Annotated in this window: 50 protein-coding genes, 2 pseudogenes and 1 riboswitch (2 of these 53 only partly in view); of the genes and pseudogenes, 37 read left to right on the plus strand and 15 right to left on the minus strand. The window is 70.9% G+C overall.

Going from position 1 to position 56,350, the window contains the following annotated elements:
* A protein-coding gene (locus ACIQWG_RS29805; protein ID WP_404101272.1) for a PLP-dependent aminotransferase family protein crosses the window boundary here: on the plus strand, window positions 1–688 show its 3' portion. It extends 650 nt beyond the left edge of the window; only the last 688 of its 1,338 coding nucleotides appear in the window; its start codon lies off the left edge, out of view; the stop codon is at window positions 686–688.
* A 320-nt stretch (window positions 689–1,008) separates the two neighbouring features.
* Window positions 1,009–2,592: an MFS transporter gene (locus ACIQWG_RS29810; RefSeq protein WP_404101274.1), complete on the plus strand. Its 1,584-nt coding sequence runs from the start codon at window positions 1,009–1,011 to the stop codon at window positions 2,590–2,592.
* A gap of 286 nt (window positions 2,593–2,878) precedes the next feature.
* Here the strand turns inward: ACIQWG_RS29810 and ACIQWG_RS29815 are convergent, their stop codons facing one another.
* Window positions 2,879–3,373: a MarR family winged helix-turn-helix transcriptional regulator gene (locus ACIQWG_RS29815; RefSeq protein ID WP_404101276.1), complete on the minus strand. Its 495-nt coding sequence runs from the start codon at window positions 3,371–3,373 to the stop codon at window positions 2,879–2,881.
* A gap of 141 nt (window positions 3,374–3,514) precedes the next feature.
* Here ACIQWG_RS29815 and ACIQWG_RS29820 point away from each other — a divergent pair, with 141 nt between their 5' ends.
* From ACIQWG_RS29820 to ACIQWG_RS29830, 3 genes are all read left to right on the plus strand, one after another.
* Entirely contained in the window at window positions 3,515–4,078 is a 564-nt protein-coding gene (locus tag ACIQWG_RS29820; protein ID WP_404101278.1) for an NADPH-dependent FMN reductase, read from the plus strand.
* 449 nt (window positions 4,079–4,527) lie between these two features.
* The gene (locus ACIQWG_RS29825; protein WP_404101279.1) at window positions 4,528–4,656 is read left to right on the plus strand and encodes a hypothetical protein; all 129 of its coding nucleotides are present in this window, start codon (window positions 4,528–4,530) and stop codon (window positions 4,654–4,656) included.
* Window positions 4,657–4,690: 34 nt separating this feature from the next.
* Window positions 4,691–5,041, plus strand: coding sequence for a hypothetical protein (locus ACIQWG_RS29830; protein ID WP_404101281.1), 351 nt, complete (start codon window positions 4,691–4,693; stop codon window positions 5,039–5,041).
* A gap of 193 nt (window positions 5,042–5,234) precedes the next feature.
* On the opposite strand, the pseudogene ACIQWG_RS29835 reads toward ACIQWG_RS29830, so the two are convergent.
* Window positions 5,235–6,204 (minus strand): annotated as a pseudogene (locus ACIQWG_RS29835) (IS1380 family transposase); the annotation flags it as partial.
* A gap of 164 nt (window positions 6,205–6,368) precedes the next feature.
* Here ACIQWG_RS29835 and ACIQWG_RS29840 point away from each other — a divergent pair.
* Window positions 6,369–6,503 carry a helix-turn-helix transcriptional regulator gene (locus ACIQWG_RS29840; protein ID WP_404101282.1) on the plus strand — a complete coding sequence of 45 codons (135 nt, stop codon included), beginning with the start codon at window positions 6,369–6,371 and terminating at the stop codon, window positions 6,501–6,503.
* Window positions 6,504–6,526: 23 nt separating this feature from the next.
* Here ACIQWG_RS29840 and ACIQWG_RS29845 read toward each other — a convergent pair whose 3' ends face one another.
* A complete protein-coding gene (locus ACIQWG_RS29845) occupies window positions 6,527–6,982 on the minus strand; it encodes a nuclear transport factor 2 family protein (protein WP_404101284.1) in 456 nt (151 codons plus the stop codon).
* Window positions 6,983–7,356: 374 nt separating this feature from the next.
* Between ACIQWG_RS29845 and mca the strand changes: the two genes are divergently transcribed.
* The 9 genes and pseudogenes from mca to ACIQWG_RS29890 all read left to right on the plus strand — a co-directional run bounded on the left by mca (window position 7,357) and on the right by ACIQWG_RS29890 (window position 15,262).
* Window positions 7,357–8,334 carry a mycothiol conjugate amidase Mca gene (mca, locus tag ACIQWG_RS29850; protein WP_404101286.1) on the plus strand — a complete coding sequence of 326 codons (978 nt, stop codon included), beginning with the start codon at window positions 7,357–7,359 and terminating at the stop codon, window positions 8,332–8,334.
* 373 nt (window positions 8,335–8,707) lie between these two features.
* On the plus strand, window positions 8,708–9,121 hold the full coding sequence (locus tag ACIQWG_RS29855) for a DoxX family protein (protein ID WP_404101288.1): 414 nt from the start codon (window positions 8,708–8,710) through the stop codon (window positions 9,119–9,121).
* A 55-nt stretch (window positions 9,122–9,176) separates the two neighbouring features.
* A pseudogene (locus tag ACIQWG_RS29860) lies at window positions 9,177–9,432 on the plus strand (GNAT family N-acetyltransferase).
* A gap of 43 nt (window positions 9,433–9,475) precedes the next feature.
* Window positions 9,476–9,913, plus strand: coding sequence for a (4Fe-4S)-binding protein (locus ACIQWG_RS29865; protein ID WP_404101289.1), 438 nt, complete (start codon window positions 9,476–9,478; stop codon window positions 9,911–9,913).
* Between the two features lie 315 nt (window positions 9,914–10,228).
* Window positions 10,229–11,329, plus strand: coding sequence for a Gfo/Idh/MocA family protein (locus ACIQWG_RS29870; protein ID WP_404101290.1), 1,101 nt, complete (start codon window positions 10,229–10,231; stop codon window positions 11,327–11,329).
* 488 nt (window positions 11,330–11,817) lie between these two features.
* Window positions 11,818–12,435: a glutamate-cysteine ligase family protein gene (locus ACIQWG_RS29875; RefSeq protein ID WP_404101292.1), complete on the plus strand. Its 618-nt coding sequence runs from the start codon at window positions 11,818–11,820 to the stop codon at window positions 12,433–12,435.
* Between the two features lie 20 nt (window positions 12,436–12,455).
* Window positions 12,456–13,757, plus strand: coding sequence for a 4-carboxymuconolactone decarboxylase (pcaC, locus tag ACIQWG_RS29880; RefSeq protein WP_404101294.1), 1,302 nt, complete (start codon window positions 12,456–12,458; stop codon window positions 13,755–13,757).
* 33 nt (window positions 13,758–13,790) lie between these two features.
* On the plus strand, window positions 13,791–14,426 hold the full coding sequence (locus ACIQWG_RS29885; protein ID WP_404101296.1) for an MBL fold metallo-hydrolase: 636 nt from the start codon (window positions 13,791–13,793) through the stop codon (window positions 14,424–14,426).
* Between the two features lie 56 nt (window positions 14,427–14,482).
* Complete coding sequence (locus ACIQWG_RS29890; RefSeq protein ID WP_404101298.1) at window positions 14,483–15,262, plus strand: exodeoxyribonuclease III; 780 nt, start codon at window positions 14,483–14,485, stop codon at window positions 15,260–15,262.
* An 18-nt stretch (window positions 15,263–15,280) separates the two neighbouring features.
* On the opposite strand, the gene ACIQWG_RS29895 is transcribed toward ACIQWG_RS29890, so the two are convergent.
* A complete protein-coding gene (locus ACIQWG_RS29895; protein ID WP_404101299.1) occupies window positions 15,281–17,047 on the minus strand; it encodes an SGNH/GDSL hydrolase family protein in 1,767 nt (588 codons plus the stop codon).
* Between the two features lie 266 nt (window positions 17,048–17,313).
* On the opposite strand from ACIQWG_RS29895, the gene ACIQWG_RS29900 reads away from it, so the two are divergent.
* The gene (locus tag ACIQWG_RS29900) at window positions 17,314–17,745 is read left to right on the plus strand and encodes a DUF6278 family protein (protein ID WP_404101301.1); all 432 of its coding nucleotides are present in this window, start codon (window positions 17,314–17,316) and stop codon (window positions 17,743–17,745) included.
* 239 nt (window positions 17,746–17,984) lie between these two features.
* Here the strand turns inward: ACIQWG_RS29900 and ACIQWG_RS29905 are convergent, their stop codons facing one another.
* A complete protein-coding gene (locus ACIQWG_RS29905; protein WP_404101302.1) occupies window positions 17,985–19,553 on the minus strand; it encodes a CocE/NonD family hydrolase in 1,569 nt (522 codons plus the stop codon).
* Between the two features lie 116 nt (window positions 19,554–19,669).
* Window positions 19,670–20,434: a hypothetical protein gene (locus ACIQWG_RS29910; RefSeq protein ID WP_404101303.1), complete on the minus strand. Its 765-nt coding sequence runs from the start codon at window positions 20,432–20,434 to the stop codon at window positions 19,670–19,672.
* 115 nt (window positions 20,435–20,549) lie between these two features.
* Between ACIQWG_RS29910 and ggt the strand changes: the two genes are divergently transcribed.
* Window positions 20,550–22,349, plus strand: coding sequence for a gamma-glutamyltransferase (ggt, locus tag ACIQWG_RS29915; RefSeq protein ID WP_404101304.1), 1,800 nt, complete (start codon window positions 20,550–20,552; stop codon window positions 22,347–22,349).
* 4 nt (window positions 22,350–22,353) lie between these two features.
* Here ggt and ACIQWG_RS29920 read toward each other — a convergent pair whose 3' ends face one another.
* The 3 genes from ACIQWG_RS29920 to map form a co-directional block, all read right to left on the minus strand.
* Window positions 22,354–24,903 carry an ATP-dependent Clp protease ATP-binding subunit gene (locus tag ACIQWG_RS29920; protein ID WP_404101305.1) on the minus strand — a complete coding sequence of 850 codons (2,550 nt, stop codon included), beginning with the start codon at window positions 24,901–24,903 and terminating at the stop codon, window positions 22,354–22,356.
* 85 nt (window positions 24,904–24,988) lie between these two features.
* Window positions 24,989–26,149 carry an ATP-binding cassette domain-containing protein gene (locus ACIQWG_RS29925; protein WP_404101307.1) on the minus strand — a complete coding sequence of 387 codons (1,161 nt, stop codon included), beginning with the start codon at window positions 26,147–26,149 and terminating at the stop codon, window positions 24,989–24,991.
* 74 nt (window positions 26,150–26,223) lie between these two features.
* Complete coding sequence (gene map / locus ACIQWG_RS29930; protein ID WP_404101308.1) at window positions 26,224–27,003, minus strand: type I methionyl aminopeptidase; 780 nt, start codon at window positions 27,001–27,003, stop codon at window positions 26,224–26,226.
* 63 nt (window positions 27,004–27,066) lie between these two features.
* Here map and ACIQWG_RS29935 point away from each other — a divergent pair, with 63 nt between their 5' ends.
* The 9 genes from ACIQWG_RS29935 to ACIQWG_RS29975 all read left to right on the plus strand — a co-directional run bounded on the left by ACIQWG_RS29935 (window position 27,067) and on the right by ACIQWG_RS29975 (window position 38,112).
* Window positions 27,067–27,327, plus strand: coding sequence for a helix-turn-helix domain-containing protein (locus ACIQWG_RS29935; RefSeq protein ID WP_404101309.1), 261 nt, complete (start codon window positions 27,067–27,069; stop codon window positions 27,325–27,327).
* A gap of 130 nt (window positions 27,328–27,457) precedes the next feature.
* A complete protein-coding gene (locus ACIQWG_RS29940) occupies window positions 27,458–28,918 on the plus strand; it encodes a hypothetical protein (RefSeq protein ID WP_404101311.1) in 1,461 nt (486 codons plus the stop codon).
* A 190-nt stretch (window positions 28,919–29,108) separates the two neighbouring features.
* Complete coding sequence (locus ACIQWG_RS29945) at window positions 29,109–29,951, plus strand: nitrilase-related carbon-nitrogen hydrolase (protein ID WP_404101313.1); 843 nt, start codon at window positions 29,109–29,111, stop codon at window positions 29,949–29,951.
* Window positions 29,948–31,231: an aspartate aminotransferase family protein gene (locus ACIQWG_RS29950; protein WP_404101315.1), complete on the plus strand. Its 1,284-nt coding sequence runs from the start codon at window positions 29,948–29,950 to the stop codon at window positions 31,229–31,231. The genes ACIQWG_RS29945 and ACIQWG_RS29950 overlap by 4 nt, the downstream gene beginning before the upstream one ends.
* 30 nt (window positions 31,232–31,261) lie before the next feature.
* The gene (locus ACIQWG_RS29955) at window positions 31,262–32,860 is read left to right on the plus strand and encodes a PucR family transcriptional regulator (RefSeq protein ID WP_404101317.1); all 1,599 of its coding nucleotides are present in this window, start codon (window positions 31,262–31,264) and stop codon (window positions 32,858–32,860) included.
* A gap of 155 nt (window positions 32,861–33,015) precedes the next feature.
* Window positions 33,016–33,858 (plus strand): nitrilase-related carbon-nitrogen hydrolase, encoded by an 843-nt coding sequence (locus ACIQWG_RS29960; protein WP_194039420.1) that lies wholly within the window; start codon window positions 33,016–33,018, stop codon window positions 33,856–33,858.
* Window positions 33,859–33,976: 118 nt separating this feature from the next.
* Window positions 33,977–35,380 carry a dihydropyrimidinase gene (hydA, locus tag ACIQWG_RS29965; protein ID WP_404101318.1) on the plus strand — a complete coding sequence of 468 codons (1,404 nt, stop codon included), beginning with the start codon at window positions 33,977–33,979 and terminating at the stop codon, window positions 35,378–35,380.
* Between the two features lie 11 nt (window positions 35,381–35,391).
* Window positions 35,392–36,414 carry a TIGR03842 family LLM class F420-dependent oxidoreductase gene (locus tag ACIQWG_RS29970; protein WP_404101320.1) on the plus strand — a complete coding sequence of 341 codons (1,023 nt, stop codon included), beginning with the start codon at window positions 35,392–35,394 and terminating at the stop codon, window positions 36,412–36,414.
* Between the two features lie 150 nt (window positions 36,415–36,564).
* On the plus strand, window positions 36,565–38,112 hold the full coding sequence (locus ACIQWG_RS29975; RefSeq protein WP_404101322.1) for an NCS1 family nucleobase:cation symporter-1: 1,548 nt from the start codon (window positions 36,565–36,567) through the stop codon (window positions 38,110–38,112).
* A 20-nt stretch (window positions 38,113–38,132) separates the two neighbouring features.
* Here ACIQWG_RS29975 and ACIQWG_RS29980 read toward each other — a convergent pair whose 3' ends face one another.
* Together ACIQWG_RS29980 and ACIQWG_RS29985 are read right to left on the minus strand one after the other, a co-directional pair.
* Window positions 38,133–38,801 carry a hypothetical protein gene (locus tag ACIQWG_RS29980; RefSeq protein WP_404101323.1) on the minus strand — a complete coding sequence of 223 codons (669 nt, stop codon included), beginning with the start codon at window positions 38,799–38,801 and terminating at the stop codon, window positions 38,133–38,135.
* A gap of 149 nt (window positions 38,802–38,950) precedes the next feature.
* On the minus strand, window positions 38,951–39,958 hold the full coding sequence (locus ACIQWG_RS29985; protein ID WP_404101325.1) for a carboxymuconolactone decarboxylase family protein: 1,008 nt from the start codon (window positions 39,956–39,958) through the stop codon (window positions 38,951–38,953).
* 166 nt (window positions 39,959–40,124) lie between these two features.
* Between ACIQWG_RS29985 and ACIQWG_RS29990 the strand changes: the two genes are divergently transcribed.
* Both ACIQWG_RS29990 and ACIQWG_RS29995 read left to right on the plus strand, forming a co-directional pair.
* Entirely contained in the window at window positions 40,125–41,228 is a 1,104-nt protein-coding gene (locus ACIQWG_RS29990; protein ID WP_404101327.1) for a sensor histidine kinase, read from the plus strand.
* Window positions 41,229–41,257: 29 nt separating this feature from the next.
* Window positions 41,258–41,947 carry a response regulator gene (locus ACIQWG_RS29995; RefSeq protein WP_404101328.1) on the plus strand — a complete coding sequence of 230 codons (690 nt, stop codon included), beginning with the start codon at window positions 41,258–41,260 and terminating at the stop codon, window positions 41,945–41,947.
* Here ACIQWG_RS29995 and meaB read toward each other — a convergent pair.
* Genes meaB through ACIQWG_RS30010 form a run of 3 tightly spaced genes read right to left on the minus strand, consistent with a single transcriptional unit; the run spans window position 41,896 to window position 46,888 of the window.
* Window positions 41,896–42,927 carry a methylmalonyl Co-A mutase-associated GTPase MeaB gene (gene meaB, locus ACIQWG_RS30000; RefSeq protein WP_404101330.1) on the minus strand — a complete coding sequence of 344 codons (1,032 nt, stop codon included), beginning with the start codon at window positions 42,925–42,927 and terminating at the stop codon, window positions 41,896–41,898. The genes ACIQWG_RS29995 and meaB overlap by 52 nt on opposite strands.
* The gene (gene scpA / locus ACIQWG_RS30005; protein WP_404101332.1) at window positions 42,924–45,086 is read right to left on the minus strand and encodes a methylmalonyl-CoA mutase; all 2,163 of its coding nucleotides are present in this window, start codon (window positions 45,084–45,086) and stop codon (window positions 42,924–42,926) included. The genes meaB and scpA overlap by 4 nt, the downstream gene beginning before the upstream one ends.
* Window positions 45,086–46,888 carry a methylmalonyl-CoA mutase family protein gene (locus ACIQWG_RS30010; RefSeq protein ID WP_404101334.1) on the minus strand — a complete coding sequence of 601 codons (1,803 nt, stop codon included), beginning with the start codon at window positions 46,886–46,888 and terminating at the stop codon, window positions 45,086–45,088. The genes scpA and ACIQWG_RS30010 overlap by 1 nt, the downstream gene beginning before the upstream one ends.
* 141 nt (window positions 46,889–47,029) lie before the next feature.
* Window positions 47,030–47,205: riboswitch (cobalamin riboswitch) on the plus strand.
* A 60-nt stretch (window positions 47,206–47,265) separates the two neighbouring features.
* On the opposite strand from ACIQWG_RS30010, the gene ACIQWG_RS30015 reads away from it, so the two are divergent.
* From ACIQWG_RS30015 to ACIQWG_RS30040, 6 genes are all read left to right on the plus strand, one after another.
* The gene (locus ACIQWG_RS30015; RefSeq protein WP_404101336.1) at window positions 47,266–48,294 is read left to right on the plus strand and encodes an ABC transporter substrate-binding protein; all 1,029 of its coding nucleotides are present in this window, start codon (window positions 47,266–47,268) and stop codon (window positions 48,292–48,294) included.
* Window positions 48,291–49,304, plus strand: coding sequence for a FecCD family ABC transporter permease (locus tag ACIQWG_RS30020; protein ID WP_404101338.1), 1,014 nt, complete (start codon window positions 48,291–48,293; stop codon window positions 49,302–49,304). Before ACIQWG_RS30015 ends, ACIQWG_RS30020 begins: the two co-directional genes overlap by 4 nt.
* A complete protein-coding gene (locus ACIQWG_RS30025; RefSeq protein ID WP_404101340.1) occupies window positions 49,301–50,110 on the plus strand; it encodes an ABC transporter ATP-binding protein in 810 nt (269 codons plus the stop codon). The genes ACIQWG_RS30020 and ACIQWG_RS30025 overlap by 4 nt, the downstream gene beginning before the upstream one ends.
* On the plus strand, window positions 50,103–50,528 hold the full coding sequence (locus tag ACIQWG_RS30030) for a (2Fe-2S) ferredoxin domain-containing protein (protein WP_404101342.1): 426 nt from the start codon (window positions 50,103–50,105) through the stop codon (window positions 50,526–50,528). The genes ACIQWG_RS30025 and ACIQWG_RS30030 overlap by 8 nt, the downstream gene beginning before the upstream one ends.
* A 68-nt stretch (window positions 50,529–50,596) precedes the next feature.
* Complete coding sequence (locus ACIQWG_RS30035) at window positions 50,597–52,423, plus strand: gamma-glutamyltransferase family protein (protein ID WP_404101344.1); 1,827 nt, start codon at window positions 50,597–50,599, stop codon at window positions 52,421–52,423.
* Window positions 52,424–52,550: 127 nt separating this feature from the next.
* Window positions 52,551–53,396 carry an inositol monophosphatase family protein gene (locus tag ACIQWG_RS30040; protein ID WP_404101346.1) on the plus strand — a complete coding sequence of 282 codons (846 nt, stop codon included), beginning with the start codon at window positions 52,551–52,553 and terminating at the stop codon, window positions 53,394–53,396.
* On the opposite strand, the gene ACIQWG_RS30045 is transcribed toward ACIQWG_RS30040, so the two are convergent.
* Entirely contained in the window at window positions 53,332–53,940 is a 609-nt protein-coding gene (locus ACIQWG_RS30045) for a hypothetical protein (protein ID WP_404101348.1), read from the minus strand. The genes ACIQWG_RS30040 and ACIQWG_RS30045 overlap by 65 nt on opposite strands.
* Window positions 53,941–54,037: 97 nt before the next feature.
* On the opposite strand from ACIQWG_RS30045, the gene ACIQWG_RS30050 reads away from it, so the two are divergent.
* The 3 genes from ACIQWG_RS30050 to ACIQWG_RS30060 form a co-directional block, all read left to right on the plus strand.
* On the plus strand, window positions 54,038–55,450 hold the full coding sequence (locus ACIQWG_RS30050) for a phytoene desaturase family protein (RefSeq protein WP_404101350.1): 1,413 nt from the start codon (window positions 54,038–54,040) through the stop codon (window positions 55,448–55,450).
* A 137-nt stretch (window positions 55,451–55,587) separates the two neighbouring features.
* A complete protein-coding gene (locus ACIQWG_RS30055) occupies window positions 55,588–56,094 on the plus strand; it encodes an O-acetyl-ADP-ribose deacetylase (RefSeq protein ID WP_404101351.1) in 507 nt (168 codons plus the stop codon).
* Window positions 56,095–56,176: 82 nt separating this feature from the next.
* Window positions 56,177–56,350 carry the beginning of a hypothetical protein gene (locus ACIQWG_RS30060; protein ID WP_404101352.1) on the plus strand. Its footprint extends 498 nt past the window's final position, so the window shows 174 of its 672 coding nt (coding positions 1–174); it begins with the start codon at window positions 56,177–56,179; the stop codon falls past the right edge of the window.

Here is a 56,350-nt window from a genome sequence, read left to right on the forward strand (position 1 = left end):
CGCGACCCGCCCTGTGCGCGCCGTCTACACCATGCCGACCCTGCACAACCCTCTTGGGTGGGTCATGTCGGCAACTGACCGCACCCGTCTGATCGAGATCGCCCGGCGGCACGGTCCGCTCATCATCGAAGACGCCGCATACGCCTACCTGGTAGAGGACCCTCCACCGCCCCTGGCCGCGAGTGCACCGGACATCACCGTCTACATCTCGGGACTGTCCAAGAGCGTCGCCACCGGCCTCCGGGTCGGCTTCGTCGTCGCCCCGCCGTCCAGGGTGCCGTCGCTCGAACGTGCGATCCGGGTGACCACGTGGAACACCCCGGCCCTCACCACCGCGATCGCCTGCCGCTGGATCGAGGACGGCACGGTCGACCGCTTGGAAGCGCAAAAACGAGACGACGCCAGGGCCCGCCAGGCGCTCGCCGGACGAGAACTGGCGGGCCTGCCGCTCATCAGCCACCCGTCGTCCTACTTCACATGGCTGACGCTGCCCGACGACGCACGCGCCGATCGCCTGACCGCCTCCCTCGCGCGTCAGCGCATCTCGGTGAGCACGGCGGAGCCCTTCACCACCTCGAAGCACACGCCGCAGGCGCTCCGCCTCGCTCTCGGTTCGACCGATCTGGACAGTCTCCAGTCGACGCTGCGCACAGTGCGACGAGTCGCCATCGAGGACGCCTACACCTGAGCTCCACCCGCCCCGCCGATCCCCGCCCGTACCGACCGGCTAGTCGTTGGCTGCTGCCGTGGGCACCTCCGTCGGTGCTGTCATCCCCTGACGACGTCACCCGCTGCGCCAGCTCACGGTTGAACCTTCATGAATCGCCGTCTAGGGTCTGACGTGAAATTTCAAGTGAGGGCCTGGCCTCGCGTCGTCCGGCGTGCCTCGACGGCTCTGTGCGCGTCACACGCGTCGGGACCGTCGGCCGTCGATGTGGGCGAGCCGTGTCTCCCTCACGCTCTCAGCCACCCTCAGTCAGCTCTGTCTTTCCCGAAGTGGGTACCTTCATGTCCCCAACAGCTTTCAAGGCTCCCGGTGACGCACACGCCAACCGCTGGAAGGCCCTCGTCTTCATCGCGCTCGCCCAGCTGATGGTCGTCCTCGACACCACCATCGTGAACATCGCCCTGCCTTCTGCCCAGCAGGACCTGGGCATCTCCGACGGCGACCGGCAGTGGGTCGTCACGGCCTACGCTCTGGCCTTCGGCGGTCTGCTCCTGTTCGGCGGCCGGGTATCCGACCTGTGGGGCCGCAAGCGAGCGTTCGTCATAGGACTGGTCGGCTTCGCCGCCGCCTCCGCGCTCGGCGGCGCGGCAACCACCGGTGCGGCGATGTTCGGCGCCCGCGCCCTCCAAGGCGCCTTCGGTGCCCTGCTCGCCCCCGCCGCGCTCTCCCTCCTTGCCGTGATGTTCATGGACGGCAAGGAGCGCGCCAAGGCGTTCGGCATCTTCGGCGCTATCGCCGGTGGCGGCAGCGCCGTCGGCTTCATTCTCGGCGGCGTGCTCACCGAGTACATGGACTGGCGCTGGACGTTCTTCGTCAACATCCCGTTCGCGATCGTCGCGGCGACGGGTGCCTACTTCGTCGTCCGTGAGCCCGAGAGCGGCCGCAACCGCTCCCCGCTCGACATCCCCGGCGTCGTCCTGTCCACCCTCGGTCTGGTCTCGCTGGTCTACGGCTTCACCCGGGCCGAGTCCGACGGCTGGAGCGACACCACGACCATCTCTTTGTTCGTCGCGTCGGCGGTCCTGCTCCTCGCCTTCGTGATCACCGAAGCCAAGGTCGAGGCCCCGCTGCTGCCCCTGCGCGTGGTCATGGACCGCAACCGCGGCGGCGTCTACCTCTCCCTCGGCATCGCGGTCATCGCGACGTTCGGCAGTTTCCTGTTCCTGACCTATTTCTTGCAGGTCGTGAAGGGTTACTCGCCGGTCGAGAGCGGATTCTCCTTCCTGCCGATGGTCGCGGGCATGATGGTCGGCTCGACCCAGATCGGCACGCGTCTGGGGGCACGCGTCCCGGCCCGGTTCCTGATGGGTCCAGGCTTTCTGGTGTCTGCGGTCGGCATGTTGCTGCTGGCCCGGCTGGAGGTCGGCTCGTCATACGCCTCGACCGTCCTGCCGGCGCTGGTGCTGCTCGGTCTCGGCATGGGTACGGCGTTGCCGCCCGCCATGTCCCTGCCCACCCTGGGCATCGAACCCGGGGACGCCGGTGTCGCCTCCGCGATGATCAACACCTCGCAGCAGGTGGGCGGCGCGATCGGCACCGCCCTGCTGAACACGATCGCCGCCTCCGCGACGACCTCGTACGTCAAGGATCACATCGCCGACGTTGCGACGAAGCCGCAGCTGGTCCAGCTGCAGGGTGTGGTGCATGGCTACGCCAACGCCCTCTGGTTCGGCGTCGGCGTGCTGTTGATCGCCACGCTCATTGCCCTGACCCTGGTCAACCGCAACCCGGGCAGCGAGGGCGTCGAGGTCGAGGTGGCGGTCCCGGTGGTTGCCCATGGAGACACCGGTCACCCCCTGAGGAAGGGCGCGAGGATGGTACACCCCGCACCCAAGGCTCCTGGCCCACCCCGGCTTCCTGAGTGACCGGCTCGGCCGAGCCAGGGCAGGCCCACCTGAAGACCTTCGGCGCCAATCCCCATGATCATGCCGACGATCTACCGCTGTGCGGGGTTCAGCCGCTCGAACAGCGCCTGCCGCACGGCGATCGCATGGTCCGGCGCGGTGCGCCGCAGTACCTTCGACGCCCTGGTGGGTGAGCACCTTGCACTGGCCGCGCTTGTCGGAGCCGCAGTCCTCGACTGGCCGGACGTCCCTCACGGCGTGGCGTCCCGCGGCGGCAGCTGTTAGACGCGGCGGTGTCTTTGCGGGGTTACTTCGGCTGCTCCCAGTGGTCGATGCGCTCGCTGATCTTCTCGGCGGCGGTGCGCAGGTTGTCCAGCTCGGCGGGGTCGAGCACGTCGAAGACGAGGTCGCGTACCCGGGCCACGTGTCCTGGGGCGGCTTCGGTGAGATGGGCGTGGCCGGCGTCGGTCAGGATCGCGTGGGTGTAGCGGCCGTTGGTGGGGTCGGGTTCGCGGCGGACGAAGCCTCGGCGTTCCAGCCTGCTGATCATGTGGGAGAGGCGGGACTGCTCGGAGTTGGCGAGGACGGCCAGGTCGCTCATCCGCATGCGGTGTTCCGGCTGGTCGGAGAGTCCGGCAAGGACGTAGTACTCGATGTAACTGAGGTCTGCGTCCTGCTGAAGCTGCGCTCCCAGGGCGGCAGGCAGTCTGTGCAGCATCATTGCGAACTGCTGCCAAGTCTCCCGTTCTGCCGGGGTCAGCCAGCGGGGCTGATCGTTCGACGGCCGAGGCTGTTCAGGCATGCCCGGAGTCTATCTGGCATGAACGTTCAGGAGACGCGATTCAGATTTGAACATTCATGAGTGCTCGGTCTAGGCTGTGACATGAAAGTTCAAGTGAAGTGGTCGGCCTTGTACTGGTCGGCCCGTCAAGGAGAAGACCACATGAGTGACCTGAAGATCGCCGTCATCCTCGGCAGCACCCGGCCCGGCCGCAACGGCAAGGCCGTCGCGGACTGGGTGGTGGACCGCTCCGGCGCCCGCGCCGGCGTCGAGTACGAGCTGGTCGACCTCGCCGACTACCCACTGCCCCACCTGGACGAGGCCATCCCGCCGGCCATGGGCCAGTACCAGGGCGGTCACACTCAGGCGTGGGCGGCCAAGATCGCCGAGTTCGACGGGTACATCTTCGTGACCCCCGAGTACAACCACTCGACCTCCGGCGTACTCAAGAACGCGATCGACTACCTGTACGGCGAGTGGAACAACAAGGCCGCCGCCTTCGTCTCCTACGGTTCACTCGGCGGCGCCCGGGCCATCGAGCACCTTCGGGGCGTGGCCAGCGAACTGCAGCTGGCCCACGTGCGTCAGCAGCTGTCCTTCTCGCTGTTCACCGACTTCGAGAACTTCTCCCTCTTCAAGCCGGCCGCGCAGCACGACGCCGCCGCGACCACCCTGTTCGACCAGCTGGAATCCTGGGCCCGCGCCCTCAAGACGGTCCGGGTCTGACACCGTCGCCCGCCGGAAGGCGAGCGAGAGGCTTCCATCGCCGTAGCCGAGTGCAAACGCGAACGCGCCAGCGGCCTGTTCGGTCGGCTTTGCGGCTGAACCCGTAACGGGGCCCTGGTGACCCAGGGCCCCGTTACGCGTGTGATCCAACACAGGCTGAGTGCCACGGGGTCACCCAATGGCCCGGTCTGCACCTCGCCATCGGCTTCCTCTACGCCGCCCCTCGAGGAGCAGGACCTCACGTCCGTCGCCTGTGGCATCCCGCCCATCGGTTTCCCGCAGCGGACCGCGCGTACAGGGTCCGACAAGGGCTACGACTACGACGTGACGCGTCCTCCGTTACGCGAACGCGGCATCGGGCCCGGTTGCGCCCGCAGGGGCCATCGTGCCGTCCACCCGGCTCGGCCACCAGGAAACAGATCTGTTTCCGTGGGTGTTGCAGTCACATCATGGCTGGTGAAAGCACCAGGGACCGCCTGGTGGAGCACGCCACCCGCCTGTTCCACCGTGAGGGGTTCCACGCCGTGGGCGTGGACCGCATTGCCGCCGATCTACAAGCAGTTCCGGTCCAAGGGTGAACTCCTGACAGAGGTCCTTGACCGGTGTCACGACATGGCCGTGCGGGACTTCCCCGACGAGACCGACGACGCCACACCACGTGAGCGGCTGCTGGGAATCTTCGAGGCGCAACGCGTCCGCGGAGAGGCTCCCAGGTTCTCCGGCTGCTTCTTCGTGAACCTCGGCACCGAGTTCCGTGACCCGTCGCACCCCGCGGTGCGGCAGGCACGCTCCCACAAGGACCAACTGCACGGCTATGTGCGCCGCCAGGCCGAATGCGCCGGCGCTTGCGAGCCGGAGGTACTCGCGGAGCAGCTCGTCGTACCGCACCTGGGGCGGCCGACTACACCCTGCTCACCGGCCGCTGCCCGGATTCCGTGGGCGCGGCGGTCGAGGCTCTGCTGACCCCGCACGGTATCGACTGGTCGACCCGCCGTCCGGCGGCGGGCGGCGGCACACGAGGCGCAGGTCGCCGGCTGGCGCCGCGTCACCACGCCGTCCACGAAGCGGGCGGCAGGGTCGTCCTCCAGTTGTGGCACGTCGGCCGCATCACGCACCCCGCCGTCCGCGGCGGTGAGCCGGGGGTCTCCGCCAGTGCCCTGCCGTTCAACGCAAGCTGGGCGGCGGCGGAGAACAGGCGGAGTCGTAGCAGGCGGGGCTCCCAGAGCCGAGGTCTGCAGGTCAGACAGGGCCAGCAGCGGCAGCCAGGCCAGCAGGTCCAGGGCGAGCTGGACGATCTGTAGCCAGATCTGGTTCTGCGCGATGTCGTGCTGGGGCAGAGTACGCAGGCCGGTGGCCCGCGCGGCCCGGATGCGGTCCTCGGCCCGAGCGCGCTGGCGGTGTCGCAGCTCCAGTACGGCGATCGGCCCGTCGGCCGTGTTGGTCGCGAACGCGGTGAGCCGCAGCCCGTAGGCGTCGGTGATGCGCAACTGGGCTCCCGGATGGGGACGTTCCTTGCGGACGATCAGCCGCATCCCCTTGGGCCAGCTTTTGCGGCAGTCGCCGGTGAGTTCGGCGACCCAGGCTCCGTCCCGGATCTCACCGTCCGGTTCGATCGCCGGCGTCCAGGCGGGGGCGGGGACCTTGAGCACAGCCTCGTGAATCTGTTCGATGATGATCATCCCGACCGAGTACGACAGCCACCGTCCGCGCTGGGCGAGCCAGGCCACGAACTCGTGCGTGCCGCCGGCGGAGTCGGTCCGGATCAGCGTGCCTGGCCCGCGCCGGTGTCGCTACGGAAGCTGGGCCAGAGCGATGCGGGTGGCGGTGATGTGGTCGGCTGCGGTGTTGGAGCCGGCGTTGCCGAGCCGCAGCAGGCCCGCGACCGGTTCGCCAGTGCCGCCCCTGCCATGGTGGACAAAGCCCATCGGCGGATGGTGGCCGCGGGTTCTTCCAGGTCGGGACGGCATCCTGTTTGTCGGAGTGGGCCAGCACCAGCACACCGTCGAGGTCAAACGTCACCTGCCCGCCGGCATCCGGCGCCGCGGATCCGGTCAACTTCCAGACATGTTCAGGTAGTTCTGCCCGTCCCTGATCGATGTCAGGGCCTTCGGGCCGGCTGCGGCCAGATCTGATCGCCCATCAGACACCCTGCCCGCGTGAAGGCCCGAGGCTAGCTCGTCGACGCTGTCCGTGCCACCACGCGTGGCCATACGGTCCCTGGCCTCCCCGGTGGCAACCACGCGCGTGACCGCCCCGCCATGCAACGGCCGGTCCTGAGCGCGAGGCCGAGGTGCTCGCGCTCGTCGCCCGTGGGCTGTCCAGCATCGCCATCAGCCACGAGCTGAACGTGAGTGAGGCCACCGTGAAAATCCACCTGCTGCACGTGTTCACCAAACTCGACGTCAACGACCGAACGCCGCCGTGACCGTCGCACAGGCCCGTGGCTGGCTACCGCTCCCCTGGCGGCCCCCAGTTTGGGATCGGCCCGACGTTGAACGTCCGGGTCACCGTCCGCCGCGCAATGCGCCAGGCGCCGTCGTGGCGGCGGTACTCGTCGAGGTAGGTGGCTCCGCCGGTGACCCAGTTGGTGTCCTGGAGCTGGATGTGGACGATGACGTCGCTGCGGCAGGTAGCGGCCTCCACGTCGACGTCGAGATTGACCGTTCCGTGCGACATGGCCGGGAACATCTGCCACTGTCGTTCGACGGTTTCGCAGATCGCCTCGATACCGGTGAACACCATTTCGGGGCTGAGCTCCCACACAGCGTCCGGCGTCCACACGCCACGCCAAAGCTCGAGATCGCGCAGGTCGCCCGCGACGCAGTACTGGTGCGCCGCGCGGCGCAGGGCAAGCTCGGTCTCGACCCGTTCCAGCCGGGCGATCACCTCAGGAATGTCACTCATGAAGATTCATGATACGGCATCACGCTTGAACCTTCATGAGTTGCCACCCAGGATGTGACATGAAAGCTCAAGTGAAGGTTTGGCCTCGCGTCAGTCGGTGAGCGTCGACCGCTTCGTGCACCGTCATCTGCTGCTGTTTCTGGACGGGCAGCGGGCTCCGGCCCGCTCCGGGCGCCAGTGGCGGTCGCCGTGACATGAGCTCAGATGCCCGATAAGAGGCTTGAGTTGACTGCCATGGCGACGGTGGGGCGATACGCGCACAACATCACCACCATAGAAGGCACGGCAGGCCGCTCAGTGGGCCTCCGTTCGGCGCGGAGGGCCCCGGGAAGGTCTCCGGTGCTCGCAGCGAGGCGATGCGGAAGGAGCATCCGTTGACAGAGCAGTTGCGGCTGATGGCGGTCCACGCGCACCCGGACGACGAGTCCAGCAAGGTTGCTGCCAGCATGGCGAAGTACGTCGCCCAGGGTGTGGATGTCCTGGTGGCCACGTACACCGGGGGAGAGTGCGGCTCCGTTCTCAACCCGAAGCTCCAGGGGGACCCGGAGGTCGAGGCCAACCTCCACGAGGTGCGGCGCAAGGAGATGGACGCCGCCCGCGAGATCCTGGGTGTCAAGCAGGCGTGGCTGGGGTTCATCGACTCCGGCCTGCCGGAGGGGGCCCCGCTGCCCCCGCTGCCCGAGGGTTGCTTCGCGCTGGTGCCGGTGGAGAAGGCGGCCGAGCCGCTGGTCCGGCTGATCCGGGAGTTCCGTCCGCACGTGATCACCACGTACGACGAGAGCGGCGGTTACCCGCATCCCGACCACATCATGACCCACACGATCACGATTGCCGCCTTCGAAGCGGCCGGGGACTCCGACGGCTACCCGGAGTCCGGTGAGCCTTGGCAGCCGCTGAAGGTGTACTACAACCACGGTATGTCGATGGCCCGGATCCGCGCCCTTCACGCCTACCTGGTGGAGCACGGCCACGTGTCCCCCTTCGGCGAGTGGATCGCCGACTGGGACAAGGAGGGCCGCGAGGAGCGCGAGTTCACCACCCGGGTACAGCGCGCCGACTGGTTCGCTGTGCGCGACCGAGCGCTGATCGCCCACGCCACCCAGATCGACCCGGACGGCCCGTGGTTCCTGGTGCCGCTCGACGTCCAGCGCGAGATCTGGCCGACCGACGAATACGAGCTGGCCCGCTCGCTGGTGGACACCTCACTGCCCGAGGACGACCTGTTCGCCGGCATCGCCGCCGACATCACCGTCTGCCCCTGCCCTTGCCGAAGACCCCATCCGCTCAGGTGGGGCTGGGGCTCGACTCCGCGTAGCTCCGCTGCCAACCTCACGCCAGGCTGCCTGCGTTGACGGTGATCAGCGCGGCAGCGTGATCACTCGCGCTGCCGAGTACTACTCGGTGAGCCACTCCAGGATCTTGGCGTGTTCGTCGTCGGGGTCGCGCGGTTGGTCGCCACCGGTACCTGCTGGGGAGGCGTGAGGGCAGCCGCGTGTAGGGCAGGCCAGAAGCCGCACCCGCACACGGACCACGATCCGCCGCATCGACCGGAACGGTCGGCCACGGTCAGCAGATGGTGCACAGTCGGCCCCTCGGCTTGGATGATCAGACTCTCATTTGAACATTCATGCGTCACGCCCTAGGGTGTGACATGAAAGTTCAAGTGTGCGTTCGGCCTTGCATCGGACGGTGAGCGTCGACCGCTTTGCGTGTTAGGGAGAAGACATGTCTGGTTCTGTAGGGAATGCCTCTAGGGTGGGCGGAAAGGCTGGGAACATCGCTCTGTGGGTCCTTCAGGTCATTCTGGCCGGCGTGTTCGTAATGGCGGGGGCCTCGAAGTTGGCCGGCGCGCAGGACATGGTCAAAATCTTCCAGGACGTCGGTGCCGGGCAATGGCTTCGGTACGTCACCGGCTCCCTGGAACTGGTCGGGGCCGTACTGTTGGTCGTTCCCCGACTGAGTGCCCTGGGTGGTCTGGTACTCACCGGAGTCATGACGGGTGCATTCCTGACCTGCCTGTTTGTGATCGACGAAAGTCCGGTACCGGCAGCGGTGCTGCTCGTCCTGGCGGCAGTCGTCATGTGGAACCGCCGAGAGCGCACGCTCGGCATCGTCGGCCAACGCGGGACGTCCGCTTGATCGATCCGGGCCCGGCGCGTCCGGCGCGCCCGGAGCGAACCGCTATGAGGCCCGCGTGGGTGGAGAGTCCAGGGTCGCGGGCGTCGCGGAGTACATCAGTACGGCGGAATTCGTTGCTTTCGTGCATACCGAGGTAGCGCCCGAGTGTGCGGGCAAGGGAGTTGGTCGGCCCTGGTCCGTCCGCCCTCGACGAGGCACGCGCCTCGGGGCTCCTCGCGTCGGCCACGTGCTCGTTCTTCGCGGGCTGGATCGCCTGTCACCCCGAGTACCAGGACCTGCCGTATCAGTCTCGCAGCAAGGTCCGTGACTGAACGTACGACTCAACAGCCGGACACGGCGGTGAAGGAGGCCGGAATGAGCGTCAGATCCGAGAAGAAGGCGTACGAGGGTCAATCGATCACGGTCACCTTCGAGGCCAGGCGTTGCCTGCACGCCGCCGAGTGCGTCCGTGGCCTGCATGAGGTCTTCGACACGGCGATGCGCCCGTGGATCCAGCCGGACGGTGCCGCGGCCGGCCGTCTGGCCGAAGTGGTGCGGCGCTGCCCCTCGAGCGCGCTGCAGTACGAACTCGCGGACGGCGGGGCGGAGAACCCGGACCGGCCCGCGCGGATCGTCCGCGGCCCCCTCGGGCAGCTGACCGTGCGCGGTGAGCTGAGAGTGGACACCGCGGAAGGCCCGCGCGCCGAGACAAGGGCGATCCTGTGCGCCTGCGGGCAGAGCGGCCATCAGCCGTACTGCGATCACTCGGGGCCCTGCGGTGAGGCTGCGCCAGCCGGACCAGGGTCTGCCTGAAGGACCGCTACCCGCTGCATGTCGTCCGGTCCCTCTGTTACGCCGACGGGAGCTCCCCGGCGCACGGCAGGCCAGTCTCCGGCGCGTACGCCTGGTAGGCGGTGACCGAGGAGTCCGCGCACAGGCTCGAATTCGGTACTTCGGGTTCTGCCACCGGCACCGGGGTGGGCGCACCGGCTCGCTTTGAACGCCCGCGAGTCGCTCACGCTTGAACCTTCATGTGTCGCAGCATAAGATGTGACATGAAGTTTCAAGTGACTACCCAGTCTTGTTCCACTCACATCAGTCTCTCGCGTGCTGCCGAGGAGTCCCACCATGTCATCCCCCCAACAGGCCCCCATCGGCCTGGGCATCGTCGGTCTTTCCGCCAGGCGCGGTTGGGCTTCCCAGACCCACCTGCCCGCGCTGCAACAGCTGGACGGCTTTGAGCTGCGCGCACTTTCTGCGAGCAGCGCCGAGTCCGCGCGGCAGGCCGCGGAGAAGTACGGAGTCGCGCGGTCCTTCGGGACGGCCGGCGAACTGGCGGCGGCCGACGAGGTCGACCTGGTAGTGGTCACCGTGAAGGTGCCGGACCATCGGGAGATCATCCAATCCGCCCTGGCTGCAGGGAAGATGGTGTTCTCCGAGTGGCCATTGGGCAACGGACTGGCCGAGGCCGAGGAGCTGGCGACCACCGCTGCCGTGCGTGGGCTGCACACCTTCACCGGACTCCAGGCCCGGTCCGCCCCGGCGGTGCGCTACCTGCGCGATCTGGTCGCCGACGGCTACGTCGGCGAGGTGCTCTCGACGAGCCTGGTGGCCTCGGGCGGAGGCTGGGGAGCGGTCTTCCCTGAAAACGGCGCCTACCTGCTGGATCGCGCCAACGGCGCAACCATGCTGACCATCCCATTCGGGCACACCATGAGCGGCCTGACCATGGTGCTCGGCGATGTCGAGAAGATCACCGCTGTCACCGCCACCCGCCACCGAGAAGTCAAGGATCCGCAGTCCGGCCGGGTATACCGGCCCGACGCCGCTGACCAGGTGGTGTTCGGCGGTGTGCTCTCCTCCGGCGCCGTGGCCTCTGTCCACTACCGCGGCGGCATCTCGCGCGGCACCAACTTCCACTGGGAGATCAACGGAACGGACGGGGACCTGGTCGTCACCGGCGACACCGGACACCTTCAGTTGGGTGAGTTCAGCATCGACGGGGCGCACGGATCCGACGCGAAGCTCAGCCGACTCGTGATACCCGAGCGGTACTTCAACCCCGCACTCCAGAAGCTGCGTGGCACCCCCGCATACAACGTCGGCGCCGCCTACGCGCAGATCCAGCGTGACCTGACGCAGGACGGCTCCGAGGTGCCCGACTTTGCCCACGGAGCCCGACACCACCGACTGCTCGACCGGATCGAGCGTGCGGCGGAGCACGCCTGACTCCTCAGCAAGGCGGCTTCGCCACGCGGCGGGAATCCGGGGCGCTTCCAGCGTGGCCCATGCGTGGACAGACACCACCCCCGTGGGCAAGCCAGAAAAGCTCTGAGCTGCTGGAACGCTCAGCACCCAAGGAGCCCCGAAAGCCGCGGGCGCAGGCGACGTCCATCGCTGGGCCTGTCACCGGCTTGATTGCTGCCGCTGCAACCGACTTCAGCCACGGCCGCGGCAGCGCCGCACAGACTGCGGTCGGTTTCCAGGATCGCACAAGAACCCCACTGTCTGCGGACACGTCTGAGCCCGAAGAAACGGCATGAGCCAGCCGAGGGTGAAGTCTCAGGTATACGGACATGGCGTCGCCACACGAGGAGGCGGAAGCGTATGTGCACGGTGTGTGCTTCAAGACCGGCCCGCCCGAGCGGACCGGGGTGGAGACGTAGTGGCTGGTGTAGGACTGCTGCGACCCTGGACTGCCAGTATCCGTTGATCGGTTGAACGCTGCCCTCGCGCGGGTCGACGTCGCGGGCACCTTTCCAGGGGGCAGCAGGATCACCCTTGAGCCGGGTGGGCAGCTGGAGCTGAGTTCTCGTTCGGCCGTGTCCCTCGCCGGGTGTGTCGAGGCGATGGCCACGGATCTCACCGTACTGCGCGAGGCCGTCGAAAGTGCCGGCCTGATACTGGTCGGCACGGGCCTTGACCCGTACCGCGAACCGCCTCGCATACTCGACCATTCCCGCTACCGGGCCATGGAAAAGTTCTTCGATCGCGAGGGCCCCGCGGGCCCCGTCATGATGCGGAGTACCGCCTCCGTCCAGATCAACCCGAACGACGGGGATGAGTCCCACAGTTACTCCGGGTTCCGCTACCGCTGGGAACTTGCCCATCGTGTCGGTCCCGTCCTGGTAGCCGCCTTCGCCAACTCCCCGATATTGGACGGCTGGCACCCGTCTGCGGGTCGACCAGCGTGCTCAGGACTACTACGAGCGCCGGATCAGGGAGGGCAAGACCCGGCGCGAAATCGTCGGATGCCTCGAACGCTGCGCGGCCCGCGAGGTCTTTCACCTGGTCAGACAGCTACAGCCAGCACCCGCTCACAGGGGCTGTCGTGAGACGTGAGAGGGTCTGGGGCGTGAGTGAGACACCCCCGAACACCCTGCAATACCGCTTTGACGGGCCAGAAGAGGCTCCGGTCCTGATCTTGGGTCCCTCACTGGGTACCACCTGGCACATGTGGGACCGCCAGGTCCCCGAGCTGACCCAGCAGTGGCGGGTCTTCCGGTTCGACCTGCCCGGACACGGCGGCGCGCCCGCCTACCCGGCCGGTTCCGTCACCGACCTCGCGACCCGGCTGCTGGCCACCCTCGACAGCCTCGGGGTGCAGCGCTTCGGCTACGCGGGCTGTGCGTTCGGCGGCGCGCTCGGCATCGAACTCGCGCTGCGCCACCCCGAGCGCATCGCCTCGCTCGCGCTGATCGCCGCCTCGCCCCGCTTCGGCACGGCGGACGAGTTCCGCCAGCGGGGCGTGATCGTGCGCACGAACGGCCTCGACCCCATCGCCCGCACCTCGCCCGACCGTTGGTTCACCACCGGGTTCGCCGCCGCCCAGCCCGCGATCACCGAGTGGGCGGTGCAGATGGTGCGCACCACCGACCCCGGCTGCTACATCGCCGCCTGTGAGGCACTCGCCTCCTTCGACGTACGGTCACAGCTCGCCGGCGTCGCCGTGCCCACGCTCGTGCTCGTCGGCTCGGACGACCAGGTCACCGGCCCCGCCGAGGCCCGCACCCTGGTCGCCGGGATACCGGACGCCCGGCTCGCCGTCGTCCCGGGCGCCTCCCACCTGGTCCCGGTCGAGCAGCCCGCCGCCGTCACCGACCTGCTGGTCCGGCACTTCTCCACCGCCTGGCAGCCCGCCTACGACTCCAGCACCGGCCAGATGGCCATCGTGGCCGCCCCCGTCAAGCCGGTCCTGGCCGCCCCGGCGGCGCCGCAGCCCACGCCCGTCGCCGAGATCGCGCCGGCCGTGGCGCCGCCGCGGGGGACGGGACGGCCGGATCCGTACGCCACCGGCATCAAGGTCCGCCGTGAGGTGCTCGGCGACGCGCACGTCGACCGGGCGCTGGCCCAGGCGGACGACTTCTCCGGCGACTTCCAGGAGTTCATCACCCGGTACGCGTGGGGCGAGATCTGGGACAGACCAGGCCTCGACCGGCGCTCCCGCAGCTGTGTGACCCTCACCGCCCTGGTCGCGGGCGGTCATCTCGACGAACTCGCCTTCCACGTCCGCGCCGCCCTGCGCAACGGCCTGACCCCCACCGAGATCAAGGAGGTCCTGCTCCAGGCGGCCGTGTACTGCGGCGTACCGGCGGCCAACAGCGCGTTCAAGGTGGCCCAGAAGGTCATAAGGGAAGAGACCACCCCGCAGGAGTGAGCATCCAGAAGGGCTTCGCGCCACGATGGACCCATGAAGCTCACGAAGAAGTCGCACGCCTGCATCCGGCTGGAGAAGGACGGACAGACGCTCGTCCTGGATCCCGGCGGGTTCAGCGAGCAGGACGCCGCGGTCGGCGCGGACGCGATCCTCGTCACACACGAGCACCCCGACCACTTCGACGAGGCACGGCTGCGGGCGGGCATGGAGGCCAACCCGGCCGCGCACATCTGGACGCTGAAGTCCGTCGCGGAGAAGATCTCGGCGGCCTTCCCCGGCCGGGTGCACACCGTCGGCCACGGTGACACCTTCTCCGCCGCCGGCTTCGACATCCAGGTCCACGGCGAGCTGCACGCGGTCATCCACCCGGACATCCCGCGCATCACCAACGTCGGCTACCTCGTCGACGGCGGACGCGTCTTCCACCCGGGCGACGCCCTCACCGTGCCCGACCACGCCGTGGAGACGCTGATGCTGCCGGTGATGGCCCCCTGGAACAAGATCGCGGAGATCATCGACTACGTCCGCGAGGTCAAGCCGCAGCGCGCCTACGACATCCACGACGCCCTGCTCACCGACCTGGCCCGGCCCATCTACGACCGCCAGATCGGCGGCCTGGGCGGTTCGGAGCACCTGCGTCTGACGCCGGGGGACTCCGCCGAGCTGTGACCGGTCCCACCCCGGCCGGGGCAGGGTTGTCAGTGCCGCCCGGTAGGTTGTGAGACATGCGCATCGCGACCTGGAATGTGAACTCGATCACCGCCCGCCTGCCGAGGCTCCTGGCCTGGCTGGAGAGCAGCGGCACCGATGTGCTGTGCCTCCAGGAGGCCAAGGTCGCCGAGGACGCTTTCCCGTTCGACCCGCTGCGCGACCTCGGCTACGAGGCGGCGGTCCACGCCACCGGCCGGTGGAACGGCGTGGCGGTGCTCTCCCGCGTAGGCCTCAAGGACGTCGTCAAGGGCCTGCCGGGCGACCCCGGCTACGACGGTGTCCAGGAACCCCGCGCCATCTCCGCGACCTGCGGCCCGGTCCGCGTCTGGTCGGTCTACGTGCCCAACGGCCGTGAGGTGGACCACCCCCACTACGCGTACAAGCTCCAGTGGTTCGAGGCCCTCAAGGCCGCCGTCGCCGGCGACGCGGGCGGCAGCCGCCCATTCGCGGTGCTGGGCGACTACAACGTGGCGCCGACGGACGACGACGTCTTCGACGTGGCCGCCTTCGAGGGCCTCACCCATGTCACCCCCGCCGAACGCGCCGCCCTCGCCTCCCTGCGCGAGTCCGGCCTGTCCGACGTGGTCCCGCGCCCCCTCAAGTACGACCACCCGTACACGTACTGGGACTACCGCCAGCTCGCCTTCCCCAAGAACCGCGGCATGCGCATCGACCTGGTGTACGGCAACGAGCCGTTCGCCAAGGCCGTCACCGACTCCTACGTGGACCGCGAGGAGCGCAAGGGCAAGGGCGCGTCGGACCATGCTCCGGTCGTGGTGGACCTGGACGTGTAGGCGGGGCGCCCCGCCTCGTCACGGCACCAGCGTCCGCAGATCCACCGACTCGGCGAGCGCGGCGAGTCCCGTGTCTCCCGGATGCAGATGGTCCCCGCTGTCGTAGGCGGGGAGCATCCGGGAGGGCCGCGCCGGGTCCCGCACCACGGCGTCGAAGTCGAGCACGCCGTCGTACACGCCGGCGCCCCTGATCCAGGCGTTGATCTCCACCCGCTCGGCGTCGGCGACCGCCGTGCACTGGGCTTCCCCTTCGCACGGCAGAATCGTCGCCGCCAGCATCCGCAGGCCCCGCGCGTGCCCCCGGTCCGCGATCTCCCGCAGGCCCGCGATCACCTGCTCCGCGGTCGTGCCCCACCGGGCATCGTTGATGCCCTCGAACACCACGGCCGTCCGCGCCGACGTCTGGGCCAGAACATCCCGGTCGAACCGGTGCAGCGCGCTCACTCCCGCCGTGTCCGTGGAGACCCCGTCGCCGGGATAGCGATCGGAGACCACACGGTTGCCCGAGATCCCCTGGTTGAGCACCCCATAGTGCGGGACCACACTCTGGTTCAGCAGCCGTGTGGCCAGCACATTGGGCCACCGCCGGTTGGCATCCGTCGTGGACTTGTCGCCGTCGGTGATCGAGTCCCCCAGCAACACCACGGATCCCGGCCCACCGCCCACATCGACACCTGTCAGCAGCGGCCAACTGGTCAGCACGGTCGGATAGGCCGAGCCGGCCGCCTCGGCCGTGTGGTCGCCCGGCCCGCTCACATACGACCGCTGCTGCGCGAGCCGGTGCAGCGGCGCCGCCGGCACGGTCCCCGGCAGATGGAAGCTCACCAGCAGGTTGGCGTCCGCGGGCACGACGAAACCGAGCGGGTCGCTGTACGCCTGCGCTCCGGCCGGGATCTCGACGCCCGCCGCGCCCCCGAACCGCACCCGGACCGGCGTCGCCGTCGCCGCCGCGCCGGACTGCTGCACCGCCACCGTGGCGGCGCCGATCCGCACCGGCCCCGCCGCGAAGGTGTTGTCGAACCGCAGCCGCACCCGCGGTCCGCCCACCGAGGTGTGCACCACCAGGCGCAGCGTCCGGTCGGTCCACGGCCCCACGGTCGGCCGGCCGCCCGTCGCGCTCGCCCAACTCCCCGTCCAACCGGTGGCCGGGGCCCGCAGCGACACCGCGAACACATGCATCCCGGACGCCCGCGGCAGCCGCACGGACACGACCGCGCGGCCCGCAGCGATCGGCACGGTCATGACGTACAGCCGTGCCCGTTCGGTGAGTTGGCCATCGGACGTGTTGATGTGCGGCAGCGCGACCGCCTTGGTGGCGAGCGGGCCGGTGCGCCAGTCGGGGGCGGTCAGGCGGTAGGCGGACCGGGTGCCGTCGGCGTACAGCACGGACCCGGCTCCGGCCACGTCCGCACCCGCCGTACCGGCCACCAGGAAGGCCAGCGCGTCGCCGCGGCCGGTCACGCGCACGTCCTGCCCGGCGGCCCGGACGTTGTCCGGCTCACCCGGCTGCCGGTCGGGCCAGGTCAGCCGCGCTCCCTGGACGGTGAGCGCCCGGCCGGGCGTCCAGCCGGCGGCCGTGAGGTCCTGGGCGGACAGGGAGGCGCCGGACCCGTCCAGATCCGCCTCGGCGGGCCGGGCGTCGTCGCTGACGGCCACGTTGTCGAACAGCCGCTCCAACGGGAGCGGCACGGCTCTGCGCTCGGGGGCGGCCTGCGCGGAGCCCCCCGGCACCAGGGCCGCGAAGAGGGCAAGGACGACCGCGGAAATCCACACAGATCGGCGCACGGCCGACTCCTCCCGTTCACGACTGCTCAGGACTGCGTATGGCTGCGCATGACAGGTTCGGGTGAGACTTCGATCGGGAAGCTGGTCGATATGTTCGAACCAGCCTTCATATGAGCCGTTCAGACGAGACGCAGGACGCATCGAGAAAGTAGAGAGGCACCCGTGACCCGTCAACGAGCCATGCCCGAAGTCGGCGTGAACTCGACCGGATTCGACGGCCCGCGCGCCTGTGGTGCGCTCGGCAGTGCGAATGACACGCTGTGCGTATGAAGATCCCTTTTCTGGGCCACCGGCCCGAGAAGCGCGGGGCTCCCGACCCCGAGGGCATCGCCGAACTGCTCTCGGAATGCGAACTCCTGCGTTCCCACGCGTCCCGGGCCGGGATCCAACTCGATGACACCGTGGCCTCGTTGGAGGCCCTGGATCAGATGCTGCCGCGCTGGCGGGACGACGAGGAGAGCCTGCCCTGGCTGGGCAACGACGCCGGGCTGTACCTCGGCACCGTCATCGTGCGCACCGTGCCCGGCGCCGCCTGGGAGTTCTGGCCGGACGGGCAGCCGGTGGTCCGGCTCGCCTCCGGCCGTGAGTTCGATGTCGTGACCTCCGGCCGGGAGTGGGCCGCGAGCGGCGCGCCGGAGCTGTCACAGCTGTACGCGGAGGTCTCCGAGGCCGGAGGTCCTCAGCACGGGTCGGAGTAAGAACCACGTAAATACGGCTTATGTCCGGAAAGTGCGTGTCGCGTATTAAGTCCGCTCCTACCTGGGTAGTTTGCGGCCATCACTACGCCGAAATCCTCGCCGTGTCCGACCTCGACTACGATGTTCCGTCCGTCCCCAGGGACGCTGCTGCCGGGTGGGGATCCCCCCACGGCCCCTGGGGACAGGGGCAGCAGGGGGCAGCAGTCACAGAGCCATACCCGTCCGGCGCCGGCCGGAGATCACTGTTCGCGCAGTGGAATCGACACGTACGACGGGTCGTTCGCCGGCGAGGAGAAGGTCAGCCGCGCGCCGGACGGGTTGTGCTCGATGTAGAGCGGGTCGACCGTGTCGACGACCAGGGCGAGACGGTGCCCAGCCGGGACGTCGTAGGCCGTGGAGTACAGCTCCAGGTCGACGCCGAACGGCTGTCCGGGCGTACGTCCGTGGAAGGTGTACGGCGCGTTGCTGACCAGCTTGCCGAGGCCGAGCGGGCCCACGTCGTACAGATAGGCGACGAGGGTGCCGCTCTCCTCGGTCGGGGTGAGGGTGGTGTGCAACTTCGCGGTGCCGCGCACCTGTTGGGCCGTGGTGTACTTCTCCGACTGCCAAACGCCCGCCCAGCGGCGGGGGATCAGCGGGATCGAGGCCATCGGGGGCAGTTGGGCCACCTGGTCGAGGATGCTGGACAGTAGGACGATGCCGCCGTTGGCCCCCGAGTCGATGTTCGCGCGGATCGTGGTCGAGCCCGCGAGCGCGATCTTCCGGTTCGTCGCGGCGACCGACTTCCAGTCCGGGTAGCCCTCGTAGCCGCCGTCGGTGCGGGACTTGAGGCGGACCGGCAGCTCGCGGTTGACGCCGTTGTCCTCGCCCTTGAGGTAGTGGTCGAACCAGCGTTCGGTGTCCGTCCATACGTCGTTGGGCAGGCCGAACAGTCCGGTCAGCTCCGCGGTGGCGTGGTCGCCGGGACGGAACTCCAGCCGCTTGGGGCCGGTGAGCTTCTCGTAGAAGTCCGCGTACTGATTGGGCGGGAACACCGTGTCGCCCCAGGCGTTGGCCATCATGACGGCGGCACCGCTGTCGTTGAGCCGGTCCACGTAGGTGGCGGCAGAACGTTTCTTCCCCCAGTCGATGATGTCCTGTTCCCGGGACAGGTCGGAGGCGTAGAAGTCGTCGAAGATCTGCCGGAGTTCGGCGCTCTGGCGGCCGGTGATCAGCCCCGCGCCGTCCAGCAGCGCGGCGGCCTGGACGTGCTGGGTGCGGCCGGAGTAGATCGAGCCGATGAGGTCGGCCCAGCCGCTGAGGGCGGCGACGGCCCTGACCCGCTTGTCGTGCGCGGCGGTCAGCAGGCTGATGCCGGCGCCGTACGAGACGCCCGCCATGCCGATGTGCTTCGCGTCGGCCGGGGTGTTGGCCAGCGCCCAGTCGATGACTTTGGACGCGTCGGCTATGTCGGGCGGGCCGGCCACTTCTATCTCGCCGCCCGACTGCCAGAAGCCGCGTACGTTGTAACTGACCACGACATAGCCCGAGTCGGCGAGCTTCTGCGCCTGCGCGAAGTACTCGATCTGGGGCAGACCCCAGCTCGTGGGCATGACAAGCAGCGGGTAGCGGCCGGCGCCGTCGGCACCCTTCGGCGTGACGACGTTCGCCTTGAGGGTGGTGCCGCCGTCGCCGGCGATGTCGACGAAGCGGACGCTGTTCGGGGCCGCCTGTGCGGCGGGGGCGACTCCGAGGACGCCACCGGCGACCAAGGTCGCGGAGACGGCGCCCACGGCGGTCGTACGCAGGGCCTTGCGATGGTGTCCCACGGGTCACTCCTCACTCGTGTCAGTGCAAAGTGACCCGACGGTAACCGCGGCCTCTTACCGCAAGTAACCCGTCGGTAAGTTACGTGCCAGTAACGATTAGTGGAATGTGGCGAACCTCAGGACGCGCGGTGGGAGTTCCGTGTGGTAACAGCCTCGGTCGCGGGCAGCGGGGTCTGTGCGGCACGGGTCACGTCCGCGACGAGTTCGACGACATCCGGGCCGTACGCCTGCGAGTTGACGACCTTCAGCAGCAGGGCGAAGGGCTTGCCGCCGTGCTTGCGGGCCAACCGCTCGTGGTTGCGGGCGAGATAGCGGGTCGCGGCCTGATTGGTGACCGCGCGCTGTCCGCAGAACAGGAACACCGGCCGCGCCTCCTGCCGTTCGCCGGCGGTCAGCCGGGCCAGCAGGACGTACTCCGTGACGCCCGGCTCCATGCGATAGCGCTCGCCGCCGATCTGGAAGGCGCCCCGGTCCGGGCCCGGTTCGGGGTCTATGTTGACGCGCACGCCCGGCAGCATCGCCGCCATGTGGGCCACCATGCGCCGGTTGGAGCCGGGACCGCCGACACAGAACTCGGTGCGCTCGCCGAAGCTCTGCTGGACGTTGTCCTGGGTCACCATCTGCATGTGCGCCCCGCAGTCCTTGATCAGCGCCGCGAGCTCCAGCAGGGCGAACACGTCCAGCCGATGGACCGCCGGTTCGGAGGTGGCCGGGTCGCGGTTGACGACGAGCAGGGACTCCGAGTTCTGCGGCAGCCCCAGGAACGCCTGCTTGCGGCGGAGCCTGCGCTTCCAGAGGTAGGTGCGGGCGAGCCAGCCCAGCCCGGCACTGATGCCCGCCGCGAGCACACCCAGCACGATGTTGCGTACGTCGTCATTCATGGGCGCGCATGGTAGCGGGCGAACGCAAACCGTTGTTCGAGACCGGTCCACACTCTCCTGACGCGGGCATGGCGATCGATTAGGCTGCGCGAACAGCCCTTGACTGGAGGTGCGGATGCGTCGCCCTGTCGCGCGGAAACTGTCGGTCCTGGCGGTCTCGATCGCCGTCGTGTCGGTGGGAGCGGCGGCGCCCCCGGCCACGCCGAGCGGCCCCGCCGAGAAGGTCCCCGTCGCCGTCGGCTACGGAGGCGCCGTCTCCAGCGTCGACGCGGACGCCTCCGCGGCCGGCATCGAGGTACTGCGCAAGGGCGGCAACGCCGTCGACGCGGCCGTCGCCACGGCCGCCGCGCTCGGTGTCACCGAGCCCTACTCCGCCGGCATCGGCGGGGGCGGCTACTTCGTGTACTACGACGCCGAGTCCCGTACCGTGCGCACCCTCGACGGCCGCGAGACCGCGCCGCTGAGCGCCGACTCCGGTCTGTTCACGGAGAACGGCACCGCGATCCCGTTCGCCGAGGCCGTCAGCAGCGGCCTGAGCGTCGGGACCCCCGGCACGCCCGCCACCTGGCAGAAGGCCCTGGACAAGTGGGGCAGCAGAAGCCTGGCGTCGCTGCTGAGGCCCGCCGAGCGCCTCGCTCGCGACGGCTTCACCGTCGACGACACCTTCCGCTCGCAGACCGCGGCCAACGAGACCCGGTTCCGCTACTTCCCGGACACCGCCGAGCTCTTCCTGCCGAACGGCGAACTGCCGGCCGTGGGCTCCACCTTCAAGAACCCCGACCTCGCCCGCACCTACGCGGAACTGGCCCGCAAGGGCGTCGGCACGCTCTACCGGGGCGACCTCGCCGAGGACATCGTCGACACGGTCGAGGACCCGCCCGTGGACCCGGCCTCCGGCTGGAACGCCCGCCCCGGCGACCTCACCGCCAAGGACCTTGCCGCCTACCGGGTCAAGTCCCAGGCGCCCACCAAGACCTCGTACCAGGGTCTCGGCGTCTACTCCATGGCACCCTCCTCGTCCGGCGGCACCACCGTCGGCGAGGCCCTCAACATCCTGGAGAACACGGACCTCTCCCAGGCGAGCGAGGTCCAGTACCTGCACCGCTACATCGAGGCCAGTCGGATCGCGTTCGCGGACCGCGGGCGCTGGGTCGGCGACCCCGCCTTCGAGGACGTACCGACCAAGGAGCTGCTGTCGCAGCGGTACGCCGACTCGCGGGCGTGCCTGATCAAGGACGACGCGGTGCTGAAGAGCCCGGTCGCACCCGGCGACCCGCGCGACCCGGCGCACTGCGACGCGAGCGGCACGGCCGCCCCGACCACCTACGAGGGCGACAGCACCACCCATCTCACCGTCGCCGACAAGTGGGGCAACGTCGTCTCCTACACCCTCACCATCGAGCAGACCGGCGGCAGCGGCATCACGGTCCCGGGCCGGGGCTTCCTGCTCAACAACGAGCTGACGGACTTCTCCTTCACCCCGGCGAACCCCGCCGTCCACGACCCGAACCTGCCCGGGCCGGGCAAGCGACCGCGCTCCTCGATGTCCCCCACCATCGTGCTCGACCGGCACGATAAGCCGGTGGTCGCGCTCGGGTCGCCGGGCGGCGCCACCATCATCACCACCGTGCTCCAGTCGCTGACCGGGTTCCTCGACCGGGGGCTGCCGCTCGTCGACGCCATCGCGGCGCCGCGCGCCAGCCAGCGCAACGCCGCCCAGACCGAGCTGGAACCCGGGCTCTACGACAGCGCGACGAAGACCGAACTGGAGGCCATCGGGCACTCCTTCAAGCTCAACCCGGAGATCGGCGCGGCCACGGGCGTACAGCGGCTGCCCGGCGGCAAGTGGCTCGCCGCCGCCGAGAAGGTACGGCGGGGCGGCGGCTCGGCGATGGTGGTGCGGCCGGCGTCCTGACGCCTCAGAGCTCGGGGGCGGGCGGCAGTTCTTCCGCGCGGAAGTCCAGCCGCCCGTCCGTCACGTCCACGGTGACCCGGCCGCCCTCGCCGATCCGGCCGTCCAGAAGCAGCCGGGACAGCTGGTTGTCGACCTCCCGCTGGATGGTGCGGCGCAGCGGACGGGCGCCGTACTCGGGCTGGTAGCCGCGCTCGGAGAGCCAGTCGACGGCCGCGCCGGTGAACTCGACCGCGACGCCCTGGGCGTGCAGCAGCCGGCGGGTCTTGTCCAGCAGCAGGTTGGTGATCCGCCGCAGCTGCTCGGGAGTGAGCTGGCGGAAGACGACGATCTCGTCGATACGGTTGAGGAACTCCGGCCGGAAGTGCTGGCGCAGCGGCCGCAGGATCCGCTCGCTGCGCGCGTCTTCCTCGGCCTCTTCGTCACCCGAGCCGAACCCGATCCCGGCGCCGCCCCGGCTGATCGCCTCCGAACCGAGGTTGCTGGTCATCACGACGACCGCGTTGGTGAAGTCGACCGTCCGGCCCTGCGAGTCGGTCAGCCGGCCGTCGTCCAGGACCTGGAGCAGGATGTTGAAGACGTCCGGGTGGGCCTTCTCGATCTCGTCGAGCAGCAGCAGTGAGTACGGATGCCGGCGCACCACCTCGGTGAGCTGCCCCGCCTCCTCGTGACCGACGTACCCGGGCGGGGCCCCGATCAGGCGGCTGACCGTGTGCCGTTCCTGGTACTCGCTCATGTCGAGGCGGACCATCCGCTCCTCGCTGCCGAACAGCGCCTCGGCCAGCGCCCGTGCCAGCTCGGTCTTGCCGACGCCGGTCGGGCCGAGGAAGAGGAAGCTGCCGATCGGCCGGTCGGGGCTGGCCAGTCCGGCCCGCGAGCGCAGCACCGCGTCGGCGACCACGCGCACCGCCTCGTCCTGCCCGACGACCCGTTCGTGCAGATGCTCCTCCAGACCGAGCAGCCGGTCCTTCTCCTCCTCGGTGAGGCTGCTCACCGGGATACCGGTCTGCCGGGACACGACCTCCGCGATGGCTTCGGCGGTCACCTCCAGGTCCATGCCCTCGTCGATCTCCCCGTCACCGGACTCCGCGACGCGCTTCTTCAACTCGACGATGCGGTCGCGCAGTTGCATCGCCTGCTCGTACTGTTCGTCGGCGACGGCCTGGTCCTTGTCCCGGGTCAGCTGCTCGACCTCGCGCTCCATGGCCCGTACGTCCGTGCCTTTGGTCCGCGCGCGCAGCCGCACCCGGGCGCCCGCCTGGTCGATCAGGTCGATCGCCTTGTCCGGCAGCCGGCGGTCCGTGAGATAGCGGTCGGACAGCTCCACGGCGGCCACCAGCGCCTCGTCGCTGTAGCGGACCTGGTGGTGGGCCTCGTAGCGGTCGCGCAGACCGCGCAGGATCTCGATCGCGTCCGCGGCGGTCGGCTCGGGGACCAGGATCGGCTGGAAGCGGCGGGAGAGCGCCGCGTCCTTCTCGATCCTGCGATACTCCTCCAGCGTCGTCGCGCCCACGATGTGCAGTTCGCCGCGGGCGAGGGCCGGCTTGAGGATGTTCCCGGCGTCCAGGGAGCCGCCCTCGCCGCCGCCTCCGGCGCCCACGACGGTGTGCAGTTCGTCGATGAAGACGATCAGCCGGTCGGAGTTCGCGCGGATCTCGTCCACGATGTTGGTGAGCCGCTCCTCGAAGTCGCCCCGGTAGCGGGTACCGGCGACCACGCCGGTCAGGTCCAGCGCGATGACCCGCCGGCCGCTGAGCACGTCCGGCACGTCACCGTCGGCGATCCGCTGGGCCAGGCCCTCCACGATCGCGGTCTTTCCGACGCCGGCGTCGCCGATCAGCACCGGGTTGTTCTTGCCGCGCCGGGAGAGCACCTCGACGGTCTGCTCGATCTCCTCGTCCCGGCCGATCACCGGGTCGATACGGCCCTGGCGGGCGAGGCCGGTGAGGTCGCGGCCGTACTTGTCGAGGGTGGGCGTACCGGTGTCGACGCGCGGGCGCTGGTCGGTGTGGTCCCCGGGGCGGCCCCCGTCCGGGGCCTCGGGCGGCATGCCGGAGGGGGCGAAGCGGGCCGCGTTGAGGATGTGTCCCGCCGCCGAGTCGGGGTTCGAGGCGAGCGCGCTGAGCACATGCTCCGGGCCGATGTAGCCGGTACCCCGGGCGCGGGCCAGGTCGTGCGCGTCCAGCAGGGCGCGCTTGGCGGCCGGGGTGAGGGACAGCGAGGTCGGCGGCGGGCCTTCGCCCGGCGGGTGCTGGCTCGGCCCCGAGCGCTCGTCGATCTCGGTCGCCAGGGAGTCCGGATCCGCGCCGGCCCGGGTGAGCAGACTCCGGGTCGGCTCGGCGGACAGCGCGGCGCGCAGCAGATGCTGGGTGTCCAGGTCCCGGCTGCCGTGCTCGGCGGCGTACTGGGCGGCGCCCCGCACCAGTTCCCGGGCCGGCTGGCTGAGCAGCCGCCCGATGTCGATCTGCCGGGGACCGGGACGGGGTCCGCCGAAGAAGCGGGCGAGGAATTCGCCGAAGGGGTCGTAGTCTTCGGGGCCACTGAAGCCGCTGGTCATGGCGTTCCCATCCGGCTTCCCTGCGCGGGCAGGGTCGCCCTCGCTGATCGACATGCCGGAGTCGGGTAACCCGGTTCGGGCTCGCTCATGCCACGATGGCACGTTCTGGCCCGGGGGGCATGTGCAGGAACGCCTCAGCCGTGCCTCCGAGGGCCGCCGTGGTCCGCGGGCGGCCCGCCGCCGGGGCGCAGCATCTGGCTCGTGGCCAGTTCGCGGTAGAGGGGGTCGCGGGCCAGTAGCTGCTCGTGGCTTCCGCAGGCGGGGCTACGGCCCTGCTGGAGGACGACGTGTGGTCGGCGTGCCGCACGGTGGACCGGCGGTGGGCGATGACCAGCAGGGCGCACTCCCGGGCGACGTCCTTCATCACCGTGGTCAGCGCGGCTTCGTTGATCGCGTCGAGGCGCGAGGTGGGTTCGTCCAGGAGCAGCAGCGCGGGGCGGGCGAGCAAGGTGCGGGCCAGGGCGACGCGTTGACGTTCGCCGCCCGAGAGGGTGCTGCCGCGCTCGCCGACGACGCTGTCCAGACCGCCGGGCAGCCGGTCGACGAGCTCCTCCAGTCCGGTCAGTGAGAGGACGCGGCTGATTTCCGAGTCCGGGGCGTCGGGCACGGCGTAGGTGATGTTCTCCCGCAGCGTGCCGTGGACGACATGGGTGTTCTGGTCCACCCTCGCGATGCGCCGGCGACGGGGGTCACGGCCGAGTTCGGCGGCGGTCCGGCCGTCGAACCGGACGGCTCCCGCGTCCGGTTCGTAGAACCCCGCGACCAGCGCGAAGACGGTGCTCTTGCCTGCTCCCGAGGGACCCACGAGGGCGACCTGCCGGCGGTGGGGGACGGCGAAGGACACGCCGGACAGCACCGGCCGGTCCGGGTCGTAGCCGAACCGGACGTCGTGCACGGCGAGCGCGGGCCGACCGGCGGGGGCGGACGGTGCGGGCCCGGAGCGGCCCGGTCGCGCGACCGGCGGCCCGGTGCGTTCCACGGGCAGGCGCAGCGCCTGGTCGATCCGCCGGTGGGCGCCCATGCCGCGCTGGACCAGGCTCACCGCGTGGAACACCGAGGACAGCGGCAGGACGAGGTAGGAGGCGTACAGCAGGAAAGCGACGAGGTCCCCGAGGGATCCGGCGTGACCTCCGACGCGCAGGCCCCCGACGACCAGGACGACGAGGAAGGAGCCCTGGACGGCGATGCGCTTGTGCGAAGAATCGTTCCCGGCTGGAAGCCGTCCGCGGTCGCGGCAGGCGGGCACCGAACCCGGGGCGGGCGCCGCCGGGGCGCACAGCGCGGTCGGCGGTGCGCATCTGTCCCGGCGGCGGTGAGAGGTCAGAGGGCTTCCTCCCGGGCGGTGAGAACACGCGGTCCCGCGTCGGTGATCGCCACCGTGTGTTCCGTGTGGGCCGCGCGGGAGCCGTCGTTGGTGCACAGGGTCCAGCCGTCCGGGGCCACGTGGTAGGCGTCCTCGCCGCCCGCGATGAGCATCGGCTCGATGGCGAGCACCATGCCGTGCCACAGCCGCAGGCCACGGCCCGGACGGCCCTCGTTCGGGACCGGTGGGTCCTCGTGCATCCTGCGGCCGATGCCGTGCCCGCCGAAGTCGTCCATGATGCCGTAGCCGCCCGCCCGGCACACCGAGCCGATCGCGTGCGCGATGTCGCCGATGCGGTTGCCGACCACGGCCGCCCCGATGCCCGCCGCCAGCGCCCGTTCCGCCGTCGCGACGAGGCGTACGTCCGCCGGGCGCGCCGTGCCGACGACGAAGCTGATCGCCGAGTCACCCGCCCAGCCGCCCAGTTCGGCTCCGCAGTCGATGGACACGAGGTCGCCGTCGCGCAGGCGGTAGCCGGTCGGGATGCCGTGCACGATCGCGTCGTTCACCGAGGCGCAGATCACGGCGGGGAACGGGGTGGAGGCGAAGGAGGGGCGGTAGCCGAGGAACGGGGACGTCGCCCCGGCCCCGCTCAGCACCTCGCGCGCCACCTCGTCCAGCTCCCGCAGGGAAACCCCCACGTCCGCCGCCTTGCGCACGGCCGTGAGGGCCTGCGCCACGACCTGCCCCGCCTCGTACATCGCATCGATCGACGTGTCCGTCTTCAACTCCACCATGCCAATTACTATACCGGTATTTAAATGGGGGGCGGCCATCGGGGGCGGTATTAGAATGGGGTCATGGTGCGCACCCCTCTCACCCCTGAAGAGCGTGAACGCGGCGAGCGGCTCGGCCGGCTGCTCCGCGAGGCGCGCGGCGGCCGCAGCATGGCGGAGGTCGCGGCGAGCGCCGGCATCTCCGCCGAGACGCTGCGCAAGATCGAGACCGGCCGGGCGCCGACCCCGGCCTTCTTCACGGTGTCCGCGCTGGCGGACGCCCTCGGGCTGTCGATGGACGAACTGGCCGGGCGGTGCACGCCGGTGGTCGAAGCCGCCGCCTGAGGAGTGCGCACGTCACTTTGAGGCAGCCGCGGCGTACTCTGCGTTCAGTCGGAAAACTCCCCGTAGCGCGCCCGTAACACGGCTGGTGTTGCCTGACGGACCGGAGTGCTCCGGTCTGGCGGGAGTTGAGATGTCAGTGGATCAACTCCCGGCTCGGGTACGGGAGTTCGTGAACTACCTGAACGGCCTCGTGGCGCGCCTGGATCAGGGCGCCGGCTGGTGCGGGGTGTTCTGGCAGCGTGACCCGGAGGGCATGCGGGCCTGCCTCGACGGACGGGAAGTCCCGCCCTGGGACGTGGTGGAGTCCCTGCTCCACGATCTCGCCGGCCAGTACGGCCCCGGCGGCACCGGCCCCGAGACCGAACGCGCCCGCGCTCTGCACACCGGCGCCCTCGCCGCGTACGACGCCCTCCCCGGCGGCCGGGACGCCCTCGGCGACCGGCTCGAGGTGATGCTCCGCGAGCAGCGGTACGCGGCCGAACGGCAGGCGGAACTGGGCCGGTTGCTCACCGCCGCCACCGACCGGGAGCAGGCCGACGCCCTCCGCGTCGACCTCGCCTGGGCCCGCGACGACCACGAACGCGCGACCGCGCGATGCGCCGAACTCCGCTCCCGGACGGCCGACCTGGACCGTCGTGCGGCAGCCGCGCGGGCGCCGGTGATCCGGCCGGAGGGGACGGGGCAGGCGTCCGGCCGACGCCTCGACGACGACCGGTTCCGGGACGACCCGTTCGCGGGTGCCGGATCAGGAGTCGCGGGCGGTGCGCGGCCGAGCGAGGCCCGGTCGGACGGTCACCCTTCCCCCGACCCCGACCCCGATCCCGCCCCTGCCCCCACCACGAAACCGCGCAAGCGCCGCCGAGGCAGTGCCCGCTTCGCCGGCATCGTCGAGGAGGAGGCCGCCCCCGTCGTCGTACCACCGACCGCCGAGCCCGTCCTTCCGGACCTCCCCGCCCAGGCCGGCACCACGCGGCGCACCCCGCGCGGGGCCCGGTTCGCCGGGGCCGCCGACGAGGCGTCCGCGACCCCGGAAGCGCGGTCGCCCGCTCCGGCCCTGGACCCCCGGGACCGGCAGGAGGTCGTCGGCACGGTCGAGACGCTGGTGCGACTGCGGGCGCAGGGGCGCAGCGGCGAGGCGCACGCGCTGCTCGTCGAGGCCGCGCACTGGCCCGCCGTACGGCTCCCGCTGCTCGCCGCCGAGACACAGCGCGCCGGGCTCGGAGCCGACTGGGCGACCCTGTTGTGGGAGGCCGCCTCGCTGCCCGCCGAGCGGCTCGTCGCCGCCGCCGACGCACTGACCGCCGCGGGACGCGCCGAGGACGGGGAGCAGATCCTGCGCCAGGGCGTGCTGCGGCCCGCGCACGAGATCGGGCAGGCCGTGCTGGGGCTGGCCGGCGAGGGGCGCGGCCGCGAGGTCCGGGCGCTGCTGGACGCGTACGTGCGCGTGCGCACCCCGGAGGAGGCCGCCCGCAGCGCGGAGCCCGACCCGAAGCGGCTCGTTCCCCTGCTGCTGGCGGCCGCCCAGGGTGCCTCGGACGAGTGCCTCTGGGACCTCGTCCACGCCCTGCGGGTCGCGGGCTTCACGACCTGACCCCGCCTAGGATCACCCGTCACACCCCTCCCACCGGCCCCATCCATCACCCACAGGAGGGTGAAACCTGATCGACTCAGCGGGTTAACGACGATGGTCTTGGCAAGGCTGTCCCAGGGGCTTACTTTCGAGCCTCTACGGCCCCCCTCTACGGGCGTAGAGGCTCTGACGTCCCTCGAAGGAGCAGCTCATGGCCAACGTCGTACGCGCCGCTCTGGTCCAGGCCACCTGGACCGGCGACACCGAGTCCATGGTGGCGAAACACGAGGAGCACGCTCGCGAGGCGGCCCGGCAGGGCGCCAGGATCATCGGCTTCCAGGAAGTCTTCAACGCTCCCTACTTCTGCCAGGTCCAGGAGCCCGAGCACTACCGCTGGGCAGAGCCGGTGCCCGACGGGCCCACCACACGTCGTATGCAGGACCTGGCCCGCGAGACCGGCATGGTGATCGTCGTGCCCGTCTTCGAGGTCGAGCAGTCGGGCTTCTACTACAACACCGCCGCCGTGATCGACTCCGACGGCACCTTCCTCGGCAAGTACCGCAAGCACCACATCCCGCAGGTGAAAGGCTTCTGGGAGAAGTACTACTTCAAGCCCGGCAACGTCGGCTGGCCCGTCTTCGACACCGCCGTCGGGAAAGTGGGCGTCTACATCTGCTACGACCGCCACTTCCCGGAGGGCTGGCGGCAACTGGGTCTCAACGGCGCCCAGTTGGTCTACAACCCGTCGGCCACCCACCGCGGGCTGTCCTCCTACCTCTGGCGTCTGGAGCAGCCGGCCGCCGCCGTGGCCAACGAGTACTTCATCGCCGCGATCAACCGGGTCGGCGTCGAGGAGTACGGCGACAACGACTTCTACGGGACGAGCTACTTCGTCGATCCCCGTGGGCAGGTTGTCGGGGACATCGCCAGCGACAAGAGTGAGGAGCTCGTCGTGCGCGACCTCGACTTCGACCTGATCGACGAAGTGCGCCGGCAGTGGGCCTTCTACCGCGACCGCCGCCCCGACGCCTACGAAGGACTGGTGAAGCCGTGACCAAGGACCTGATGGGACGCCATCGAGCCGTCATGCCCGACTGGCTGGCCCTGTACTACGAGGAGCCGCTGGAGATCACCCACGGCGAGGGCCGGCACGTCTGGGACGCCTCCGGCAACAGATACCTCGACTTCTTCGGCGGCATCCTCACCACGATGACCGCGCACGCGCTGCCCGAGATCACCAAGGCGGTCGGCGAACAGGCCGGACGGATCATCCACTCCTCCACCCTGTACCTCAACCGTCCGATGGTCGAACTCGCCGAGCGCATCGCCCAGTTGAGCGGCATCCCGGACGCCCGCGTCTTCTTCACCACCTCCGGCACCGAGGCCAACGACACCGCGCTGCTGCTCGCGACCACGTACCGGCAGAGCAACACGGTCCTGGCGATGCGCAACAGCTACCACGGCCGCTCCTTCAGCTCGGTCGGCATCACCGGCAACCGCGGCTGGTCGCCCACCTCGCTGTCGCCGCTCCAGACGCTGTACGTCCACGGCGGAGTACGCACCCGCGGCCCGTACGCCTCGCTGAGCGACGAGGACTTCATCGCCGCCTGTGTCGACGACCTGAAGGACCTCCTCGGCCACACCCGCCCACCGGCCGCGCTGATCGCCGAGCCCGTGCAGGGCGTCGGCGGCTTCACCTCGGGCCCGGACGGGCTGTACGCCGCCTTCCGCGAGGTGCTCGCCGAGCGCGGGATCCTGTGGATCGCCGACGAGGTGCAGACCGGCTGGGGCCGCACCGGAGACCACTTCTGGGGCTGGCAGGCGCACGGCCGGTCCGGCCCGCCGGACATGCTGACCTTCGCCAAGGGCATCGGCAACGGCATGTCCATCGGCGGGGTCGTCGCCCGCGCCGAGATCATGAACTGCCTCGACTCCAACAGCATCTCGACCTTCGGCGGCACCCAGATCACCATGGCGGCCGGCCTCGCCAACCTCTCCTACCTGCTGGAGCACGACCTCCAGGGCAACGCCCGACGGGTCGGCGGACTGCTCCTGGAGCGGCTGCGCGCCGTCGCCGCGCAGGTCCCGCACGTACGGGAGGTGCGCGGCCGGGGCCTGATGCTGGGCATCGAGCTCACCCGGCCCGGCACCGACGAGGCGGACCCCGCCGCAGCGTCCGCCGTACTGGAGGCGGCCCGCGACGGCGGCCTGCTCATCGGCAAGGGCGGCGGCCACGACACCACGTCCCTGCGGATCGCGCCGCCCCTGTCCCTGACCGTCGCGGAGGCCGAGGAGGGCGCCGCGATCCTGGAGAGCGCTCTGAGGAGCATCTAGTACCGCCGGAGCAGAGCAAGGGAAATCGCCATGACCACCACCTCGGAGCCCCTGGAACCCGCGCTGTCGGTCCGGCAGATCCTCACCCTGGAACGGGTGCTGGCCGGGGAGCCCGAGGTGGTGGCCGGCGCCGGCCAGCTCGACCGGACGGTGCGCTGGGTGCATGTCGCCGAGGCACCGGACGTCGGGGTGATGCTCAGCGGCGGCGAGATGGTGCTCACCACCGGGGTGCTGCTCGCCGGGGACGAGGACAAGCAGGCCGAGTACATCCGGTCCCTGCACCGGGCCGAGGCGGCGGCCGTCGTCCTGGGCCTCGGCCGGGCCTTCCCCGCTCCGCCGGAGGTGATGCGCCGGGCGGCCGAGCGATGCGGGCTGCCCATGGTCGTGCTGCACCGGCCGTTCCCCTTCGCCGAGCTGACCGAGGAGGTGCAGTCCCGGCTCGTACGGCGGAAGTTCGCCGCCGTCAGCCTCTCGGAGACGGTGCGGACCGCGCTCACCGCCCTCATCACCGCGGGCGCCCCGTTGCAGAGCCTGCTCGACGAGGTCGCCTCGCACAGCGCGTGCCCCGTCGTCGTCACCAACCTCGCCCACCGCGTCCTCGCCACGGCGGGGGAGCGGCCGGCGGTGGACGACGTGCTGCGCGACTGGGAACGCATCGCCCGGCAGGCATGGGGGCACGACCCAGGCCGTTCAGGCACCGGGGGAGCCAGCGAGGGCGACGGCTGGATCCGCGCCGAACTCGGCGGACGCGGGGAGCGCTGGGGCCAGATCACGCTGTGCGGCCACCGCGGCGACACCGCCACCGGACGGCTGCTCGCCGAGCGGGCCGCCGAGGCCCTGGTCCTGCACCGCATGCTCGGCGGGAACTCCGCGCACAGCTGGGAGGAGCAGTCCGCGCAGAGCCTGCTGACCGACCTCGTCAGCGGGGTCGTACCGGCGCGGCAACTGCTGCCCCGCGCCCGTGCCGCCGGACTTCCCGTCAACCGGCGCACCTTCGTGCCGCTGGTCGTGCGGGACGGCGAGGCGGCGCAACTGGAGCGCGTGCTGCGGATGCTGGGGCTGTCCGGGATCGTCGCCGAACTCGCCCACGGGGTCACCGCGGTGCTGCTCAGCCTCGCCCGGGACCAGGACGCCGCCGTGCTCGCCGCCAACTTCGCGTGCCGGGTGCGTTCGGAGGCGGGGGCCGACCGGACCGTCGTGGCCGCCGCGGACGCCCGTACCGCCTGGGACGACGTGCCCGCCGGGCTGCGCGAGGCCCAGCACGTCGCGGACGCCGTCGCCGACTCCTCGGCCGTCCTGGACCTCCCGGCCGTCGTACGCCTCAGGGACGTACACCTGCGCGGCCTGATCCGCCTCCTGCGCGACGACCCGCATGTGCAGTCGTTCGCGGAGCGGGAGCTGGACGGACTGCTGTGCGCGGCGGACGACGACATGCTGTCCGTGCTGCGGACGTACCTCGCGACCGGCCGGAACAAGTCCCGCACCGCCCAGCTCCACCATGTCTCGCGGCCCGCGCTCTACCGCCGCCTGGAGGCGATACAGACGCGGCTCGGCGTCGACCTCGACGACTTCGAACAGGCCGCATCCGTACACATCGCACTCCTCGCGCACGACGCGCAACAGAGCTGAAACCTGCCACGACCTGGGAAAACGGCGGTGAAACATGGGACCACGACAGGGTGACACCGTGGCACGCCGCACGCCCGCAGACGTGACACGTTGCAACTCAACCCGACGTTGTGGACTTCCTAGGCTCCTCGCACACCGAGCGACCGGAGGTCCCGATGAGCCGAGTGATTCGTGCCGCCCTCTTCCAGACCGCCTGGACCGGCGACAAGGAATCGATGATCCAGGTACACGAGCAGGCCGCCCGCGACGCGGCGGCGCAGGGCGCTCAAGTGCTGTGCTTCCAGGAGCTGTTCTACGGGCCCTACTTCTGCCAGGTGCAGGACAAGGCGTTCTACGAGTACGCCGAACAGATCCCCGAGGGCCCGACCGTGCGCCGCTTCCAGGCGCTCGCGAAGGAGCTGGGCATCGTCCTCGTCCTGCCGATGTACGAGGAGGAGCAGCCGGGGGTCCTGTACAACACGGCCGCCGTGATCGACGCGGACGGCTCCTACCTCGGCAAGTACCGCAAGACCCACATCCCGCAAGTGCAGGGATTCTGGGAGAAGTTCTACTTCCGTCCCGGCAACAGCGGCTGGCCGGTCTTCGAGACGGCCGTCGGGAAGATCGGCGTGTACATCTGCTACGACCGTCACTTCCCGGAGGGCTGGCGGGCGTTGGGCCTGGGCGGTGCCGAGATCGTGTTCAACCCCTCGGCCACCTCCCGCGGGCTCTCCCGCTACCTGTGGCAGCTGGAGCAGCCGGCCGCGGCCGTCGCCAACGAGTACTTCGTGGGCGCGATCAACCGGGTCGGTGTGGAGGACCTCGGCGACAACGACTTCTACGGCACCACCTACTTCGTGGACCCGGAGGCCCAGTTCGTCGGAGAGGTGGCGAGCGACAAGGAGACCGAACTGGTCGTCCGCGACCTGGACCTGGCCAAGCTCCGAGAGGTCCGCGACCGCTGGCAGTTCTACAGGGACCGCGCGCCGGGGGCGTACGGCCCGCTGACAGCACCGTAAGAACGCCGGGCAACGGCAACGCCGCCAAGGGGCGCGGGGCTGTATCGACATGCGGCTCCGCCGCGCGGGCGCGACCAGCCCCACCCAACCGGCACGTGACCACCGAGGGAGAGGACCCATGACCGGCCGAACAGTAATCCGCGGCGGCCTCGTCATCACCGCATCCGACGAGCTGCACGCCGACGTCCTGATCGAGGACGGCCGTATCGCCGCCCTCGCCGCCACCGGAACGTCCGCCGCCGAGGCCTGGACGGCCGGGCGGACCATCGACGCCACCGGGAAGTACGTCATCCCGGGCGGCGTCGACGTCCACACCCATATGGAGCTGCCGTTCGGCGGCACCTTCGCCTCCGACACCTTCGAGACCGGCACCCGGGCCGCCGCCTGGGGCGGCACGACGACCATCGTCGACTTCGCCGTGCAGAGTCAGGGCCACTCACTGCGCGAGGGCCTCGACGCCTGGCACGCCAAGGCCGAGGGCAACTGCTCGATCGACTACGGCTTCCACATGATCGTCTCCGATGTGAACCAGGAGACGCTCAAGGAACTGGACCTGCTGGTGGAGGAGGGGGTCACCTCCTTCAAGCAGTTCATGGCCTACCCGGGGGTCTTCTACTCCGACGACGGCCAGATCCTGCGCGCCATGCAGCGCTCCGCCGAGAACGGCGGCCTGATCATGATGCACGCCGAGAACGGCATCGCGATCGACGTGCTGGTGGAGCAGGCGCTGGCGCGGGGCGAGACCGATCCGCGCTATCACGGGGAAGTACGCAAGGCGCTCCTCGAGGCCGAGGCCACGCACCGGGCCATCAGGCTCGCGCAGGTCGCGGGCGCGCCCCTGTACGTCGTGCACGTCTCGGCGACGGAGGCCGTCGCCGAGCTGGCACGCGCGCGTGACGAGGGGCTGAACGTCTTCGGCGAGACCTGCCCGCAGTATCTGTTCCTGTCCACCGACAACCTCGCCGAGCCGGACTTCGAGGGCGCCAAGTACGTGTGCTCGACGCCCCTCAGGCCCCGCGAGCACCAGGCCCAGCTGTGGAAGGGCCTGCGGACGAACGACCTCCAGGTCGTGTCCACCGACCACTGTCCCTTCTGCTTCGTGGGTCAGAAGGAGCTCGGCCGAGGTGACTTCTCCAAGATCCCCAACGGTCTGCCGGGCGTGGAGAACCGGATGGACCTGCTCCACCAGGCCGTGGTCGACGGCCACATCACCCGCCGCCGCTGGATCGAGATCGCCTGCGCGACACCGGCCCGAATGTTCGGCATGTACCCGAAGAAGGGCACCATCGCGCCCGGTGCCGACGCCGACGTCGTGATCTACGACCCGGCGGCCGAGCAGGTCATGTCCGCCGTCACCCACCACATGAACGTCGACTACTCGGCGTACGAGGGCAGGCGGACCACCGGCCGGGTCGAAACGGTCCTCTCGCGCGGCGAACCCGTCATCACCGAGCGGGAGTACACCGGTCGCGCCGGGCACGGCGTCTACACGCCCCGCTCCACCTGCCAGTACCTCAACTAGGAGCGGAGCACATGGACTTCGGACTCGTCCTGCAAACCGACCCGCCGGCCTCGCGGGTCGTCAGCCTGATGAAACGCGCCGAGCGGAGCGGGTTCAGCCACGGCTGGACCTTCGACTCGGCCGTGCTGTGGCAGGAGCCGTTCGTCATCTACAGCCAGATCTTGGCCAACACCCAGAAACTGACGGTCGGCCCGATGGTGACCAACCCGGGCACCCGCACCTGGGAGGTCACCGCCTCCACCTTCGCCACCCTCAACGACATGTTCGGCAACCGCACGGTCTGCGGCATCGGCCGAGGCGACTCGGCGATGCGGGTCGCGGGCCGCAAGCCCAACACCCTGGCCCGGATCAGCGAGGCCATGAAGGTCATCCGTGCGCTCGGCAGCGGCCGGGAGGCCGATCTGGGCGGGGGGACGCTCGTGCGGTTCCCCTGGATCAAGGAGGGCGCCGAACTCCCGGTGTGGATGGCGGCGTACGGCCCGAAGGCCCTGAAGATGACCGGTGAGGAGGCAGACGGGTTCATCCTCCAGCTCGCCGACCTCTATCTGACCGAATACATGGTCAAGGCCGTGAAGGACGCGGCCGTCGCGGCCGGCCGTGACCCGTCCGAGGTGAAGATCTGCGTCGCCGCGCCGGCGTACGTCACCGAGGACGACTCGCCCGAGCAGCTCGCCCACGCGCGCGAGCAGTGCCGCTGGTTCGGCGGGATGGTCGGCAACCACGTGGCCGACCTGGTGTCCAAGTACGGCGAGCACTCCGCCGCCGTACCCGACGAACTCACCGACTACATCAAGGCGCGGGAGGGGTACGACTACTCCCACCACGGACGCGCCGACAACCCCGACACCGCGTTCGTGCCCGACGAGATCGTCGACCGGTTCTGTCTCATCGGCCCGGTCGAGAAGCACATCGAGAAGCTGAACGCCCTGCGCGAGCTGGGCGTCGACCAGTTCGCCGTCTACGACATGCACGACGCGCAGGAGGCGGTGATCGACGCGTACGGCACGTCGGTCATCCCGGCCGTCAACTCCTAGTCTCACCCGCCGAGTTCACCCACGGCCGGGTTCACATCCGGCCGGGTGCATCGTGACCCCCCACCCCTTGTTCCCCTCCCCGCCGTCCCGGGGAGGGCCCAAGGCCCCCGCACGGCCTCTCCCGTTCCCACCTGATCGATTGGCCTGCTCATGACCGAAACCGTCCCCACGGGGTCACCGATACCGCAGTCCGCCGACACCGGCGGACGTGTCGAGCTCGCCCCGGAGGCGTTCCCCGCCGACAGCCCCTTCGCCAACGACGACCTGCGTCCCGTCCCGGTCGCCGAGCGCAAGTGGACGACGTACAACTTCGCCGCGCTGTGGATCTCGATGGCCCACTGCATCCCCAGCTGGACCCTGGCCTCCGGGCTGGTCGCGCTCGGCATGGACTGGAAGCAGGCCGTCTTCACCATCGCGCTGGCCAACGTCATCGTGCTGCTGCCGATGCTGGCCACCGGGCACGCCGGGCCCAAATACGGCATCCCCTTCCCCGTCCTGGCGCGGGCCTCCTTCGGACTGCGCGGCGCCAACATCCCGGCGATGATCCGCGCGGCCGTGGCCTGCGGCTGGTTCGGCATCCAGACCTGGATCGGCGGCAGCGGCATCTTCGCCCTCGGCTCCAAGCTCACCGGCGGCGGGTGGGAGAACGCGGGGAAGATCGCCGGCAACCCCTGGCCGCTGTGGCTCTGCTTCCTCCTGTTCTGGGCCGTGCAGATCGCCATCATCTACCGCGGTATGGACTTCTTGCGGCACTTCGAGAACTGGGCCGCGCCCTTCGTGATCGTCGGGGCGCTGGTCCTGCTGGTGTGGATCGCCGTCAAGGCGGACGGGTTCGGCGCGCTGCTCGACCAGCCCTCGAAGCTCGGCTGGGGCCCCGACTTCTGGCCGGTCTTCTTCCCGTCCCTGATGGGAATGATCGGTTTCTGGGCGACCCTGTCGCTCAACATCCCCGACTTCACCCGCTTCGGTGCCAGCCAGAAGGCGCAGACCTGGGGCCAGTCCCTCGGTCTGCCCACGACCATGACGCTCTTCGCGGTCCTCGCGGTCCTGGTCACCTCCGGCTCCGAGGTCGTCTACGGCGAGGCCATCTGGGATCCGATCGCCCTGGCCGCCAAGACCGACAACGCCTTCGGCCTGCTCCTCGCCATCATCGTGGTATTCGTCGCCACGGTCTCCGTGAACATCGCGGCGAACGTGGTCTCCCCGGCGTACGACCTGGCCAACCTGGCGCCCAAGCTCATCAACTTCCGTACCGGCGCGCTGATCACCGGCGTCGTCGGCATCCTGATCTTCCCGTGGAAACTGATCTCCACCCCGGAGTTCTACATCTTCACCTGGCTCGGTGTGGTGGGCGGACTGCTCGGCACCGTCGCGGGCATCCTGATCGCCGACTACTGGATCGTCCGCCGCACGGTGCTGCACCTCGCCGACCTGTACACACCCGGCGGACGCTACTGGTACTCGTCCGGCTGGAACTGGCGGGCGATCGTCGCCTTCGTGGTCGGCGGCGTCCTCGCGGTCGGCGGTTCGCACTCGGGTGTGGGCGCGGACGGCACGAAGACCGGGCCCTTCCCGGCCGACGGACTGATCCCGTTCCTCAAGCCGCTCGCCGACTACGGGTGGGCGGTGGGGCTGGGAGCCTCGCTGCTGCTGTACGTGCTGCTCATGGGCGGCCGCAAGGAACGCGCGGAGGCCTGACGGGACCGCCGGGAGGACGGTCAGCTCTTCTGGCCGTCCTCCAGCGCGGCGACCGCGGCCTTGGCCGCCTTGATCGCCCCCTTGTTGATCTCGTCGGTGGCGGGTGCCTTCTTCGACTCGAAGTCGCTGCCGCTGTAGGTGATGGAGACGATCGCGTTGGAGGCGCGGATCATCACCGTGCCCTCGCGGGTCTGCTGCTTGTCCTCGGTGGAGAGGTTCACGACGGAGTAGCCGGCGTCACCGACACCCGGGACCTCGCCGCCGCCGCTCTTGTCCGCGACGCGCTCCTTGTAGGACTTCTCCGCGGCCTCGTCCGACGCCGTGATCTCGTACGACACGTCCAGCCAGCGGTAGTCGAACCCCTTGAGGGCGTTCCACGAGCAGGTGCGGCGCACGCTCTTGTCGGTGGACGGCAACTCCTTGCCGGCCGCCTTCGCGCCGGGCACGAGGTCCCCTATCGACTTCGAGTCCAGGGCTTCGCACGGCGAAGGAGCGGCGGAGTACGTCTTCGACGCCGCCGCCGTGGCGGGAGCCGACGGCGAGTCGTCGCCGGAGTTCTGCGTCGCCGTCCGGTCGTCGGCGGCCGGCGTCGCGGCGGGGCCGGACGACAGCGCCCAGCCCGCCGCGGCGAGCACGACGACGGGCGACAGACGCGCGGTGAGGGCTAGCGGCAAGGGAAGAGAACGCACGACGCACTTCTCGTGGGGGACGGTGCGGAGGAGTCCGCACTGCGGACGGGACGCCAGTGTCACATGACTGACTGTGAGGCGAAAGTGCCAACTCGCTGCGTGCTGACGCCACTACGCAAGGGTTCCGATCAGGTGGTGTCCTGGGTGAGTTACACCGCCTCTTTGGTGATTTGTGAGGAAAGTGCGCTTTCGATGCGGTCCACGGCGATGAAGGCGCCGTACGCGACGAGCCGCACGAGGCAGTGGTCGCCGTGCTCCGGCCGCCGCCAGGCCGCCACGTCCTCGTCGGTGATGCGGTACGGCGCGAGGGCGGCCAGCAGCGCGAGCCGCGCCGCGGGACGCTCCCGGCGGTCCGGGAACCCGGCAAGTCCGAGCGGCGGATGGGTGCCGTCCCAGTCCTGAACGGCCGCCTCCACCAGGTCGTGGTCCTCCGCGTCCAGCAGGGCCGAGCCCCGCATGGCGGCCCTGAGCAGCGCCGCGTACGCGAGGCCGACGGGTGCGCCGCCCGCCCAGGCGGGTGCCTCACCGGGATCGACGCCGTCCAGCAGGGCGAGGGAGTGCCCCGGGCGGGCCGTACGGCGCACGGTCCGGCACAGCGCGCGGCCCGCCACGCTCCGTACCGCCCGGAAGCGCTGGGCGCCCGCCGGGAGCAGGTTCTCGGTCAGCAGGGCCGACGCGATCCGGTTGATGAAGTGGAAGACGAGCGCGGTACCGAGATAGGCGGGCGCCTGTTCACGCGGGAAGGGATACGGCTCCAGGGCGGCGCCGGGCACACGTGTGTGCTCTCCCCAGGCGAGCAGACGCGCGTGCTCCTCGCTGTGCGGTGACTCCCCGCGCGCCACCCGCTCGGCGAGCGCGTGATCGCCGGTGGCGTGCAGCAGCACGGTGTGCGCGTCCACGCAGAACGGGCACCTGTTGGCCTGCGACACCCCGAGCGCCACGAGTTCCTTGCCGGTCCGGTCGCCGGCCCCGGCGATGAGCGACTCGCGCAGCAACGCCCAGGCGGGGGCGAGGAGTTCGGGCGCGCAGGACAGGACCACGAAGGTGGACGGCTCGGCGACGCCGAAGTCCAGGGCGATCTGCGCGTACACCTCGGCTACGGTGCCGGCGGCCGACCTGGGCGGGAGGGGTTCGGTGTAACGGAAGGGTGTGGGCATGGACTTGAGTCTGCTCAGCCGGGCGGTGCGGGTCGTCGTACCGGCGAACGGAGTCGGGGCTGCGCCGGCGGGGCGGGAGCGTGGCCCGCACTACTACGCCGGGAGTAGTCCCGGAGCCGTCCACAGGGCTGACGTGGCTGTCGTCGGCGCCGTCTAGTGTGCGGGCATGAGCGGGCCTCGAATCACAGGCGTGCGGTTCGCCGACGCGGCCGTCGCCGTCGTGGTCGGCGCGATCACCGTGCTCGCCGCGGTGGCGGACGACCGCGCGGGACCCGTCGACTGGGCGCTGATCGTGGCCGGTTCACTCGCCCTGGCCGCGCATCGCGGCGCCCCGCGCGTGGTGCTCGCGATCACCACCGGCTGTCTGCTCGCCGAGGTCGTCCACGCCGGACCCGCGGCCACGCTGGCCATCCCGGTGGTGGGCGCGGTGCACACCGCCTCGCGGACCGGCCACCGGGGCACCGCCGCCGCGGCGGCCGCCGTCTTCCTCGGCGGCTGTGTCGCGGCGGGCTCGGCGACCTCGGACGTCGTACGCGAGACCCTGCTGCTCGCCGGATGGTTCCTCTGCGCGGTCGTGACCGGCCTCGCGGACCGCAACTGGCAGGCGTATCTGCGCCAGACAGAACAGCGCGCGCTGGAGGCCGAACGCACCCGCGAGGAGGCGGCGCTGCGCAGGGCGGGCGAGGAACGCCTGCGCATCGCACGGGAGTTGCACGACTCCCTCACCCACAGCATCTCGATCGTCAAGCTCCAGGCCGGCGTCGCCGTGCATCTCGCTCGCAAGCGGGGCGAGGAGGTGCCGCCGGCGCTGCTCGCCATCCAGGAGGCGAGCGGCGAGGCCATGCGCGAGCTGCGCGCCACGCTGGAGGTGCTGCGCACCGACGAGGCCACGGGCACACCCGCGCTGCTCGTGGAGCGCGCGGGCGCCGCGGGGCTGGCCGTCGACCTGGAGGTGACGGGAGACGAGCGACCGCTCCCGCCGCCGGTCGACCGTGCCACGTACCGCATCGTCCAGGAGGCCCTCACCAACGCGGCACGGCACGCGGGACCGGCGAAGGTGACCGTACGCCTCGCCTACGCCGACGACGCCCTGGCGATATGCGTCGAGGACGACGGCACCGCCGACCCGTCCCGCCCGCCCACCCCCGGCATCGGCCTCACCGGCATGCGCGAACGCGTCACGGCCCTCGGCGGCACGTTGGACGCCGCTCCACGCGAGGAGGGCGGGTTCTCGGTGCGGGCGTGGTTGCCGGTGGGGGGTGGGGGGTGACGGACGGACCGGTCATCAGGGGGACTGCAATGACGGACGGTGTGATCAGGGTGGCGCTCGTCGACGACCAGGCGTTGATGCGGGCCGGTTTCCGGGCGCTGCTGGACGCCGAGGACGGTATCGAGGTGGTCGGCGAGGCGGGGGACGGCGAGCGGGGTCTGGAGCTGGTCCGCGCCCAGGTGCCCGACATCGCGCTGATCGACGTCCAGATGCCGGTGATGACGGGCATCGAGGCGACCCGCCACATCGCCGCGGACCCCGCCCTCACCGGCGTGCGCGTGGTGATCCTCACCAACTACGGCCACGACGAGTACGTCTTCGAGGCGCTGCGGGCCGGCGCGAGCGGCTTCCTGCTGAAGGACACCGAACCGGCCGACCTGCTCCAGGCGATCGAGGTGGTGGCCCGCGGCGAGGCACTGCTGTCCCCGTCGGTGACCCGCACGCTCATCGGCGAGTTCGTCTCCCGCCCACCCGACCGGGCCACGGCACCGGGGCTCGAGGGCCTGACCCGCCGTGAACGCGAGGTGACGGCCCTCGCGGCACGCGGACTGACCAACGAGGAGATCGCCGAACACATGGTGATCAGCCCGTTCACGGCGAAGACCCACATCAGCAGGGCGATGACCAAGCTGGGCGCGCGTGACCGGGCCCAACTCGTCGTGTTCGCCTATGAGTCGGGGCTGGTGGCGCCGCGGAGCTCAGACACCTCGGAGTGCTGATCGCGCCCGCCCTCGAACGCCGCGAGAATCCGCTCGGCGGCCAGCGTGGCCGTCAACTCGCCGTCCCTCACCTGCTGTTCGAGCGTCGGTGTGACAGCCCGTACCGCCGGGGCGGCGTGCAGCCGGCCGAGGAGTTCGTCGCGGACCATGGTCCAGGTCCAGTCGACCTGCTGGTCACGCCGCTTGGCGGCGAGCCGGCCGGTGGAGTCCAGCAGCGCGCGGTGCTGTTCCAGGCGGTCCCAGACGGTGTCCAGGCCCATCGACTCGCGCCCGCTGCAATGCAGCACGGGCGGCGTCCAGGCGGCGTCCTTGCCGTGCATCAGGCGCAGCGCGCCGGCCAGTTCCCGGGCGGCGGCGCGGGCGTCGCGCTCGTGCGGGCCGTCCGCCTTGTTGACCGCGAGCACGTCGGCCAGTTCCAGGACGCCCTTCTTGATGCCCTGGAGCTGATCGCCGGTCCGGGCCAGCGTCAGCAGCAGGAAGGAGTCGACCATGTTGGCGACCGCGGTCTCGGACTGGCCGACGCCGACCGTCTCCACCAGGACCACGTCGTAGCCGGCCGCCTCCATCACCACGATCGACTCACGCGTGGCCTTGGCGACCCCGCCCAGCGTGCCGGCCGTGGGGGAGGGACGGATGAACGCCGCGGGGTCCACGGCCAGTCGCTCCATGCGCGTCTTGTCGCCCAGGATCGACCCGCCCGTCCGGCTGGACGACGGGTCGACGGCGAGCACCGCGACCCGGTACCCCAGCCCCGTGAGCATGGTGCCGAACGCGTCGATGAACGTCGACTTCCCGACCCCCGGCACTCCGCTCACGCCGATCCGTCGCGCCTTGCCGCTGTGCGGCAGCAGCTCGGTCAGCAATCGCTGTGCCAGCACCCGGTGCTGGGGCCGGGTGGACTCGACGAGGGTGATGGCGCGCGCGACGATCGCCCGCTTCCCGTCGAGCACGCCCTTCACATACGCGTCGAGATCGATCACAGCGCGTGCCCGAGGTCGGCCCCCAGCCGCTGCACGAGGTCGTACGCGGCGTCCGGGATCACCGTCCCGGGCGGGAAGACCGCGGCCGCGCCCATCTCAAGGAGCGTCGGCACGTCCTGCGGCGGGATCACCCCGCCGACCACGATCATGATGTCCTCGCGGCCCTCCTCGGCCAGCGCCTCCTTGAGCGCCGGTACGAGGGTGAGGTGCCCGGCGGCCAGCGACGACACCCCGACGATGTGCACGTCCGCCTCGACGGCCTGGCGGGCCACCTCGGCAGGCGTCTGGAACAGCGGGCCGACGTCGACGTCGAAACCGAGGTCGGCGAAGGCGGTCGCGATCACCTTCTGGCCGCGGTCGTGGCCGTCCTGGCCCATCTTGGCGACCAGGATGCGCGGCCGGCGGCCCTCGGCCTCCTCGAAGTCGGACACGAGGGTGCGGGTGCGGTCCACGGACGGCGACTCACCGGCTTCGTTGCGGTACACGCCGGTGATGGTACGGATCTGGCTCGCGTGCCGCCCGTACACCTTCTCCAGGGCGTCGGAGATCTCCCCGACGGTGGCCTTCGCGCGGGCGGCGTTCACCGCCAGCTCCAGCAGGTTGCCCTCGCCGCCGGCCGCTCGGGTCAGCGCGTCGAGCGAGTCCCGGCAGGCGGTCTCGTCCCGCTCCTCGCGCAGCCGCCGCAGCTTGGCGATCTGCTGGGCGCGCACCGAGGAGTTGTCGACCTTGAGCACCTCGATCTGCTCGTCGCTGTCGACGCGGTACTTGTTGACGCCGATGACGGGCTGGCGTCCGGAGTCGATCCGGGCCTGGGTGCGCGCGGCGGCCTCCTCCACGCGCAGCTTCGGGATGCCGGCGTCGATGGCCTGCGCCATGCCGCCCGCCTGCTCGACCTCCTGGATGTGCTGCCAGGCGCGGCGGGCGAGGTCGTACGTCAGCTTCTCGACGTAGGCGCTGCCGCCCCACGGGTCGATGACCCGGGTCGTGCCCGACTCCTGCTGGATCAGCAGCTGGGTGTTGCGGGCGATGCGCGCGGAGAAGTCGGTGGGCAGCGCGAGCGCCTCGTCGAGCGCGTTGGTGTGCAGCGACTGAGTGTGGCCCTGGGTCGCGGCCATCGCCTCGACACATGTGCGCGTGACGTTGTTGAACACGTCCTGCGCGGTCAGCGACCAGCCCGAGGTCTGCGAATGGGTGCGCAGGGACAGCGACTTGGAGTTCTTCGGATCGAACTGCTTCACCAGCTTCGCCCACAGCAGGCGCGCCGCGCGCAGCTTGGCGACCTCCATGAAGAAGTTCATGCCGATCGCCCAGAAGAACGACAGCCGGGGTGCGAACGCGTCCACGTCCAGACCCGCCTCACGGCCCGCGCGGATGTACTCCACACCGTCCGCGAGCGTGTACGCCAGCTCCAGGTCGGCCGTCGCACCGGCCTCCTGGATGTGGTAGCCGGAGATGGAGATCGAGTTGTAGCGCGGCATCCGCTGCGACGTGAAGGCGAAGATGTCGGAGATGATCCGCATCGACGGCTTCGGCGGATAGATGTAGGTGTTGCGGACCATGAACTCCTTGAGGATGTCGTTCTGGATGGTCCCGGCCAACTTCTCGGGCGGTACGCCCTGTTCCTCCGCCGCCACGATGTAGAGCGCCAGCACCGGCAGCACGGCGCCGTTCATCGTCATCGACACGGTCATCTTGTCCAGCGGGATGCCGTCGAACAACTGCCGCATGTCGTAGATCGAGTCGATCGCCACGCCCGCCATGCCGACATCGCCCGTCACGCGCGGGTGGTCGCTGTCGTAACCCCGGTGCGTGGGCAGGTCGAAAGCGACCGACAGGCCCTTCTGGCCGGCCGCCAGGTTGCGCCGGTAGAAGGCGTTGGACTCCTCGGCGGTGGAGAAGCCCGCGTACTGGCGGATCGTCCAGGGCTGGTTGACGTACATCGTCGGGTACGGGCCGCGCAGATACGGCGCCATGCCCGGGTACGTGCCGAGGAAGTCCAGGCCCTCCAGGTCACGGCCGGTGTACAGCGGCTTGACCGCGATGCCCTCCGGGGTCTCCCAGAAGGTCCCGTCGTTCCCGGCGGCCTTCTGCCACTCCTCGGCACCGGCGTCGGTCCTCGGCTCCCCGAGTTCGATCCCGGAGAAGTCGGGGATTCCCATCAGGACACTCCCATGCGGTCGAGGGTGGCGGACAGCACGGCGACGGCGTCACAGCCGGCGAAGACGTACGAGTCGACATCGTGGTGATTCCCGGGCCGCCCGGCGAGGAACACATGCGAGGCGCCGGCCGCCTTCAACCGGCCGGCCTCGGTCCGCGCCTGCTCCTCGTACACGGTGTCACTGGAGCACAGGCAGACCTCGGTGGCACCGCTCTCCTCGAACGTGCCCTCGGTGACCGGCTCGATGCCGCCCGCCTGGAAGAGGTTCGAGGCGAAGGTGAGGCGCGCGGTGTGGGCCGCCGCCGGGCCGAGCGCGGCCAGGAAGACCCGGGGCCGGGAGCCGGTGGCCGCCAGGTGGGCGTCGGAGCGGGCGCGCAGCGCCTCGTACGCCTCGTCGCGCCGCACCCGCGGAAGGCCACCGGAGAGAGGTGCGGGAGCGGGCTCGCGCTTGACGGGCTGCTCGGCGAGGTGGGGGAACTCGCTGACGCCGGTGATGGGTTCGCGGCGCTTGGCGAGCTTGCCGCTGCGCGCCTGCCAGGTGTCGGCGAGGTCCTGGCCGAGCTGTCCGGAGCGCAGCGCGGCCGCCTGTCCGCCGGCCTGCTCGATCCGCTGGAAGAACTCCCAGCCGGCGTGGGCGAGCTCGTCGGTCATCCGCTCCACGTACCAGGAGCCGCCCGCCGGGTCGATCACCCGGGCGAGGTGCGACTCCTCGATGAGGATGGTCGAGGTGTTGCGGGCGATGCGCCGCGCGAACGCGTCCGGCAGGCCGAGCGCGTGGTCGAAGGGCAGCACGGTCACGGAGTCGGCGCCGCCGACGCCGGCGGCCAGCGTGGCGACCGTCGTGCGCAGCATGTTCACCCAGGGGTCGCGGCGCGTCATCATCACCGGCGAGGTGACGGCGTGCTGCACCTGGGCGCTCGGTGCCCCGCACACCTCGGTGACCCGCGCCCACAGCCGGCGCGCGGCCCGCAGCTTGGCGACGGTCAGGAACTGGTCGGCGGTGGCGGCGTACCGGAACTCCAGCTGCGCGGCAGCCTGTTCGACCGTCAGCCCGGCCTCGGTCAGATCCCGCAGATAGGCGACACCGGTCGCCAGCGAGCTGCCCAGCTCCTGGGCCGCCGAGCCACCGGCCTCGTGGTACGGCAGCGCGTCCACGGTCAGGGCCCGCAGCCCCGGGTACTCCTGGGCGCACGCACGGGCCAGCGAGGCGACGGGCGCGAACGCCGAGGACTTTCCGGTACGTGCCTCGTGGCCGAGCGGATCGGCGCCGAGGTTGCCGCGCGCCGCCTCCTTGGCGACGCCCTTCTCCTCGTACAGCCGCAGCAGCTCGCGCGCGGCGGGCTCCACGTCGGCGCCCGCGTCGAGGACGACCGGGGCCAGGTCGAGGTAGACGCCCTCCAGGGCGCGGCCGAGCTCCGCCACCGGGATGCCGCCCTCGCCGAGGACCAGCCAGAGCGAGGTGACGCCGTTCTCCAGGTCGGCCAGCACCACGCCGTCGGTGAGCGCGGAGTGCCGCTGCCGGACGTCCCAGCCGCCGGCCGTGTTCCCCTCGGGGCGACTACCGCGGACGAACGGGGCGAACCCGGGCAGACCGGCGTCGGGCGCGGCGTCGTGCGCGCTGTACAGAGGGCGGGTGCGCAACCCGTCCTCCAGGGCGGTGGACAGGGCTTCTTCCGCGGCCGGGCCCGAGACTTCCTTGCCCGCCTTGCGCAGCACACCCTCCACCAGGTGTTGCCACTGCTCATGGGTCGCGTCAGGGAACTCGGCGGCCAGCGAGAGCCCGTCGTCAGGCAGGACCGTCATGCTCGGATGCTAGGCCAGATCATCAAAGGAGCAGCAGAGGGCACGGCTGTGACCTTGCCCTCTTCCAGATTGTGACCTGGGTCTCCGTCTCCCGTCGGCCCTGGCGGCGACCGGTCGAACGACCCCGCGACAAGGCGGGCTTGATAGCCTCGTCGGGCCAGTCGAGCCACACCCGAGGCCAGGGAATCCGGTGCGAATCCGGAACTGACGCGCAGCGGTGAGGGGGACGGGCGGGGCAACTGCCACTGGGAGACCGGGAAGGCGCCGCGGCCGGACGAACCCGAGTCCGAAGACCTGCTGGCACCTTGGCACCCCCGGGTGCCGAGGTCGTCCGTAGGCCAGGCTCCGCGTACGAGCCCAGACCCCGAGGAAAGCCCTTGCTCCGCACCCCCGCGCTTCTTCTGGCATCCGCCCTGCTCCTCACCGCCTGCGGTTCCTCCGGCGGCGACGACTCGAAGGCGGCGCAGACGTCCGCCGCCGGCTATCCCCGCACGATCGACAACTGCGGCCGGAAGGTCACCCTGAAGTCGGCGCCCCGGCGCGTGGTCTCCCTCAACCAGGGCACCACGGAGATCCTGCTCTCCCTCGGTCTCGCCGACCGTGTCGCCGGTACGGCGACCTGGACGGACCCGGTGATGAAGGGGCTGGAGAAGGCCAACGCCTCCGTGCCGCGGCTCGCGGACGACGCGCCCTCCTTCGAGAAGGTCCTGGACGCCGAACCCGACTTCGTCACCGCCTCCTTCGTCTCCACTCTCGGCAAGGGCGGCGTCGCCACCCGCGAGCAGTTCGAGAAGCTCGGCGTGCCCACCTACGTCTCGCCCTCCGACTGTTCCGCGGGCAAGGACAACGACAGCGGCGGAGACGGATCGCGCAGCAAGCCGCTCACCCTCGACGTCGTGTACGGCGAGATACGCGACCTGGCACGGGCCTTCGGCGTCGACGAGCGCGGCGAGAAGCTCGTCGCCGAGCTGAAGCGGCGGGTACGCGAGGCGACCGACGGTCTGGACGCCTCCGGTGTCTCCCTCATGTACTGGTTCGCCAACTCCCAGTCGCCCTACCTCGCGGGCTGCTGCGGCGCGCCCGGTGCCGTCACCCGTGCCGTGGGCGCCGAGAACACCTTCTCCGACACCCATGACGAATGGCCCCAGATCGGCTGGGAGACGGTCGCCGACCGGGACCCCGACGTCCTCGTGATCGGCGACCTCACCCGCAAGCAGCAGACCGCGGAGAGCGCCGCGGCCAAGATCCGCTTCCTGGAGACCAACCCGGCCACCCGCAACCTGACCGCGGTGAAGAAGAAGCGGTACGTCCTGCTCAGCGGGCAGGCGATGAACCCGTCCATCCGCACGATCGAAGGGATCGAGCAGGTCGCCGCCGGGCTGCGCGACTTCGGGCTCGGCAAGTGAGCGCCCGTACGCTGCTGTTGACCGGCGGCGGGTTCGCCGCGCTGCTCGCTTCGGTGGCCGTCGCGGTGACGATCGGGCCCGCCGACATCTCGACGGCGGACGTGTGGGCCGCGGTCGCCGCCCATCTCGGCCTAGGGGAGAGCACGTTGGCGCCGCTGCGGGACGGCATCGTGTGGAACCTGCGGATGCCGCGCACCCTGCTCGCCGCCGTGTGCGGGGCCGGGCTCGCCGTGTGCGGAGCGGTGATGCAGTCGCTGCTGCGCAATCCGCTGGCCGATCCGTTCGTGCTCGGGGTGTCCTCGGGAGCGTCCACGGGAGCCGTCGCCGTCGTCGTGCTGGGCGTGGGCGGGGGAGTGGTGTCGCTGTCGGCGGGCGCCTTCCTCGGCGCGCTGCTCTCCTTCGCGATGGTCCTGTTGCTCAGCCACTCGCTCGGCGGCAGCACGGACCGGGTGGTGCTGTCCGGGGTGGCCGCCATGCAGCTGTTCTCCGCGCTGACCTCGTTCATCGTGCTGACCTCCGCCGACGCCGAGACCACCCGGGGTGTGCTGTTCTGGCTGCTGGGCTCGCTCACCGGCGCCGACTGGGGACAGGTGCTGCTCTGCGCCGCCGTACTGGCCGTGGTTCTCGCCGTCTGCCTCGGACATGCCCGCACCCTGGACGCCTTCGCCTTCGGTGACGACGCCGCCGCCGGACTCGGCGTGCGGGTCGCCCGCACCCGCCTCGTCCTGCTCTGCGCGACCGCGCTGCTCACGGCCGCCCTCGTCAGCTGCGCGGGGGCGATCGGCTTCGTCGGCCTGGTACTGCCGCACGTCACCCGCGCGCTCACCGGCTCCGGACACGCCCGTCTGCTGCCGGTCACGGCGCTGACAGGAGCCGTCTTCCTCGTATGGGTGGACACCGCCGCCCGCACCGTCCTCGACCCCCAGGAGGTTCCCGTGGGCGTGGTCACGTCCCTGATCGGCGTACCGGCGTTCGTGGCGGTCCTCCACCGGGGGCGAGGCAAGGGATGACCAGCCTGCACGCCCAGGGCGTCGTCCGACGCGTCGCCGGCAAGGTCATCGTCGACGGCGTCACCCTCACCCTGCGCCCCGGCGACACCGTCGGACTGCTCGGCCCCAACGGCTCAGGGAAATCAACCCTGTTGAGGCTCCTCGCCGGAGTCCTCGCACCCACCTCCGGAGTGGTCACCCTGGACGGACGCCCCCTCACCGAGGTCGGCCGGCGTGCCACCGCCCGGCGCGTCGCCACCGTCGAGCAGGAGGCCCACACCCAGACCGAACTGACCGTCCGGGACGTCGTCGCCCTCGGCCGTGTCCCGCACCGCCGGGCCTGGACCCCGGCCACGGCGGCCGACGCCGGGGCAGTGGACGAGGCGCTGGAGCGCACCGGCCTCGCCGACCGCGCCGAGCAGTCCTGGCACACCCTCTCCGGCGGCGAACGCCAGCGCACCCAGATCGCCCGCGCGCTCGCCCAGGAACCCCGCGAACTGCTCCTCGACGAACCCACCAACCACCTCGACATCCAGCACCAGCTCGACCTGCTGGACCTCGTCGCGGACCTCCCGGTCACCACCGTGATCGCCCTGCACGACCTCAACCTCGCCGCGATGTACTGCGACCGCCTGCTCGTCCTGCGCGAGGGCCGTGCGATCGCGGAGGGCACCCCGGCCGAGGTCCTCACCCCCACCCTCATCGAGCGGGTCTACGGCGTCCGGGCAGAAGTCACGACCGACCCCGGCCACCCCGTGATCCGCTTTCTGCGACCGGCGACCCGGGGCGGATCCCCCGGCAGGAGGAGCGTGCCGAGCGATGCCTGAGCAGCGACCCGTAGGCCCGACGGGCGACACCCCCGCCGCACCCGCACCCTGCCGGGTCGTCGTGTGCCGGGACTGCTGCTGCGGCAGCCCCAAGGTCACCGGCATCGACCACGCCCGGCAGACCGCGCGCCTCGCCGAGAACGTGCCCGTGCGGGTCTCCGCCTGCCTCGACGTGTGCGAACACGCCAACGTGATCGTCGTCCAGCCGTCCGCCACCGCGCGCGCGGCCGGCGCCCGCCCGGTGTGGCTGGGCCTGGTCAACGACCCCGACGCCACCGAGGACATCATCGACTGGGTCCGGGCCGGCGGCCCCGGTGTCGCGCCCTGTCCCGACGTGCTCGACCTCTACACCTTCACCCCGCCCGGACGGAACAAGGCGAAGCCGGGGACCACGGACCCGTCCCAGCCGGAAGGTTGAAGCACGAACAGGCGGGACATGAAGATCGGACGGACCGATCCGCGCCGACAGCGAGGTGAAAGACACCGATGTTCACCACCCGTCCCACCCTCCAGGGCACCTTCGGCATGGTGTCCTCCACCCACTGGCTCGCCTCGCAGTCGGCGATGGCCGTGCTGGAGCGCGGCGGCAACGCCTACGACGCCGCCGTGGCGGGCGCGTTCGTCCTGCACGTCGTCGAGCCGCACCTCAACGGGCCGGCCGGCGAGGTGCCGATCCTCGTCGCCCCGGCGGGCGGCGAGGTGCGGGTCCTGTGCGGGCAGGGGGTGGCGCCCGGCGGGGCGACCGTCGCGCACTACCGGGACCTCGGACTGGAACTCGTGCCGGGGACCGGACCGCTGGCCGCCGCCGTGCCCGGCGCCTTAGACGCCTGGATGCTCCTGCTGCGGGACCACGGGACCAGGACGCTCGCCGAGGTGCTGGAGTACGCCATCGGGTACGCCGAGCACGGGCACGCGCCGGTCGAGCGGGTCGGCGAGACGGTGGAGACCGTCCGCGAGCTGTTCGAGACGGAGTGGACCTCGTCCGCCGAGGTGTATCTGCCGGGCGGGCAGCCGCCCCGGCCCGGCGAACGGCTGCGCAACCCCGCCCTCGCCGCCACCTGGAAGCGGCTGCTCGCCGAGGTGTCGGGGGCCGGGGACCGGGTCGCGCAGATCGAGGCGGCCCGGGAGGTGTGGCGGTCCGGCTTCATCGCCGAGGCCCTGGTACGGCAGGCCGGCCGCCCCACGATGGACACCAGCGGCGAGCGGCACTCCGGCACGCTCACGGCCGCCGACCTCGCCGGCTGGTCCGCGACCTACGAGGCGCCCGCGACGTACGACTGGAACGGCTGGACCCTGTGCAAGGCCGGCCCCTGGAGCCAGGGCCCGGTCCTCCTCCAGCAACTTGCTCTGCTCCCGCCCGAACTGCCGTCCTATGGGTCCGCCGAATACGTCCATCTGCTGGTCGAGGGCTGCAAGCTGGCCATGGCCGACCGGGAGGCCTGGTACGGCGACGCGGCCGAGGTACCGCTGGCCGACCTGCTGTCGGACGAGTACAACGCGGCCCGCCGGGAGCTGGTCGGCGACAAGGCGTCCCACGACCTGCGGCCCGGCAGCCCCGGCGGGCGCGCCCCGCGCCTCAGCGCGCACGCGCGCGTGGCCGCCGTCGAGGAGGCCGGCTTCGACGCGCTGGGTGTGGGGGAGCCGACGGTCGCCAAGCGGCCGACGTCACCGGTGCCGGGGGAGCCCGACGTCCGCGCCGACGGCGGCACCCGGGGCGACACCTGCCACCTCGACATCGTCGACCGCTGGGGCAACATGATCGCGGCCACGCCCAGCGGCGGCTGGCTCCAGTCCAACCCCGTCGTGCCCGAACTGGGCTTCCCGCTCGGCACCCGGCTCCAGATGACCTGGCTGGAGGAGGGCCTGCCGAACTCCCTGACACCGGGACGGCGTCCGCGGACCACGCTCACGCCCTCGATCGCCCTGCGCGACGGAGTGCCCGTCATGGCCTTCGGCACGCCCGGCGGGGACCAGCAGGACCAGTGGCAGCTGCACTTCTTCCTCGCGGTCGCCCTGCGCGGGCGGGTTCGCGGCGGCCTCGACCTCCAGGGCGCGATCGACGCCCCGAACTGGCACAACGACAGCTTTCCCGGATCCTTCTACCCGCGGGGGATGCGGCCGGGCAGCGTGACCGTGGAGTCCCGGACCGATGCCGGGGTGGTGGCGGAACTGCGCCGACGTGGTCATGACGTGACCGTCGGTGACGCGTGGTCGGAGGGCCGGCTCTGCGCGGTCGCGAGGGACCCGGCGACCGGGGTCCTGTCGGCGGCGGCGAATCCGCGGGGGATGCAGGGGTACGCGGTGGGACGTTGAACCCGGCCCCCGACCCACGGATCCATGCCCCCGACCCGCGGATCCACGCTCCCGGAGTTCACGCCGATGCCATCGCGCCGTCACCCACCCGGCGGGGATTGTCAGTGGGGCGTGTTCTTATTGACACGTGATCCGAACCAACGAAACCATCGAAGAGTTTCTCGCACAGCACTCGGCCGACGTGGCCGAAGCGGTCCGCAAAGCCGCCGCGGCCGAGATCATGCCCCGCTTCCGGCAGCTCGCCGAGCACGAGGTCGACCAGAAGAGCGGACCGCACGACCTGGTGACCGACGCCGACCGGCTCGCCGAGAAGTACCTCACCGAGGCGCTCGGCGCGCTCCTGCCCGGCTCCGTCGTCGTCGGCGAGGAAGCGGTGCACGCCGACCCGGCGACGTACGAGGCGGTGTGCGGCGACGCCCCGGCCTGGATCGTCGACCCCGTCGACGGCACCCGGCAGTTCGTGAACGGGGACGACGGCTTCTGCACACTGGTCGCGCTCGCGCAGCACGGCGTGCTCCTCGCCTCCTGGACCTACGCCGCCGCCCGCGACCAACTGGCCACCGCGATACGGGGCCAGGGCGCCTACCTGGACGGCGAGCGGCTGCGCGCCGGTGCGCCGCAGCCCGGGCACGACCTCCGCATCGCCACGTCCCACCCGGACTACACCACCGACGAGCAGAAGCAGGCCCTCCTCGGCCTGTGGACCGACGGCGTCGCCCCGCGCGCCTGCGGCTCGGCCGGCCTGGAGTATCTCGCCATCGCCCGCGGCGAGTTGGACGCCACCGCGTTCAGCTGGGAGGCCGCCTGGGACCACGCGGCGGGCATCCTCCTGGTCGAGGAGGCCGGCGGCGCCCACCTGACCCGCACGGGCGAGCCGTTCCGCGTCACCGGCGGCAACGCACTGCCGTTCACCGCGGCCCGGGACGAGGCCACGGCTCGCCGTGTGGTGGGACTGCTGTCGGGCGGAGCCTGATCTGCGGGTGGGACCGGCCGACCCGCAGGTCGACCACCTCGAACTCGGCGGGTGTGCCCTCCACGGGCCAGCGGCACCCGGCCCGCAGAAGGATCGCGGCGTCCACGAAGCCCGGAGCGGGCAGGCCGACGTCGACGAACACGCCGGTCACGCCCGCTCCCCAGGGCGAGACGGTGAAGGTGCCGGTCAAGCGGGTGCCGACGGGCAGGGGACCGCTGTCGTGACGCACCTCGCACTGGCGGTACGCACGGGCACGGCCCCACGTGACGTCGAAGGCGTGCGGGTCCACCGCCCGTGCCTCCGGAGGCTCCACGACCGGCTCGCGCGCCGGCCTGCCGTACACGACCTCGTACAGCTGAACGCCCCAGTCCCCGCACGCCTGCCGGGTCAGGGCGAGCTCGTCCGTCTCGACCGCGACCACCGGTACGCCGGCTGATCCCCGGAAGGTGATCTGCCGCACCACCTGGCCCCGGCCCCCGTCCGTCACCTCGAACCAGTGCTCTTCGTCGTCCACGGGCACCCGGAAGCGGAAGCGGTGCGTCATCCGGCGGACTTTACCCGCGCCCCGGCGTTGTCGGTGCCCCGGCATATCCTGACCTTCAATGGCCATCGGCTGACGAAGGGGTCCGAAGGTGCCGTCGATGCTCGATGCGGTCGTGGTGGGAGCGGGGCCGAACGGACTGACCGCTGCCGTGGAGCTGGCCCGCCGCGGCTTCTCCGTGGCCGTTTTCGAGGCGCGGGACACGGTCGGCGGGGGCGCCCGCACCGAGGAGCTGACCCTGCCCGGCTTCCGGCACGACCCGTGCTCCGCCGCGCACCCGCTGGGTATCAACTCACCCGCGTTCCGTGCGATGCCGCTCGACCGCTACGGACTGGAGTGGCTGCACCCCGACCTGCCGATGGCTCACCCGTTCGCCGACGGCACGGCCGCCGTGCTGGCCCGGTCCGTCGCCGAGACCGCCGCCTCCTTCGGACCGCGCGACGCGGGACCGTACCGCAGGCTGGTCGAGCCGTTCCTGACGAAGTGGGACACGCTGGCCCGGGACTTCATGTCCCTGCCGCTGACGGCTCTGCCCCGCGACCCGGTCACCCTCGCCCGGTTCGGCCTGGTCGGGCTGCCCCCGTCGACCTGGCTGATGCGGCGCTTCCAGGACGAGCGGGCCAAGACGCTGTTCGCCGGTCTCGTCGCCCACGTCATGGCCCCCCTCGGCGGCTTCGCCACCGGCGCCATCGGCCTGGTCTTCGCCCTCGCCGCCCACGCCCGGGGCTGGCCCGTGGCCCGCGGTGGCTCCCAGTCCATCTCCGACGCCCTCACCGCGTATCTGAAGGACCTCGGCGGCACCGTCCACACCGACTACGAGGTCAAGCGGCTCGACGACCTGCCGCCCGCGCGCGCCTACGTCTTCGACACCTCGCCGACCGCGCTGGCCCGCATCGCCGGCTTCGGCCGCTACTACGAGGGCTATCGCTACGGTCCCGGGGTCTTCAAGATCGACTACGCGCTCGACGGCCCGGTGCCGTGGACCGCGGCGGAGGCCCGGCGGGCCGGCACCGTGCAGATCGGCGGGAACAGCGCCGAGATCGACACCGCGCTGCGCGCCGTGTCCAAGGAGGGCCGGGCGCCCGGCAAGCCGTTCCTGATCACCGTGCAGCCCGGCGTGGCCGACCCCACCCGGGCCCCTGAGGGCAAACAGGTCTTCTGGGCCTACGGGCATGTGCCCAACGGCTGGACCGGAGACCTCACGGACGCCATCGAGCGTCAACTGGAGCGCTTCGCCCCAGGGTTCCGCGACCGCGTGCTCGCCCGTGCGACGGCCGGCCCCGCCGAACTCGTCGCCCGCAACGCCAACTACGTCGGCGGCGACATCGGCTCCGGCGCCTCCTCGGGACTCCAACTCCTGCTGCGCCCCAAGCTGTCGCTCTTCCCTTACGCCACCCCGCACCCGGCGGTCTTCATCTGCTCGTCGGCGACCCCGCCCGGCCCCGGAGTGCATGGCATGTCGGGACACAACGCCGCCAAGGCGGTGTGGCGGCGGCTGCGACAGGAGCCCTGAGACGGCTCGAACGACCTACCCTCCCCGGCCCGCCGTCACCGGTCAGGACTGCTCCGACTGCCGACTGCCGACTGCCGACTGCTGACTGCCGACTGCTGACTGCCGTCCGCCGACTGCCGACTGCTATGGAGACAGCCATGACCACCATCAACTTCGTCCAGGGCGACATCACACGCGAGTCCGTCGACGCGATCGTCAACGCCGCGAACTCCTCCCTCCTCGGCGGGGGAGGAGTCGACGGCGCCATCCACCGCCGAGGCGGCCCCGCGATCCTGTCCGAGTGCCGAGACCTGCGCGCCTCCCGGTACGGCAAGGGCCTGCCGACCGGCCAGGCGGTCGCGACGACGGCCGGTGACCTGGACGCGCGGTGGGTGATCCACACGGTGGGCCCGGTCTGGTCCACCACCGAGGACCGCTCCGCCCTGCTGGCCTCCTGCTACCGCGAGTCCCTACGCGTCGCCGACGAACTCGGCGCCCGCACGGTGGCCTTCCCGGCGATCTCCACCGGGGTGTACCGGTGGCCGATGGAGGATGCCGCGCGTATCGCGGTGGACACGGTGCGCGAGGCGCGGACCGACGTCGAGGAGATCCGGTTCGTCCTCTTCGACGAGCGCGCCTACGACACCTTCGCCGCGCGTCTCTGAGTACGCGTACTCGGACCAGCTCCGCACAAAGACGGTGCCGGGAAGCCGGTCACGGTGAGAGGGTCGCCTCATGCGTCGCTTCATGTCCACGTCAGCATCGTCCCGTCGTGCTTCCCTCGCCGCGGCTGCCCTCGTCCTGGTCGCGGCCGTGACCATGACCGCCTGCGGTGAGCTGCGCGCCTCGGACGCGGCGGCCGGCGCCTCGCCCGAGGCCTTGCCCGCCACCTCGCCCGCCACCTCGCCCGGCACCTCGCCC

It is taken from the genome of Streptomyces sp. NPDC098781 (assembly GCF_044759995.1).
Classification (GTDB): Bacteria; Actinomycetota; Actinomycetes; order Streptomycetales; family Streptomycetaceae; genus Streptomyces.

What these genes read in the sequence shown, in the direction of transcription:
- ACIQWG_RS30035 (WP_404101344.1), top strand. Translation starts at nt 50,597, where the DNA reads ATGTTCACCACCCGTCCCACCCTCCAGGGCACCTTCGGCATGGTGTCC.
- ACIQWG_RS29820 (WP_404101278.1), top strand. Translation starts at nt 3,515, where the DNA reads ATGAGTGACCTGAAGATCGCCGTCATCCTCGGCAGCACCCGGCCCGGC.
- ACIQWG_RS29945 (WP_404101313.1), top strand. Translation starts at nt 29,109, where the DNA reads ATGGCCAACGTCGTACGCGCCGCTCTGGTCCAGGCCACCTGGACCGGC.
- ACIQWG_RS29970 (WP_404101320.1), top strand. Translation starts at nt 35,392, where the DNA reads ATGGACTTCGGACTCGTCCTGCAAACCGACCCGCCGGCCTCGCGGGTC.
- ACIQWG_RS29810 (WP_404101274.1), top strand. Translation starts at nt 1,009, where the DNA reads ATGTCCCCAACAGCTTTCAAGGCTCCCGGTGACGCACACGCCAACCGC.
- ACIQWG_RS30050 (WP_404101350.1), top strand. Translation starts at nt 54,038, where the DNA reads ATGCTCGATGCGGTCGTGGTGGGAGCGGGGCCGAACGGACTGACCGCT.
- ACIQWG_RS30010 (WP_404101334.1), bottom strand. Translation starts at nt 46,888, where the DNA reads ATGACGGTCCTGCCTGACGACGGGCTCTCGCTGGCCGCCGAGTTCCCT.
- hydA (WP_404101318.1), top strand. Translation starts at nt 33,977, where the DNA reads ATGACCGGCCGAACAGTAATCCGCGGCGGCCTCGTCATCACCGCATCC.
- ACIQWG_RS29960 (WP_194039420.1), top strand. Translation starts at nt 33,016, where the DNA reads ATGAGCCGAGTGATTCGTGCCGCCCTCTTCCAGACCGCCTGGACCGGC.
- ACIQWG_RS30045 (WP_404101348.1), bottom strand. Translation starts at nt 53,940, where the DNA reads ATGACGCACCGCTTCCGCTTCCGGGTGCCCGTGGACGACGAAGAGCAC.
- ACIQWG_RS29825 (WP_404101279.1), top strand. Translation starts at nt 4,528, where the DNA reads ATGGCTGGTGAAAGCACCAGGGACCGCCTGGTGGAGCACGCCACCCGC.
- ACIQWG_RS29865 (WP_404101289.1), top strand. Translation starts at nt 9,476, where the DNA reads ATGAGCGTCAGATCCGAGAAGAAGGCGTACGAGGGTCAATCGATCACG.
- ACIQWG_RS29870 (WP_404101290.1), top strand. Translation starts at nt 10,229, where the DNA reads ATGTCATCCCCCCAACAGGCCCCCATCGGCCTGGGCATCGTCGGTCTT.
- ACIQWG_RS29845 (WP_404101284.1), bottom strand. Translation starts at nt 6,982, where the DNA reads ATGAGTGACATTCCTGAGGTGATCGCCCGGCTGGAACGGGTCGAGACC.
- ggt (WP_404101304.1), top strand. Translation starts at nt 20,550, where the DNA reads ATGCGTCGCCCTGTCGCGCGGAAACTGTCGGTCCTGGCGGTCTCGATC.
- ACIQWG_RS29830 (WP_404101281.1), top strand. Translation starts at nt 4,691, where the DNA reads ATGGCCGTGCGGGACTTCCCCGACGAGACCGACGACGCCACACCACGT.
- ACIQWG_RS30055 (WP_404101351.1), top strand. Translation starts at nt 55,588, where the DNA reads ATGACCACCATCAACTTCGTCCAGGGCGACATCACACGCGAGTCCGTC.
- ACIQWG_RS29985 (WP_404101325.1), bottom strand. Translation starts at nt 39,958, where the DNA reads ATGCCCACACCCTTCCGTTACACCGAACCCCTCCCGCCCAGGTCGGCC.
- ACIQWG_RS29910 (WP_404101303.1), bottom strand. Translation starts at nt 20,434, where the DNA reads ATGAATGACGACGTACGCAACATCGTGCTGGGTGTGCTCGCGGCGGGC.
- ACIQWG_RS29890 (WP_404101298.1), top strand. Translation starts at nt 14,483, where the DNA reads ATGCGCATCGCGACCTGGAATGTGAACTCGATCACCGCCCGCCTGCCG.
- map (WP_404101308.1), bottom strand. Translation starts at nt 27,003, where the DNA reads ATGGTGGAGTTGAAGACGGACACGTCGATCGATGCGATGTACGAGGCG.
- ACIQWG_RS29900 (WP_404101301.1), top strand. Translation starts at nt 17,314, where the DNA reads ATGAAGATCCCTTTTCTGGGCCACCGGCCCGAGAAGCGCGGGGCTCCC.
- ACIQWG_RS29855 (WP_404101288.1), top strand. Translation starts at nt 8,708, where the DNA reads ATGTCTGGTTCTGTAGGGAATGCCTCTAGGGTGGGCGGAAAGGCTGGG.
- ACIQWG_RS29995 (WP_404101328.1), top strand. Translation starts at nt 41,258, where the DNA reads ATGACGGACGGTGTGATCAGGGTGGCGCTCGTCGACGACCAGGCGTTG.
- ACIQWG_RS29935 (WP_404101309.1), top strand. Translation starts at nt 27,067, where the DNA reads ATGGTGCGCACCCCTCTCACCCCTGAAGAGCGTGAACGCGGCGAGCGG.
- ACIQWG_RS30030 (WP_404101342.1), top strand. Translation starts at nt 50,103, where the DNA reads ATGCCTGAGCAGCGACCCGTAGGCCCGACGGGCGACACCCCCGCCGCA.
- ACIQWG_RS29920 (WP_404101305.1), bottom strand. Translation starts at nt 24,903, where the DNA reads ATGACCAGCGGCTTCAGTGGCCCCGAAGACTACGACCCCTTCGGCGAA.
- ACIQWG_RS30025 (WP_404101340.1), top strand. Translation starts at nt 49,301, where the DNA reads ATGACCAGCCTGCACGCCCAGGGCGTCGTCCGACGCGTCGCCGGCAAG.
- ACIQWG_RS29885 (WP_404101296.1), top strand. Translation starts at nt 13,791, where the DNA reads ATGAAGCTCACGAAGAAGTCGCACGCCTGCATCCGGCTGGAGAAGGAC.
- ACIQWG_RS29975 (WP_404101322.1), top strand. Translation starts at nt 36,565, where the DNA reads ATGACCGAAACCGTCCCCACGGGGTCACCGATACCGCAGTCCGCCGAC.
- ACIQWG_RS29940 (WP_404101311.1), top strand. Translation starts at nt 27,458, where the DNA reads ATGTCAGTGGATCAACTCCCGGCTCGGGTACGGGAGTTCGTGAACTAC.
- ACIQWG_RS29990 (WP_404101327.1), top strand. Translation starts at nt 40,125, where the DNA reads ATGAGCGGGCCTCGAATCACAGGCGTGCGGTTCGCCGACGCGGCCGTC.
- scpA (WP_404101332.1), bottom strand. Translation starts at nt 45,086, where the DNA reads ATGGGAATCCCCGACTTCTCCGGGATCGAACTCGGGGAGCCGAGGACC.
- ACIQWG_RS29955 (WP_404101317.1), top strand. Translation starts at nt 31,262, where the DNA reads ATGACCACCACCTCGGAGCCCCTGGAACCCGCGCTGTCGGTCCGGCAG.
- ACIQWG_RS29815 (WP_404101276.1), bottom strand. Translation starts at nt 3,373, where the DNA reads ATGCCTGAACAGCCTCGGCCGTCGAACGATCAGCCCCGCTGGCTGACC.